This is a genomic window from Flavobacterium aestivum (genome assembly GCF_026870175.2).
Classification (GTDB): Bacteria; Bacteroidota; Bacteroidia; order Flavobacteriales; family Flavobacteriaceae; genus Flavobacterium; species Flavobacterium aestivum.
Genome location: NZ_CP113977.2, coordinates 173,014 through 230,684, shown reverse-complemented (window position 1 = coordinate 230,684; position 57,671 = coordinate 173,014). Strand labels below are relative to the sequence as shown.

The window sequence follows — 57,671 nt, the reverse complement described above, 5'->3', positions numbered from 1 at the left end:
AAATCGAATTCTACTTCAATTACTTGTTCTTTGTCTACAGAGATTAAATTATCCAGTTTTTTATCAGCAACTATTTGTCCTTTATCAATAATAATTACGCGGTCACAAATAGCCTCTACTTCCTGCATAATGTGCGTAGAGAGGAAAACCGTTTTGTCTTTCCCTACGTTTTTAATTACGTTTCTGATTTCTACCAATTGATTAGGATCTAATCCAGTCGTAGGTTCGTCTAATATCAAGACGTCAGGATTGTGCAATAAGGCATTGGCCAGCCCTACACGTTGGCGATACCCTTTGGATAATTGACCTATTTTTTTATGACTTTCGGCAGATAAACCAGTTAGTTGAATCACTTCTTCGATTCTGGATTTTTCTACTTTGTAGACATCAGCATTAAAAGCCAGATATTCCCTCACGTACAAATCCAAATACAACGGATTGTGTTCGGGCAAATATCCTATAGAAAGCTGCACGGATTTTTCTTGAGTACTCACGTCAAAGTCATTAACTAATGCAGAACCGGAATCAGCATGGAGGTAGGTGGTCAATATTTTCATCAAAGTCGATTTCCCAGCTCCGTTAGGTCCCAAAAAACCTACTATTTCGCCTTTTTTAATAGAAAAAGAAATGTTGTTTAGTGCTTTTTGTGCACCATAACTTTTTGATATGTTTTTTACCTCTATTGACATGACATTATTTTTGGCACAAAAGTAAATAGAAAAGATTGTTTTATGACAAGACTGACATGTTAATTTCATTTTTGCAACAACTTAAGAGTTAATTGTATGTGATTATTCAGGTGAAAAAGTTGCTAAAAACAGTAGTAATGGCATAGTTCTTGAAAAAGGCAGAGTATTAATTTAAAAAAATTACAAAATGAAAAAAGCAATTATTATTGCAGCATTGGCTTTCGTAAGCTTCGCAAACGCTCAAAAAGGATCAGTATTAGTAGCTGGGAATATTGGGTATAATTCAAAAAACACTGGTGATGTAAAAGCTGATTATTTCGAATTTGCTCCTAAAGTGGGTTACCAATTTTCTGATAACATGACTGTAGGTATTCAAACAGCAGTTACTAGTGAAAAATTTACAAGTAAGGATGTTGAAAATACTTTCAAATTAGGAGCTTTCTTGCGTTATTCTCAACCTCTTGCTGGTGTTTTTTCTATATTTGGCGATTTAGGTGTTGGAATGCAAACTGCTAAGTATAAAGATCACTTAGTTTCTGGTGCTATTTTAGAATCAAAAGCTGATGGATTCTATATCGGAGTTGTTCCTGCTATTGGAGTTGATTTGAAAAAAGGATTCTGTCTTAACTTCTCAATAGGTGGATTGGCTTATGATTCATTAAAATATGATGGAGCTTCAGATGCTACTAATACTTTTGCTTTTACTTTTGGTAAACAAGCAAGTATTGGAATCTCTAAAAACTTCTAATATTCAATCATATTTGATTATGTGAAAAAGCACTCGTTTTCGAGTGCTTTTTTTGTTTAATAGTATTTTTAAAACTAAGATTTATATATTTACATTAAACTATAATCTGATGAAAAGTACAAAGTCAAGCAGTATCTTGAAAAATTATAGCAGTATTCTGCTACTCCTTGGCGGAATATTCGCTGGAAGTATTTTAGGTTTAGTTTTTGGTAAAGGTGTTGAAATTATAAAACCGTTAGGAGATATATTTCTTAATTTACTTTTCACAGCTATTATTCCACTGGTGTTTTTTACCATTTCTTCTTCAATTGCAAATTTAAAACAAACCGAAAAATTAGGTAAACTTTTTGGGATAGTCATAGGGGTGTTTTTAACAACTGTTATTATTTCTGCAATTATAATGATTATTGGTGTTTTGCTCTTTCCGGTTCATCAAGACATAGTGCTTTCAAAAGTAGCATTCGAAACTATCGAAGAAAGCAGTGTAGGCTCTCAAATTACACAATTAGTAACGGTCAATGATTTCTATGAGATATTATCCAGAAAGAATATGTTGGCACTCATCTTATTCTCCTTTTTGATAGGCTTTTCAACCTTGCACTCTGGTGAAAAGGGGAAAGATTTTGCAAGATTTCTTGATTCGGGTAATGATGTAATGAAAAAATTATTGCATCTCATAATGAAAACTGCACCAATTGGTCTAGGGGCTTATTTTGCTTATCAAGTGGGGGTCTTCGGACCACAATTGTTTGGTGCATATGCGAAACCATTAGCTTTATATTATGCAGTTTGTAGTTTTTACTTCATTGTTTTTTTTAGTTTGTATGCTTTTTTTGCAGGAGGAAGTCAAGGATTCAAAATATTTTGGAAAAACAATATCACACCAGCGTTAACAGCAGTTGGGACTTGCAGTAGTATCGCAACCATTCCAGCCAATCTGGAGGCTGCAGAGCAAATGAATATTCCAAGTCACATTCGCAATCTGGTAGTTCCGCTTGGAGCTCCTTTGCACAAAGATGGTTCTAGTATGTCATCGATTGTGAAAATCGCCGTTATTTTTGCCATGTTTGGAAAAGATCTTACGGATCCATATACTATATTAATAGCAATTAGTATTACTATAGTTGTGTCAGTTGTTGAGGGAGGTATTCCTAATGGAGGATATATTGGAGAAATTCTTGCTATAACAGTTTATGGTTTTCCTATGGAACAAGCCTTGCCGGCAGCAATGATTATAGGAACTTTAGTCGATCCAATCGCGACTTTATTGAATGCTAACGGAGACTTGGTCTGTGCCATGGTAGTTGCTAGAATTTCTGAAGGCAAAAAATGGCTTTTGAATAAATCAAATACCTAATTGTATTAGTTATGTATTCTTTTTAAACTCTTCTTGTCGTTAATAATTTGCTTCTTTGTTTTTTTATATTGAGCGAATCCTTGTTTAATATGTTTTTGATATAAAAGCATATCTGCTAATTGTATATGCTGTTTTTTTCTGCTTTATCCATAGCTTAAATTGAAGCTTTCTTAGATAGTAAACTAATACCTAGATAAAAACAACTTCATTGACCATCATACTTAATTTAGCCTGTATTTAGGTTAGCTTCTGATTATTTTTCACATCTGTAATGTATAAAAAAGATTACTTTTTAAAAACACTTAGTAGTCAATTGGTTACAAATGCTTAACCTTTTTATAATGGAATAAAAGCTTTATTCCTTGTTTTTCTTTGCAATTTTGGCAAAAGTTTTCTGATGACATATTCTGAGTAAAACAGAATGTCAGTGAAGTATAAAGCATTCTGTAAATTTTAAATTAATTTATTTAATAAAAAGAAATAGTATGAAAAAAATGCAATTAGTGAATCTTGGTAAAGGTTTAAATAGAAACGAAATGAGAAAAGTTAATGGAGGTGGAGCCAGATCATATCCTAATAATAACAATACTGGTATCTGTAAAGGAGTCTGGGTAGATTGTTTGTGTGTGAGTGCAGAAGGTAAACCATTTATATGTAAATCTTGTTTTACTTCTAAATCAGGTCAATGCTAAATTAATAAAGATTTCAGAATTATTTTATGCCTTAAAGTATTTCTCATTTTTGATTAAACATGTTTAAATCGATTTTTAAGCAATATTTTAAGTTTCAAAATTTTTCTGCATTTAGTTTTTAAATCTTAAAATTAATGAATAGTGTTTTTGTTTTTTTGTTAATACACTGTAAATCTATCAACTTTGTAGTATTTAACTGAGTAATAGTGTTAATTTTTAAAGCGAAATGTAGCTTATATTTGCAAAAAACAAGGTAATATTCTTTCATTTTTAACTGCATTATAGTTGTATTTTCGCACAAAATATATTTCTCTTCAGTATTCAAGTGCACGTGAAATTTTCTGAGAGGAATAATGTTTAATGATTTGAGTTTTAAAATAGTATGAATCATCTAAAAAGTAAAAAGATGAAAAAGTTGAAATTGGTTAACCTTGATAAAGGGTTAAATAGAATTGAGATGAAATCAATTAATGGTGGTTACCCTGGTCCTCCAGGTCCAGGTACTTGTCAAGGAGTTTGGGTAGATTGTTTGTGTATGGGACCGACTGGACCAACTATATGTAAAGTATGTAAAACTCCAGGTTCTGGACAATGTTAAAATAATAAAGCCAAGTACTTTTATAGATACTTGGCTCTATTGTTATTATTACATAACATGTCAAATTAGAATTTTAAATGTGAGGTAATAATTATAATAATCTGTATACTATTTGGTATTCAGGTAGTTAAACTAAAAAAAAGCCAGGTACTTGTTTCATACAAGAGTTTGATCATTTACAATCAATTTTTGCAAGATTAAATATATACAATCAAAATGACTGAAAATTTCTCTTTCCTTTTTCAATATTTAAAAAAGGAAAACATTTATATAGATAAAGACGAATTTACTTTTCAAATACAATCGCATCCTGATTCGCCATCATTATTAGCGATTAGTGATACCTTTAGTTTCTTTAAAATCCCTAATCTGGCAACTAGAATAGATATAGAAGATATTGTACATATGCCGGATCGTTTTATAGCATTGCTTCAAGATGGTGAGGCAGCTTCTTTTTTTGCATTTATAGAGCGAATAGGAGATACGTTTCGATATACAAATGGGAAGAAAGAGCGAATTGTTGCAAATGAAACTTTCAAAGATTTATTCCAAAATGTTGTTTTGGTAGTAGAGAAAGAGAATGAAGATGTTCCTTCTATTCAAAAAAGCAAATCTCTTTTTCCTTTTATTCTATTAGGCTTAGGCTATTTGGCAACAATTTTTGTAACTGGATTTTCGTTGTTATCTTCTCTGTTTTTAATTCTGGTTTTAGTAGGAGTTTATTTTTCTATAGAAGCCATTTCACATGAATTGGGAGTTAAAACAAAATTTTCTGAAGCAGTTTGTACTTTAACCACAAAAATGGATTGTGATGCTGTTATTAATGGTAAAAAGGCGAAATTCTTAGAATTTATAAATTTTAGTGATAGCAGTATTGTTTTCTTTAGTGCTCAATTGCTGGCATTTCTACTTTTGACGCTGTCAAACCAAATGCCTAGTTTCTACAATACAACCATGATTTTGTTGTTGTTTTCATTCCCTGTAAGCTTGGGGTCTTTATATCAGCAATTTTTTATAGTCAAAAAAGGATGTCCAATATGTTTGGCTATTATAGTTGTTTTGTATTTAGAATTAATAAGCTTGGCAGTTTTTCATGATTTTAGTTTGACAATAAATGTGGCATCGATAGTTTATTATTTATTCTCTATAGCAAGTTGTTATTGTCTGTTTGTTTTTGTGAAAAAAAGTCTAAAAACAAGTGCTGAACAAAAATCTGAAATTGCAACAGGTAACCGTTTCAAGAGAAATTATTCTTTATTTAAAATGGCTTTGTTATCTAGTAAAACGATAAATTATAAGAGAATTACTTCGGGAGAAATTATTTTAGGAAATCCAGATGCAAAACTAAAAGTTTTAGTGGTTTCCAGTCCTTTTTGTGGGCATTGTAAAGGGGCTCATCAAAACATAGAAGCGTTGTTAGAAAGGTATAGTAACGATATTTCTATAGAAGTTAGATTTAATTATAACGAAGCATTTCTAGATGATACATCAAAAACATTACATCAGCGTTTACTGGGTATTTATTTTGAAAAAGGACAAAAGGCTTTTATGAGTGCTTTGGAGAATTGGTTTGAAGATAATAATTTGGAAAAATTAAAACCGTTGGAAGAAAGCTCAATTGTAGATTTAAAAATAAATGAAATTCTCAACGAACAATTTGCATGGAATCAAGAAAATGAGATCACATTTACTCCTGCCATTTTTATTAATAAATATCATTACCCGGTTCAATATGATAGAAATGATTTGAGATATTTTGTAAATGAATTGTCCGAGGATGATGAAGTTTTCTAAAATGTAGTTTGTTTTTCGATATAGGGTAGTTCAATGTTTGTGAAATATTTATTTTTGAATAATTTTTTGCTGAGTTTTTGATCATTATTTAATTTTAAACCTCTTTCACAAAGAATTCTTTTTTTGTTATATAATATTAAATTTTTTATTTGCTTGGTATGAAATAAGTTATACATTTGCATTAAATAATTGAAAAAAACAAACAGCACAATGTCTACTAACCGTTTTTATTTTAGCAACTCTTTTTATTTCTTCTTTAGGAAGTGAGGGATTGTGCTATGATTATTTGAAAAACAAGAAACAAATAAAACTAATATACAATCCTGATGAAAATCAGGATTTTTTTTTGACCCAATGAGAACAAAAATTGCAATACAAGGAATTAAAGGATCTTTCCACCATCAAGTGGCACAAGACTATTTTTATCAAAATGTAGAGGTAGATGAATGTCTGTCTTTTGAGGAACTTGTTGCTAGCTTACTAACGGGAAAATCAGATCAAGCAGTAATGGCAATAGAGAATTCTATAGCAGGTCCGATTATTCCAAATTACGCATTAATTGACAAAAACAATTTGCACATAATAGGAGAGCATTATTTAGATATTCATCAAAATTTAATGGCACTAAAAGGGCAAAAAATTGAAGATATTCTAGAGGTTCATTCCCATCCAATGGCTTTGTTACAGTGTATGGAATTTTTAAAGAAATATCCCAATATAAAATTGGTCGAAGATAAGGACACTGCTGAAACTGCAAGAAGAATACATGAAAAACAGCTAAAAGGAATTGCAGCTATTGCCAGTAAAGCAGCATCTGAAATGTATGATTTAGAAATTTTGGCACCGGAAATACAAACGATAAATAATAATATGACTCGTTTTGTGATCATCAAAAAAGAGAAGGAGTTTGTAAATGAAGATGAAATTAATAGAGCTTCTATCAAATTTGAATTGGATCATAAGAGAGGAAGTTTAGCAGCAGTGCTAAATGTGATGAGCGATTGTAAATTGAATTTAACCAAAATACAATCGTTACCTAAAATAGAAACTCCTTGGAAATATTCTTTTTTCGTAGATGTTACTTTCGAGAAATATGAAGATTACGCCAAGTCCAAAACACTGTTAGCCATTATGGCTGAATATTTCAAAGTATTGGGAGAATATAAAAACACAAAACCATAAATTATAAATTCCAAAGTAGGAATCATAAAATAAATTGCCATGATTACAACAGCAAAACGTTTAGATATAATTGAAGAATACTATTTCTCATCAAAGTTGAGAGAAGTGAGACAATTGGCCTCAGAAGGGAAACCAATTATCAATATGGGAATAGGAAGTCCTGACTTGAAACCATCACGAGCGGTGATTGACGCGGTAGTTTCGGCAATGCATGACGAAAATGCACACCAGTATCAAAGTTACCAAGGATTGCCGGAGCTTAGAAAAAGTATGGCCGATTTTTATCTAAATAATTATTCGGTAGCATTAGATCCCAATACCGAAATTTTGCCTTTAATAGGATCCAAAGAGGGAATTATGCATATCTCTATGGCTTTCTTGAATGAAGGAGATCAAGTTTTGATTCCTAATCCGGGTTATCCTACCTACACTTCGGTAACGAATTTGGTGGGCGCCGTGCCAGTTTATTATGATTTGAAAGAAAATAATAACTGGGAGCCTGATTTTGAAGCTTTAGAAAAATTAGATTTATCAAAAGTGAAGATCATGTGGATTGGCTACCCACACATGCCTACAGGAGCAAGAGGAAGTTTAGAATTGTTTGAAAAGTTAGTGGCTTTTGCCAAAGAACATCATATATTATTAATCAATGACAACCCGTATAGTTTTGTTTTGAATGATAAACCGATGAGTTTGTTGCAAGTAGAAGGAGCTAAAGATGTTGCAATAGAATTGAACTCTTTGAGTAAAACCTTCAATATGGCAGGCTGGAGAGTAGGAATGGTTTTGGGGAGTGCAAAGCTAATTGATTCGGTTCTTAAGGTAAAAAGCAACATGGACAGTGGGATGTTTTACGGAATCCAAAAAGGGGCTGTAGAAGCGTTGAAGAGTGATCAATCCTGGTTCGATTCGATGAATGAAGTTTATAAAAAACGTCGTGTACTAACCGAGCAATTAGCAGAAAAACTGGGTTGCGAAGTATATAAAGAAGGTGTTGGATTGTTTGTCTGGGCCAAATTGCCGGAAGGAATAACATCTGCAGAGGATTTTATTGATAAAATATTATACGAGAAGCACATTTTTATAACACCAGGTACCATTTTTGGAAGTAATGGAGAAGGATACATTCGATTTGCACTTTGTGTAAAAGAAGAAAAAGTACAAGAAGCAATAGATAGATTTTAGTATTAAGAATTGAGATTGTAATTGATTTTTGCAATTGACATTGAAATTGAATAAAATGAATATATACGTAATAGGAATTGGATTAATAGGAGGCTCAATAGCATTAGATGCTAAAGCACTATATCCTGAAGCAAGAATTTTTGGAATTGACAATAACGAAAATCATTTGCAAGAGGCAGTAACATTAGGAGTTGTCGATGAAGCTGCTGTTTTTGAAGATGTAGCCAATGCTGATTTTGTGATAGTTTCAGTTCCTGTTGATACAACTATTGTCCTTTTACCAAAAGTGCTAGATCTAATTCCAAATACAGCTATCGTTTTTGATGTAGGATCAACTAAAGTGCCCATTTGTGAGGTAGTTGCAAATCATCCTAAAAGAAGAAATTTCATCGCGACACATCCTATTGCGGGAACGGAGTTTTCAGGGCCATCGGCAGCGATAAAAGGATTGTTTCAAGGAAAAACAAATATCATTTGCGAAGTAGAAAAAACTACTTTCAAATTGCAAGAAAAAGCATTGTGGCTTTTTAAAGCAATTGGAATGAGAATTCGCTATATGGATCCAAAATCTCATGATAAGCATATTGCATATGTATCGCATTTGTCACACATTAGTTCTTTTATGCTTGGTAAAACAGTAATCAATAAAGAAAAAGATGAGCAGGATATTTTTGATATGGCCGGTTCCGGTTTTGAAAGTACCGTTCGTTTGGCTAAAAGTTCACCAGCAATGTGGACCCCTATTTTTAAACAAAACAAAAAACAGGTAGTTAGAACATTGGAAGAATATATTGCCAATTTGTCTAAGTTTAAAGAACTCTTGGAAAATGATGATTACGATGCCATTTACAGCGAAATGCAAAGTGTCAATAAAATAAAAGAGATATTAAACGGAATGAATAGCAAAAAGTAGACACTGATTAGTTAAAATCTGCTTGATTTTCAAAAGCTATCAGAACAAATAAATGCACTAAAAATAAAATAATATTTTAAGATAAATAAAAACTAAAAAAAACTAGAAAAGATGGAAAATAAGAAAGAAATGAGAAATTGGTTGAATGAATTCAATTTGACTCATCCATTTGTAATTGCAGGACCTTGTAGCGCAGAAACAGAAGAACAAGTTTTGAAAATTGCTCATGAATTGAAAGATTCTGACGTAAGTGTTTTTAGAGCGGGAATCTGGAAACCAAGAACTCGTCCGGGAGGATTTGAAGGTGTTGGCGAAATAGGCTTGAAATGGTTGAAAAAAGCCAAAGAGGAAACTGGATTACTTATGGGAACTGAAGTAGCAAATGCCGCTCACGTAAAACTAGCTTTAGAGAATGATATCGATGTATTATGGATAGGAGCCAGAACAACAGTTAATCCTTTTGCAATGCAAGAAATTGCAGATGCCTTAGCTGGAACTAAAAAAATAGTTTTGGTCAAAAATCCAGTAAACCCAGATTTATCTTTATGGTTAGGAGGAGTAGAGCGTTTATATAATGCAGGTATAGAAAAATTAGGAGTGATTCACAGAGGTTTTTCTACTTATGAAAAAACAAAATATAGAAACATTCCTGAATGGCAGGTTGCTATCGAATTGCAAAATAAATTCCCAGATTTGCCTTTGATTATAGATCCATCACATATTACAGGTGATCGTAATATGATACTTGAAGTAACTCAAGAAGCACTAGATTTAAATTACGATGGTATGATTATCGAAACACATCATGATCCGGATAATGCATGGAGTGATGCCGCTCAACAAGTTACACCAGATGCGTTGAAACAAATTTTTATTGATTTGAAAGTAAGAAAACAAAACGATGTATCAGATGAATTTACTAGTAAAATGTCAAAATTAAGAGCAAATATTGATGTTCTTGATGCTACTTTATTAGAATTGCTAGGAAAACGTATGAAAGTGGCTGAAGAAATTGGTCAAGTGAAAAAAGAAGCAAACGTTGCGGTGTTACAAAACAATCGTTGGAACGAAATTTTAGGAAAAATGATTTTGGATGGTGAGAAAAAAGGACTTTCAGAAGAGTTTGTACTTAAAATGTTCAAGGCTATTCACCAAGAAAGTATTAGTCATCAAGAAAAAATATTAAATTCATAAGAAAGAGTTTAGAAGTTTAGAAGAGTTTAGAAGTTTAGTTTAAGAACTAAAGTCTAAACTTTTCTTTTTATGTTTTAGTCATGAAAAAGAACCAAAAATGGTTAATTGCGGATTTAGGAAAACTAAATCTCCTAACTTCTAACCTTTTTTAATCCTAAAACAAATTACTACCTTTGCAGCATGACAGGAATCGTTTATAAATCTACAGGAAGTTGGTATACCGTAAAATCAGAACAAGGAGATTTTATAGAATGCCGTATGAAAGGGAAATTTCGAATCAAAGGAATTAAAAGCACCAATCCTATTGCAGTTGGTGATATAGTAGATTATGAACTAGAACAAACGTCGGATACAGTTACAGGAACAATCAATAATATTCACGACAGGAAAAATTATATCGTTCGTAAGGCGGTAAATTTATCACATCAGATGCATATTATTGCGTCTAATATAGATCGAGTTTTTTTGTTGGTAACTATAAATAATCCACCAACTACATTTAATTTTATTGATCGTTTTTTGGTAACAGCTGAAGCTTACGGAATCGAAGCTATTCTTGTTTTTAATAAAATAGACACTTTAGACGAAGTTACTCTGGATGAACAATTGTACATGCAACATGTGTATCAGCAAATAGGATATAAATGTTTGCGAGTATCGGCTGCAGAGAAGAAAGGAGTCGATGACTTGAAGGAATTAATGAAGGACAAAGTAAGTATGTTCTCAGGACATTCCGGTGTGGGAAAATCTACGTTGGTAAATGCAATGGAGCCATCTTTACATTTAAAAACTAAAACAATATCCGAAGCCAGTAAGCAAGGTCAGCACACTACCACTTTTGCAGAAATGTATGATTTATCTTTTGGGGCTAAAATTATAGATACTCCGGGAATTAAAGGTTTTGGAATGGTAGATATGGAACCTACAGAGATTAGCGGTTATTTTCCGGAATTTTTCAAATTGAAAGACCAATGTAAATTCAACAATTGTTTGCATAAAGAAGAACCACATTGTGCTATAAAAGCAGCATTAGAGAAAGATGAAATTGCATGGTCACGCTATAATAGCTATCTTAAAATATTGGAAGGAGATGATGAAAACTATCGCACAGATATTTATGGAGAGGATAGAGCGGCAAGCGATAAAACTAGGGAGTAGAAAAGAAATTCCAATTCGGATAATTTTTGGAATGAATTTAAAATTCCAAAAGGGATGATTTTAAAAAAATAAAAAAAGACAATACTGTAGAGATGCACCACTGTGCATCTTTTTGTTATAATTAGATTTTAAAATGAGAGTAATAGTTCAAAGAGTTTCAGAAGCGTCAGTTACAGTTGACCAAAATAAAGTAGCAGCTATTCAAAAAGGACTACTTGTTTTGGTAGGAGTAGAAGACTCCGATACTCAAGAAGATATTGACTGGCTTGTTGGAAAAATCATAAAAATGAGGATTTTTGGAGACGAAAATGATGTAATGAACTGCTCAGTTCAGGATATCGATGGTGATATAATAGTAGTCAGTCAATTTACACTTCATGCTTCTACAAAAAAAGGGAATCGTCCGTCTTATATAAAAGCTTCAAAACCAGAATTTGCAATTCCGATGTACGAGAGTTTTGTAAAATCTTTAGAAAAAGACTTCAATAAAAAAGTACAAACCGGAATTTTTGGTGCCGATATGAAAGTTTTATTAATTAATGACGGTCCTGTTACTATACATATAGATAGTAAAAATAAAGAGTAAATTCAATTGTTTTTTGATATTTAGCTTAAAAGAATACAACCCTGAACCTAAAAAATGCCCAAAATTATCGCCGATAATCTAAAAAAGACAATGCCATTGTCGTAATTCTTTTGAATTAAATTGATTTATTACTAATATTTCTCGACTCATAGTGTAGTCAATTTCATTGTTTTCTCAGCACATTACTTTAAAAAATGACTGAAGATTTCCCATGGTTGAATTTTTTAAAAAAAACAATATAGTCGTTGTTTCTTACATTTTATTTTGTATTTTTGAGTAAATCCCTTGTTTTTCAGATTGATAGAATTTGTTTGTAAAAAATAGATTCTCTTTTTTTTCATAGTTTATGGTTTAAATAAATACATTACATGAAGTAACGTATTGTATGTTTTTAATTTAATACTTAAAATTTTGGCAAAAATTAACCACAACAATTACTTGGATGTTGTTGATAGCGTTTGGACTTCTGCGAAGGAAAAAGGCATCATGCACATCAATTCCGAAGAACGACGCTTTGATGGAACAAAATTTACAATCAAAGGAAAAGAACTCATCAATTTTGGAACCTGTGGCTATATGGGTTTAGAAACGCATCCGGATTTAATAGCCAATTCAATTCGATTGACAAAGAAATTTGGTACGCAGTTATCTATGTCTAGAGCATTCATCCGTCCCACTTACATTCAGGAGTTAGAGGAATTAATGTCACAGATATTTGATGGTAATAAAGTGATCTGCTATACTTCAACTTCAAATGCGCATATTTCAGTCATAAGTACTATTGTTAAACCAGATGATTTAATTATTCTGGATCAACAGGTTCATTTTAGTGTTCAATTTCCATGTAAAAACATGAAGTTGCAAGGTACAGAAGTAAAAATGGTTCGCCATTCTGATTATCTAATGTTAGAGGAAATGATCCAAGAAAATTACAATAAGTACACTCGGATTTGGTACATGGCAGATGGCGTTTATTCTATGCATGGTGATTTGCCAGATACGAACATCCTAAAAAAATTACTCAATAAATATCCTAAACTAAATTTATACTTCGATGACGCACATGGAATGGGATGGGAAGGTAAAAATGGATCTGGGCATATTTATAATCAGTTAGGGGTAAACAAACGCATTGTTTTAATATCGACGCTTGCTAAAGGTTTTGGATGCGTTGGTGGCACGGCAATATTTGCTGACCCTGAAATGTATCGAAAAACAGATATTTTTGGAGGGCCTCTCAGCTATTCTCACCCGCTTTCACCTGCAAATGTTGGTGCGGCAATTGCTTCTGCTAAAATTCATCTATCAAGTGATATTTACAAATATCAAGCAGAATTAAGAGAATTAATGGATTACATGAATAGAAGATTGGTAGAAAAAAATCTGACCAATATTTCCTCTCCAGATTCACCAATTTACTTTATTGGTGGAGGTTTAAATAAAGTAACCCGAAATTTTGTTCATCGTATTTTAGAAGAAGGTATTTATGTCAATACAGCTACTTTCCCAGTTGTCCCTAATGATAAATCAGGATTGCGATTTACCTTAACGCGACATAATACGAAAGAAGATATTGACTTATTCGCAGATGCTATGGAGTATCATTTCCCGAAAGCGATTGAAGAAGAGGGGGATACTGTTGAACGAGTTTATGAAGAATTTGGTTGTTCTATTGAAAAAAGCAAAAAAAATAGAATAAATAATTACACAGCCACAGCTACTAATTTAGTTATTAAAGAGTATACTACAATACACGACATTGATCCGGAAATTTGGGATAAGATGTTTAAGGATAGAGGGAATATAAGCCATTCGGGAATGCAATGCATGGAAGAGATTTTTTCTAACAATGAAAAATTGGAAGAGAATTGGAGTTTTCACTACCTTATAATTAAAGACCAAAAAGGGGAATTAGTACTGGCAACATTTTTTACTGGAGCTATTTATAAAGATGATATGTTATCTCAAGAAAATGTATCTAAAAATATAGAAGAAGTTCGTAAAACAGACCCTTTTTATTTGTGCTCAAAAACATTAGCCATGGGGTCGCTATTCTCAGAAGGCGATTTTATTTACTTAAATGCTGAACATTCTGAATGGAGAAATTCAGTTAATTTATTATTTGAATTTGTTTCAAAGACAAAAAAAGAAATCGAAGCTTCGACCGTTATTTTCAGAGATTTCAATAAAGATGATATTTTGAATTCCATTTTAGAGGATGAGGGTTATGCTAAAATAAAAATGCCAAACACTAACATTATAAAAAATCCAAAATGGGAAACAACTACAGATTTGTTGGCATTGATAAAATCAAGTAAGAAGAGAAATAATATTAAACAATATGCTATTAGACATCTTGATAAGTTTGATGTTAGAATTAAAAATAAAATAACAGGTGAGGAAGCAACTCATTATTTTGATTTGTTTTCGAATGTTAAAAGCATGAACTATTCGTATAATTTTTTTTCATACCCTAAAAAATTACCTCATATTCTCTCCAAATACGCAGAATGGGAATTCATTGAAATACGTTTGAAAGAGAATGATCAATTGATAGCAGTTATTTTTGGATATATTGGAGATGATCACTACTCACCACTAATTGTTGGTTTAGACTACAATTATATAAACACCCATCATATTTACAAACAAACCATGTTTCAGATGGTAAAAAGAGGAAACGATCTTAATAAAAGAAAAACTTATTTAGGGTTAACTGCAGACTTTGAAAAACAAAAATATCTAGCTGAAACAATTCCAGTATATGCTTTCTTGAAAGTCGATGAAACTTATAATTTAGAATTAATAGAGTCATATTCGAATATATAACAATAAGATACGTATAATCAATATAAATAATGATTATGGAAGAATTAGAAAATGATTTTATTAAATTTTGGTTTGAAAACGATATTTTATATTCTCAATTTAAAAAATTTACAGATGGAACACTTGAAAACATCAAAGAAATAATCGATTTAAGACATCAAATTTCAGATGATAAGAAGCAATATTGGTGCTATGATTTTAATGGCATTAAATCGTATGATAAATCAGCTCGCGATTATGCCGAAAAAAATGGACAAGAGCTATTATATGGATGTGCAATTTTATTAAATTCCCATATTACAAAATTTATTCTCAATACGTTTATGACATTGAAAAACCCTGTTGTTCCTTTAAAAGGTTTTACCAATAAAAATGATGCTGTTAATTGGCTAAACGAATTAAAGAAAAAAAATGGACATGCATAAATCAATAGATATAAAATCACCGTTAATAAAACAAGAATTACTATTCGCTTTAGCCGCGATTGTAAATTTTTTATAGAATAAAATTTATTGTTGATTTTTTTAATTGAGTAAAAAAACTTCTTTCAAAACGGTTACGTCTGAAAAAAGATGCTATAATTTGGATTGGCTAAAAGAAAAACAAAGTATTAGATGTCTAAACTAAAAGAAATATTAGCTCTGGTTCGTTCAATCAATGGAGATGAATTTCATGAACAAATCACGGATGGTGATAGTTTAGATGATGTCTATAGGGAATTACTTTTTTTATCTAAAAAAATTGAATCCAAAAAGAATAGGACCGATGTTATCATTGATCATATTTCAAACTGCTTTGCTGGTGATTTTTTTCATCAACTTCCAATTTCTGAGGAACAAGACGAATTAGATGTTTTTTGCATGGGGTTTAATACCTATATTGAAGAGCTAAAAGCTGTAATGGTTTCCAGAAATTTGTTGGAAATTATCAATAAAAAATTAGTCGAAGAAAAGGAGCATTCTAAACAATTGGTAAGAGCGAAAGATGAATTCATGTCAAATATGAGTCATGAAATTCGCACACCTCTTAATGGGATTTTGGGATTTACAAATCTATTATTGAAAAATACTTCTTTAGATACTGAGGCTAAAAAACAATTAGATTCTATCAAAATCTCAGGAGATATCCTTCTGGTTATCATAAATGATATTCTTGACTTATTAAAAATTGAATCCGGACAAATTAAACTCAGTGAAAAACCGTTTGATTTAAGGCAAGTAACGCATTTTATCTATAATACTTTTTCAATTCAAATAACTGAAAAAGAAATAGATTTTGATATTTCAATCGATAAAAATGTTCCCAAAAGTTTAATCGGGGATTCAATTAGGATCTCACAAATACTATTTAATTTAGTTAGTAATGCGATTAAATTTAATCATTCAAAGGGAAAGGTAGGATTGAAAATAGGAGTTGATAAAATAGAAAATGGATATCATTTTATTCAGATATCTGTAAAGGATACAGGGATAGGAATACCTTCTGACAAAATTAATTTCATTTTCAACCCTTTTATCCAGGTTAGTAATGATACTGGTAGAAAATATGGCGGTACAGGATTAGGGTTAGCCGTAACAAAGAAAATTATCAATATCATGAACGGTGAAATATACGTCAAAAGTAAACTTGGTTTAGGCTCTAAATTCACTACAACTATTCCTCTTTTAGAATATACTTCTGATTCATCGGTTTCACAACCAGTTATTAACAATGATCAATCGGTAATTTCGGTTAGTGATGGAAAAATTAAAGTGCTTGTAGCAGAAGACAATCGTATCAATCAACTTTTGGTGCGAACGGTACTAAAAAGATTTAATTTTGATTGTACAATTGTTGATAATGGGAAATTAGCCGTTGAAGCACTTATAAAAGAAAGTTTCGATATTATCCTAATGGATTTAATGATGCCTGAAATGAATGGGTATGAAGCCACATTAGCTATCCGTAGTTTGGAAGATGTTACGAAAAAAAATATTCCTATCATAGCATTAACTGCTGTAGTAACTAGTCCAGTTATTGAAGCATGTACTTCAATTGGAATAGATAAGTATATGTCCAAACCTTTTGAAGCCAATGAATTGCATAAAATGATAATAGAGTTACTTCAAACTGACAAAACGTAGGATGTTTTGTTAGTATTTATTGGGAATGTTTTATCAGAAGGAAACAAAGTCCAAATCTCAATCACAAAAGAAATAAATTCGGCGATTTTATCCACTGATTTTACGATGGTTTGAAAGAGTATTATCAAAAAAAATGAAAAACAAAATGAGAAAATAGCCTTAAAAGAATATAACAACACTTTTTGTCTTAGTATATTTGTGACAAAATATATACCATGAACCTAAAAAATGCCCAGCTAGACGTAGATACTTGGATAAAAGAACACGGTGTTCGATATTTCAACGAATTAACAAATATGGCACAGCTTACCGAAGAAGTTGGTGAGGTAGCCAGAATCATTGCCCGTCGTTATGGAGAACAATCCGAGAAAGAAAGCGATAAAAACAAAGATCTAGGAGAAGAACTGGCTGATGTTGTTTTTGTAGTATTATGTTTGGCAAACCAAACAGGGATTGATTTGCAAGTTGCTTTTGACAAAAAGATGGATTTGAAATCCGTTCGAGATAAAGACCGCCACAAAAACAACGATAAACTAAAATAATGTTATAAGTGAGCGTAAAGCTTGGGTACATCCTTTTTTTAAAATAGATTTGTAAAAAAGACTCATCAATACATCCTAAATGAATTTACTGACACAGACTTCCCAATACAATTTACAAGCTGAAATTGCAATTACAGGTTCCAAAAGCGAAACCAATAGATTATTATTGCTTCAAGCGTTATTTCCTAATATTATTTTAGAGAATACTTCAAATTCAGATGATAGTGAGGTAATGCAAAAAGCCTTGAAAGGAAATGATGAAATTGTAGATATTCATCATGCAGGAACTGCAATGCGTTTTCTAACCGCTTATTTTGCGGTAAGTGAAGGTCGTGAAGTAGTTTTAACCGGCTCTTCAAGAATGCAGGAACGTCCGATTAAAGTATTGGTAGAAGCTTTGCAACAATTAGGGGCACAGATTACTTATGAAAAAGAAGAAGGTTACCCTCCAATTCGAATCAAGGGACAAAAAATTACTGCTTCCAAAGTAAGTATTCCTGCTAATGTAAGTAGTCAGTATATATCGGCATTGTTATTGGTAGCTCCAAAATTAGAGAATGGTATCGAACTGACTTTAGTTGGAGAAATAACTTCTATTCCATATATCAAAATGACTTTGGCGTTGTTGAATGATCTTAACATAGCCACTAGCTTTGAAGGAAACGTAATCACAGTACATCCAAAGAAGGAAGTAGAAACTAAAGTGATGACAGTAGAATCAGATTGGAGTTCTGCATCTTATTTTTATAGTTTAGTAGCTCTGGCCGAAACAGCTACTGTTTCTTTAACAAGTTATAAAGAAACAAGTTTACAAGGAGATTCAGCTTTGGTTGAGATTTATAAACAAATGGGGGTAACATCACAGTTCGAGGGAAATAGAATTACTTTGACAAAACAAAGTGATTTTGAATACAAGGATTTAAATTTAGAATTAAATAATACTCCGGATATTGCACAAACTATTGTCGTTACTTGCTTAGGACTCGGAATTGGTTGTCATCTTACGGGTTTACATACTTTAAAGATAAAAGAAACGGATAGGCTAGAAGCATTACGAATTGAATTGACAAAATTGGGAGCCAATATCTCGGTGACCAATGATAGCTTGACACTTATAGCAACAAAAGATATTAATCAAGAAATAAGAATTGATACTTATAATGATCATAGAATGGCAATGGCTTTCGCTCCATTAGGATTAAAAGTGCCAATCGTTATCAATAATGCGGATGTAGTATCAAAATCATACCCTGATTTTTGGAATGATTTAAAAAGTTTAGGTTTTATCGTTGTACAAAAGTGGTCATTTACGTAGGTTTTTGAATAGTTTCATTGTTTGTCGGTTATAGTTTTAAGAGCTATCAGGAATCTAATGAAAAATAAACCCTCAAACACTTGACAACGCCTATCTCACAATCGTATATTTGCAAACGATTTATTTTTTAGAGCATTAACAGTTCTGAAATCTAAAATCTAAAATCTAAATTTTAAAACATGAAATTATCTCACTTTAACTTCAATTTACCAAAAGAACTTCTTGCAGAATACCCAGCAGAAAATAGGGATGAGTCTCGTTTGATGGTTATTGACCGTAAAAAACAAACAATAGAGCACAAAATGTTTAAGGACGTTATCGATTATTTTGATGATGGTGATGTTTTAATCTTGAATAATACCAAAGTTTTTCCAGCCCGTTTATACGGAAATAAAGAAAAAACAGGAGCAAGAATCGAAGTGTTTTTACTTAGAGAGTTAAACGCGGAACAAAGACTTTGGGACGTTTTAGTAGACCCAGCACGTAAAATCAGAATTGGTAATAAATTATACTTCGGAGATGATGATTCATTAGTAGCTGAGGTAATTGATAATACTACATCTCGCGGAAGAACATTACGTTTTCTTTATGATGGATCTTATGAAGAATTCAGAAATAAATTAACAGAACTAGGAGAAACTCCTATTCCTAAATACATCAGTCGTGATGTAACTCCAGAAGATGCAGAGCGTTACCAAACAATTTATGCAAAAGAAGAAGGAGCTGTAGCTGCGCCAACTGCAGGTTTGCACTTTTCTAAGCATTTGTTGAAAAGATTAGAAATCAAAGGAGTTAAATTTGCTGAAGTAACACTTCACGTTGGTTTAGGAACTTTCAATCCAGTAGAGGTTGAAGATTTGTCTAAGCACAAAATGGATTCTGAAGAATTAAAAATCACTCAAGAAGCTTGTGATATTGTAAATGCTGCCAAAGCTGCCAAAAAAAGAATCTGTACCGTAGGAACTACATCTATGCGTGCTGTAGAGAGTTCAGTTTCTTCACAAAACACACTGAATCCTTATGATGGTTGGACGAATAAATTTGTTTTTCCTCCTCATGATTTCGCTATTCCAACTTGTATGATTACCAACTTCCATACTCCAAAATCAACTTTGTTAATGATGGTTTCTGCTTTCTGCGGACATGATTTAATGAAGAGAGCATATGAAGAAGCAATCAAAGAAGGATACAAATTCTACTCTTACGGAGATGCAATGTTAATTATCTAATAGACATTTCAAAACTAAATATAAATCTCGTCAGCAATGACGAGATTTTTTTTTGCACCAAATTGAGCGAGAACGCATCGTTTGGAATTCTAAAATCTGCATTCTAAAATCTGCAATCTTTTTTATCTGGGCGTATTACGGGTCATTCATTACAAGTTTTGACCCAAAATCAAAGTAATACTAGCACTGCGGGAGCTTCCGTTGGTCGCTTCCTCGTTGCTGTATTACTAAATGGTTTTATGTCAAAACTTTCCATTTCTACCCCTAACGCAATTCCTTTTTGCGAGAATCTGATTGCTTTAAACTCAAAATACAGGTTTAAATAGATTGAATTTTTATGGAATTATCTTTTTATGCTCTTTATTAGTCTTTTTTCTTAATAGAATTATTTTTTCTCTATTTTCTTTTTCTATTTTTACGACCTTAAAACACGGAAAAAATGGATTTCAAAAACACATTAGAATTTGCTCAGCAACTCGATGCACAAGATCATTTACATAAATACCAAGAAGAATTTATATTTCCAAAAGTCAATGACAAAAAGGTAATTTATTTTACAGGTAACTCTTTAGGATTGCAACCCAAAAGAACTAAAAAGTATGTTGATGAAGTAATGAATGATTGGGCAAATCTTGCCGTTGAGGGACATTTTTATGCCGAAAAGCCATGGTGGGATTATCAGGAACGTTTTGCTAACCCATTAAGTAAATTGGTTGGTGCTTTGCCATCTGAAATCACCGTAATGAACACATTAACTGTGAATCTTCATTTGTTAATGGTTTCATTTTATAAGCCAACTGCAAAACGTTACAAAATCATTTGCGAAGAAAAAGCATTTCCTTCCGATCAATATATGTTTCAAAGTCAAGTACATTTTCATGGCTACAAAACAGAAGATGCTATCGTAGAAATCAAGCGTCGTGAAGGCGAACATAACATCCGATTGGAAGATGTATTGGCAAAAATTGAAGAAATTGGGGAGGAGTTGGCATTAGTTTTAATTGGAGGTGTCAATTATTACACAGGTCAGGTTTTTGATATGAAAACTATTACCGAAGCGGGACACAAACAAGGAGCTTATGTTGGTTGGGATTTGGCTCACGCTGCCGGAAATATTAAATTAGAATTACACGATTGGAATGTTGATTTTGCAGCATGGTGTAGTTATAAATATATGAACTCAGGACCAGGAAATGCTTCGGGATGTTTTGTTCATGAAAAGCATCACCAAAATAAAGAGTTGCCTCGATTTGCTGGCTGGTGGGGACATAATAAAGAACGCCGATTCAAGATGGAACCCGTTTTTGATCCTGTTCAAGGAGCAGGAGGTTGGCAAGTAAGTAATTTGCCAATACTTTCATTAGCACCTTATTTGGCTTCTGTAGAAATGTTTGACGAAATTGGAATGGATCAATTAATTGAAAAGAGAAATAAAATCACTTCTTATTTAGAGTTTATCCTGAACGAAATAAGCAAAGAAGTTCAAGGTTCATTTGAAATTATTACTCCAACAAATCCATCAGAAAGAGCATGTCAATTATCCGTTTTTCTTCACGGAGAAGGACGCAGTTTATTTGATTATTTAATGAAAAATGGTGTAATTACAGATTGGCGCGAACCAAATGTAATTAGATTAGCGCCTGTTCCTTTGTATACGTCATATGAAGATATGTTTCACTTCGGACAGATTTTAAAAACAGGAATATTAAAGAAATAAAAAAAACGGGAATAGCATTTACAACTATTCCCGTTTTTTATTTCTTTTCTTTGTCGATGTGTTTCATTTGAATATCTTGGTTGGTATATTGAAAACGATCTATTAGTTTGGGTGAAAAATAACCATCAACACCATCCAACGCGACAATATTTCCTTTGTCTAGTTGTAGCCAACCATCTTTGTGTTCTAGGTCTTCATCATAAAAGACATGCTCAATAGAAGCTATAATATGTATAGTATTATTTTCTTTGATAGTATATTCATTCACAAATTTGCAATAAAGTTGTACGGGACTTCCTTTTACAAAGGGAATATTAATACCGTCTTTATATTCTTCTTCTAGATTGCTTTTGTCAAATTCAGAGATTTCGGTTTTATAATTGATAGAAGTATGATGAGCATCAGTAATCATATCTACAGTAATATGGTTAACCGTAAAAAAACCGGTTTCCATAATATATTTATAAGTGTCTGTAGAAATAGAGGCTGGATGAACAACAAATCCTATCAATGATGGACTGCTCCCTAAATAGGTAACATTACTAAAAACAGTAATGTTGGTATCGCCTTCAATAGATTTAGTAGCTATTAAATTGGCTGATTTAAATCCGGTACATGAATTAATTAAATTCAATTTTTCAACCCTCCTCATTTGGGAAATGATTTCTTTTGAAATATGTTTCATGTTAATTTATTTTAGTAAAAATAATTAAAATAAAACTTATTCTTGTTAAAATTACTAAAAAGTTTAGTAACTATAAGTATGCCTGTCTTTTATGATCTGAATTAGATAGAATGATATGAGTAATTCTGAAAACAGATGAGATTTTATTTTACTCGCCAATAATGTAAATAGATTTTAAGTTTTTAAAGTTGAAAACAAAACAGAGGTGTGTAAAGTGTTGCGATTTTGTGTGCTTGAATTCTATTATACTTGGTAATTAAGAAGAACTAGTGGTATTAATCCCAAATGTATTTCCAAGAACCATCTTTTTGTTTTTTCCATACAGTATGAAAAACTCCTTTAGAAATTTGTTCTTTCCCAGAGACATCTTTTGATGTCCAAGCATATTTGCCATAGGTAGAAGCCATGTCTCCTCCATCAGAAATAGTTACAGCATCGGGAGACCAAGTTACGGTTGCGTTTAGGTACCTCGGATTTAAATAATAATTTTTAATATTCTTTTTACCTATTATTAAAGTGTCACGCTCTCTTTTGATAACTGCATTAGAGTCGGCAAATTGATAAAAACCTTCAGCTATACCTTTTTCGGCAACCGTTTTCTCGAAATCTTTTTCGGTTTTAACGATTTGTAGTTTAACGTAAGTCAAGTTTGCGGTTTCTGTTTTTGGACTGCAACTATATAATGTAATATATAATGTAAAGAATAATAGAATTGTTTTGATTGTGTTTTTCATATAAGAGAGATATTTTGAAAATTTAATAATTAGCTGAATCAGCTTGTGGAGATTCTAAAAACATCCCCAGTTATTCTCTTTTTTTTAAGAAAAGGCTGGGGGTGTTTTTTATTTTTTGAACATTTTAGATAATATTCCAAAGGCACCTCTTATAAAGGTAGCACTTGTTACAACTTTCAAAACGGATTTAGTAACTACACTTGCTGTACTAGGTTCATTACTGTTTTGTTTTTTTTCTTGCGTATCGACAGCTTGCTCTTGTGCTGACTCGATTTTTTTATTGAGCATTTCATAAGCACTTTCGCGATCGATAACTTCTTCGTATTTTTTTACTAGTTTAGATTTAGAATTGATTTCTTGGATCTCATTTTCGGTCAGAACATCCATTCGACTCATTGGGGCTCGCATCATAGTGGCAACTAGGGGTGTTGGAATTCCTTTTTCACTAAGGGCAGTTACTAATGCTTCGCCAATTCCTAAGCTGGTTAATACTTCATCCGTTTTATAATACTCGGAAGTTGGATAGTTATCAGCAGATTGTTTTATAGCTTGTCTGTCATTAGCAGTAAAAGCTCTTAAGGCATGTTGTATTTTTAATCCAAGTTGCGCCAATACACCACTTGGAATATCCATAGGATTTTGAGTTACAAAATAAATGCCAATCCCTTTTGAACGAATCAGTTTTACAATGCTTTCTATTTGTTCTAATAATGCTTTACTGGCTTCATTGAATATTAAATGAGCTTCGTCTATAAAAATAACCAATTCGGGCTGATCGGCATCACCCTTTTCAGGCATTTGCTGGTATATTTCAGCTAATAAACTTAGCATGAAAGTCGAGAATAATTTAGGCTTGTCTTGGATGTCAGTTAATCGTATAATATTAATGTATCCTTTTCCGTTTTCATCAAGACGCATAAGGTCATCTATTTCAAAAGACAGTTCACCAAAAAACAAATCAGCACCCTGTTGTTCAAGCTCGATTATTTTTCTTAAAATAGTACCTGTGGTCGAAGTTGATATTTTACCATAACTTTCTTCAATTTCATCTTTACCCTCGTCAGTAATGTAGTTAATTATCTTTTTTATATCTTTTAAATCCAATAAAGGCATTTTATTATCGTCACAATATTTAAAGATAATCGAAACTACTCCAGCCTGGGTATCGTTTAAATCTAATATTCTGGAAAATAAAACGGGACCAAATTCTGAGACCGTTGAACGAAGTCGAACACCATCTTGTTTTGATAGAGTCATTAGTTCTACAGGAAAACTCGAAAGAGAGTAGGGGATGTTTAATTTAGCATGACGTTCTTTTATAAAATCTTTTTCTTCCCCCTCTTTAGCAACACCACTAAAGTCACCTTTTATATCCATCATTAAAACAGGAATCCCAAAAGAGGAAAGCTGTTCTGAAAGAACTTGAATCGTTTTTGTTTTACCAGTTCCGGTAGCACCAGCAATTAGTCCATGTCTATTTAATGTTTTTAGAGGGATTTTTACAAAGGTATCAGCCAGTGGTTCTCCGTCAAGTATAGCTCCGCCCAATGTAATGCTATCTCCTTTCGATAAATAGCCGTCTTTTATGTGCTGAATAAAATCATCTTTTTTGCTCATAGTATTGGTGTATTAAAGTCAACTGCAAGTTATTGATTTTTTTTAAAATCTGGTAATTAAGGATTTACTGTAAAAAATACTCTTAATTCATTAAGAATGCAATAAAAATATGTTGTTTTTTATGTTAATTGTTTTTTTGAATAAAAATATTGATGCGGCTTAAAATTCTTAATTTTTTTTATTGATAAGGCTGATAAATTGAATATTATCATATAAATTTCTTAATTATGAGAGATGTTGTGTGTTAAGAATAAAATAATTTACAAGATTACTTTAAAAAAAGTTTTTTTATTTCAACTAAAAATTTAAATTTGCTCCTATGCAAGTTTATTAAAAACTAAAAAAATAAATATTTAAAATTAAAAAAAATGGCAAACGTTAAAGTTAAAAAAGAAAGCACTTCAAACGGAGGAGGAATGGTTTCAGGGATTATTATTGTAGCATGTGTATTTGTAGGTTGGTTGATCTGGTCTCAAGTTATGGGGGATCCTACGAATTTTGAAGGAGGAGATATTGAAAAAGGTCATCCATTGAATACATTAGGACAAGTTTATAAAGGAGGATTTATAGTACCTGTATTATTAGGTATGTTATTAATGGTTGTTGTTTTCTCTATTGAAAGATTTATCGTTATCGCTAAAGCTGCTGGAAAAGGAAATTTAGATAAATTTATGAAAGCAGTTCAAACTAGTATCAAATCTGGTGATATTGAAGGAGCAATTGTTACATGTGATAAACAACAAGGTTCTGTTGCAAATGCAATTAAATCTGCGTTAATCAAATATCAAGACGTTAAAAAAGAAGGATTCAACAGTGAAGAAGCTTCTGAAACTATACATAAAGAAATTGAAGAGGTTACATCTCTTGAAATGCCAATGTTAGAGAAAAATATGACTATTATTTCTTCTTTGGTTTCTTTAGGAACACTTGGAGGATTATTAGGAACTGTATCAGGGATGATTAAGGCGTTTGGTGCTTTGGCTACTGCTGGAACTCCAGATCAAGCTGCTCTTGCAGTTGGTATTTCTGAGGCTTTGATTAATACGGCTACAGGTATCTCTACTTCTATTTCTGCAATTGTTGCTTACAATTTCTTTACTTCTAAAATTGATGATTTAACATTCTCTATCGACGAAGCTGGAACTACAATTGTAAATACTTACAGACATTTCAGAGGTAGTTTAAAACAATAATTAATTTTTGATAAAATTTTATCAAAATAATAGACATATATAATGGCTAAAATAAAAATGAAAAAAAAATCCACATCAACGGATATGACGGCGATGTGCGATGTTGCGTTTCTTTTGCTAACGTTCTTTATTTTGACTGCCACTGCTAAAACACCTGAAGTATTACCAGTTGATACTCCACAGTCTACTGTGCAAACAAAATTACCTTCATCTGATTTGTCAACTTTGACAATTGGTAAAGTAAATGGAAAGACAGCTGTGTTTTTTGATTTAAAAGGAAGAGAAGTTCGTAAAAGAACACTCGAGTTAATGGGACAAAAATATAGTGTACCGTTTTCTGATCAAGATAAAGAAAAATTTGCCTTAATGGAAAGTTTTGGTGTTCCAATTCAAAATTTAAAACAAATTTTGGATATGAAAGCGTCAGATAGAAACAAAGCAGGTCAAACTGGAGTGCCTAAAGATTCTTTAGATAACCAGTTGAAAGAATGGATTTACAATGCTCGTATTGCAAATATTGAGGTTAATGATAAAGAATTGCAATTTGCAATTAAAGGAGATGCGAAAGAGCAATATCCGGCAATCAAACAAGTAATGGATATTTTGCAAGATCAAAAAATCAATAGCTTTAATTTGGTTACTGGTTTAAGAGGAAAGAATTTTTAATTAAAAAAGACACACTAAAATGGCTGAATTAAATACCGGCGACGGTGGAGGCGGAAAAGGTGGTAAAGTAAGAAGTAAAAAACAAAACTCAAAGGTAGATTTAACTGCCATGGTGGATTTGGCTTTCTTGCTAATCACATTCTTTATGCTTACCACTACGTTGTCTAAACCTCAATCCATGGATTTGACGTTGCCAGATAAGGAAAAAGATGATGCTCCTAAAAATGACGTAAAAGTTGATGAGAATCGTACAATGACGATTTTACTTGGAGAAAATGGTAAATTAGTAAGATATGTTGGGATTTTAGCTACTCCAGTTGTTGGAGGAACTCCTAAAGATTTTACTTATGGTAAAGAAGGAATTCGTAAAGAATTGATTTCTAGAGGTAAAATAGTGAAAGATTATTCTACAGCTAAAGGAAAACCAAATGATGGAATGATTGTAATCATTAAGCCAAGCAAAAAATCAACTTATCGTAACTTAGTTGATATCTTGGATGAAATGGCAATTGTTGGAGTAGGTACTTATGCTATCGTAAATGAATTTTCTCCTGAAGAACAAAAATTGTTAGAAGGAAAAAAATAGAGCGATCTATTTTTTCTTAATAACCTAATAATTATAAAAAATGAAATTAGATTTAATAAAAAATCAATGGATTGATATCGTTTTCGAAGGTCGTAATAAACTGTATGGTGCTTACGAATTAAGAAAAACGAATCGTAAGACTTCTATGAGGGCGCTTATGATTGGTAGTTTTCTTTTCGCTTTGGCTATCAGTGCTCCGCTAATTTTGAGTTATTTACCAGATTCTAGTGAAGATGATGTAAATAATGATATAAAAATTACAGCAGTTAAGTTGCCACCGAAGAAGAAAGTTGAAGATGTAAAAGAGCTTCCACCACCGCCACCGCCACCTCCTAAAGTTGATCAAGTTAAATTTGTGAAACCAGTTGTTGCTAAGGCAGAAGAAGTTACTGAGGAGCCACCAAAAATTGAAGATATTAAAGATAAAAAAGTTGGAGCGGAAACTATCAAAGGTGACCCAAATGCTGAATTATCTGTTGAACCAGTTGGAAATGGTCCTGTAGCAGAGGTTGTTGAAGAAGATACAAGTGTTCACTCGTTGGCAGGTATCGAACAAAAACCTGAATTCCCTGGAGGAATTGAAAAGTTTTATGCTTTCGTTGGTAAAAACTATCAAGCACCAGAGGAAGAAGGTCTTAAAGGAAAAGTATATGTTACTTTCGTAGTTGAAAAAGATGGATCGTTAACAGATATCAAAGTTATTAGAGATATTGGTTACGGAACTGGAAAAGAAGCTATTAGAGTTTTGAACAAATGTCCTAAATGGCTACCTGGAGAACAAAATGGTAAAAAAGTGAGAGTTTTATATTCTCTACCTATTACTATTCAATCTGCAGAGTAATGTTTAAAAATATATATAATAATATGAAGAAGAAATCGCTTATTGAGCGATTTCTTCTTATTATAAACATTTTGGTTTTTTTAAGTTACTTTTTTTTAGGAGTAATGGTAATATTTTGGGACAAGTTTCCGTTTGATATCAAAATGAATTACAGAATTGCTCTAGGGGTTGTTTTAATAAGCTACTCTATTATCAGGTTTTTTAGATTTATTAATTCTAATAAAGAATAATTTATGTTATTCAAAGTAAAATATTTATTTCTCTTTTCGATTTGTTTTTTGTTTGTGAATTGTAAGCAAAAGGATGATGCGAAAACAAATGATGAAACAATATTAAAAGGGACAACAACTATTTTTGCTGATGAGACCATTACACCAATAGTTGAAGATGAAATAATGGTTTTTGAAAGTAAATATGATGCTAAGATTAATTTAATTTCAAAATCAGAATCTGAGGTTTTGAATTCTTTGTTTGATAAAAAGGTTAAAATTGCTGTTTTGTCAAGAGATTTAACTAAAAAAGAGTTAAATATTTTCGAACAAAGGAAAATATTTCCCAAAATAACTAAATTTGCGACTGATGCTATCGCATTTGTTTCTAATAAAAACAGCAAGGACACGCTCATAGCTTTAAAGGATGTTATAGGGTTTATGAAGGGAGAACGTAATTCATCGATAAAAGGATTGGTGTTTGATAACCCTAATTCAAGTACGGTTAATTATATGAATAATTTGGTCGGAATTAGTAAGTTACCGGAGAATGATATTTTTTCTTTTAAAACCAACAATGAAGTTATAAAATTTGTATCTGAAAATGATGGAATGATTGGAATTGTAGGCGTTAATTGGTTGTCTCAGCCGAATGCATCCATGAGTGAGATTATAAAAAAGACAAATGTGTTAAGCATTCAAGGTTTAAACGGAAAAGGGTTTTATGGGCCTACTCAAAATAATCTTGCAGAAGGGACATATCCTCTAGTACGTGATTTATATGTAGTAAATTGTCAAGGATATTCTGGTTTAGGCATGGGTTTTGCTTCTTTTGTAGCTGGGGATATTGGACAAAGGATAGTTTTGAAATCGGGTTTATTGCCTGCTCAAATTCCAACAAGGAAATTGAACATAATTCGGGGTCAAGCAAATGGAGGAAAAAAATAAATTAATTAAATAAAGATGAATAAAATTAAAGTTTTAAGTATTGCGTTATTGGCTACTGTTTCAGTAAGTCGTGCGCAAGATATTAATCAAGCTAAAAGTGCAATTGATGCAGAGCAGTTTGAAAAAGCAAAATCTATTTTAAAATCTATAATAAATGCTAAACCTTCAAACGGAACAGCAGCTTTCTATTTAGGAAATGTTTATATGATTCAAAATAGTATTGACTCTGCTAAAATTTATTATCAAAAAGGATTGGCTGGAAGTGAAGGAGCAAGATTGAATAATATTGGTTTTGGTCTTATCGATCTTGATAAAGGAGATGAAGCAGCAGCTGAACAAAACTTTGCATTGGCTACAAAAGATCTTAAGAAAAAAGATATAGAAGAATATTTATTTATTGGGCGTGCCTATACTTATTCTTTGAAGCCAAATTATAAAAAAGCTATAGAGGTTCTAAATAAAGCAAAATTGATTAATCCTCTTGATGCACAAGTAAATTTAGCACTTGGAAATGCATATTTTGGTGATAAGAATCAAAATGAAGCTTATTCTGCTTATCGTATTGCTTATGCAAATGATAATACATTGATTAGAGCAAAAATGCAATTAGGGGTATTACTTAAAGGTGCAAAAGCTTATACTGAGGCGATTAAAGCATTTGATGAAGTAGTAGCTATCAATCCTAATTATGGACCGGTATACCGCGAATTTGCTGAAACGTATTACCTATGGGGAAGAAATGAGCCTGCAAAATACAGAGCTTATATAGATAAAGCACTTACAAATTATGAAAAATATTTGTCTCTAACTGATTATTCTCTTAATTCAAGAATGAGACATGCTGATTTCTTAATTTTAGCAGGTGAGTACAAAGCTTTAGAAATTGAAGCCAATAAAATGGTAGAGCTTGATAAAGTGAATCCTAGAATTCTTCGTTATTTAGGACTTTCTGCATATCAAAACGGTAATTATGATGTAGCTATTAGTTCATTGGAGAATTTTATTTCAAATCCAACTAATAGAGTTATTGCAGTTGATTATTTAAATTTAGGTTTTTCAAAAATGAAAAAATCAATCAGTGCAGAAGGTGTATTGACTGATAGTGCTCTTTTTGAGAAAGGTCTTTCAGATGTAAAAAAAGCAAATGATATGGATCCTGTTAATTTATCTAATGGTTTTAGTGAGTTTGGTAAAAAATTGTATGAGCAAAAATTATACAAACAAGCTGCAGCTATCTATGAAATTGCAGTTTCAAATAAAGAATCAAAAAGTTATGTTTTAGACAATTTCTATTTAGGAAATAGTTTGTATTTTGACAATACTAGAAAAGATGTTATTAAGCCAGATGTGGCAGCTTTGCAAAGAGCAGATTTAGCTTTTGCAACTGTAATTGAAGCTTCTCCTAAAACTCAAGATGCTTATATTTACAGAGCAAGAACAAACAGTTTACTTGAAAATGATGCATTAACTATTAAGTATTATGATGAATATGTTAATGTAGTAACTGCTAAAGGACCTGAGGAATTGGCAAAACCTGCTGTAATTAAAAAATTAATTGAAAGTTATAATACTTCAGCGGCTAGTTATGCTAATACTGATAAAGTAAAAGCAAAAGAATATTTCAATAAAACATTAGCAATTGATCCAACTAATCAATATGCATTGGAATCATTAAAGTCTTTGAAATAATTTAATTTAAAAATTGGAAAACCGATAATCTCTTTCAGGATTATCGGTTTTTTTTATGTCTTTTATTTAAAATTAATTCTAAATTTTAATGTGTACTGGGAATTCATTATCCAATGCTTTGGCTCAGTATAGAGTTATTATGAATATTAGATTGTTTTCCATTACTTTAGAATCCTTTGTTTTGTTTTTTACTCATTTTGTAATTGCTTATCTTTGTACCCTAAATTATAATAATGTTATCAAAAGAAGTTCAATTAGAAGTAAACAAAGGAACCATGCTTCCGTTAATGGAGGAGTTTTATACGATTCAAGGAGAAGGTTTTCATACAGGAACTGCTGCTTACTTTATTAGAATAGGTGGTTGCGATGTAGGTTGTCATTGGTGTGATGTAAAGGAAAGTTGGAATGCAGAATTGCATCCACCTACAAATATAGATTTGATTGTTAACAATGCAGCCAAATATGCTGATACAATAGTTATTACAGGAGGTGAGCCTTTAATGTGGGATATGGATCCTCTAACGCAAAGATTAAAAGATAGAAATCTAAAAGTTCATATTGAAACTTCAGGTGCATATCCGCTTAGTGGTACTTGGGATTGGATATGTCTTTCTCCTAAAAAAAATAAATTACCAACTCAAACTGTTTATGACAGTGCAGATGAGTTAAAAGTGATTATTTATAACAAGCATGATTTTATCTTTGCAGAAGAACAAGCGGAAAAAGTAAATCAAAATGCTATACTTTTTCTCCAACCAGAATGGAGTAAAAAAGAAGAAATGACTCCACTTATTGTTGATTATGTGATGAATAACCCAAAATGGAGAGTTTCATTGCAAACTCATAAATATTTGAACATTCCTTAAGTTTTTTCAGATAAGTGTTTTATCTAAATTGAAAAGATTTTTGATATTTTGTAAATAAGATAATTGTCAAGTTTAAGAATCTTGATAATTATCTTATTTATCTGACCTTTAGGGTTTTTGGTTAACAACTTATTTGTTAGTGATTTAATAAAAATTAGCTGAATATTGGATAAATTTTTATTGATATATTTGTGTTTATCATTTTGTTCTTCGTTTTTTTGAATATATTTACAAAAATCCTTTTGCCTTTAGGTCAATTAATGGGGTTTATTGAATTTTTAAAATAATAATAAATGAAGAAAATTTTACTTTTTGCATTCACCATTTTCTCTGTACATTTTGCTTCGGCACAAGTTACAAGTACTTATGTAGATGATGCACCTTACAATTATGAAGAGGTAGATGAAAAGCCTCAGTTTCCTGGCGGTATTATTGAATTTAAAACTTTTGTCGGTAAAAATTTGAATTTAAGTGATTATGAAGGGGGGTCAGGAGTGCTTAAAGTTAGTTTTATTATTGAAGCTAATGGAGAGGTAAGTAATGCTGAAATAACGGAAGATCTTGGAGGAGGTGTAGGCAAAGAAGTAAAAAGAGTTGTTTCTTTGTCACCTCGCTGGATGCCAGGGCGCAATAGTGGGAAAATAGTTAGAGTAATGATTAAAATTCCGCTAAGAATAACGGGATGATCTTAAAACATTTCATTTTAAAGTACTGTTTTTTAACAAAAAAAGCTAAATGTTATATAACATTTAGCTTTTTTTGTTAAAAAACAGTACTAATTACCACCCTTTTTGTTTTTTTAACACTGTTATATGAGCCAAATGATGATTGCAGTGCCAAGCATAAAGACCAATTAGTTCTTGGATTTGTATTTCTGTATTGTGCTCGGGATGTATAAACGATTTTTTCAAATCGATAGGATTTAATCTTAGCATTAAGTAGGCTAATCTATAATGGAGACCTTCTAATAATAATAATGAGGGTTGGATAGGCATGGTTAAATTGTCATCTAATTGGGACCAACGATCTTCATAGTAATATTTTATTATTGGTATTTCTTCAGTCAAAGCCCATTTCAATCGAATGTAGCAATTCATATGGCTGTCACCACAATGATGTATTACCTGTCTAACAGTCCAACCTCCTGGTCGATAGGGAGTGTCTAATTCTTCCTCTGTCAAATTAATAACTTCTTTTTTTAGTCTTTCTGGGAAAGAAGCAATTTCGGCAATGGCAGCATTAATATAATCAGTTGAATATACTTCTGGAGCCTTAAATTTCCCAATGGGATAACGCAATTTTTCTAATACTGAATCTTCCATTTTGATTTTTTTATGTTGGTTTTTTGATTTTAAATCGAAAGTTTAGCTAAATAATCGTAATGCTCCCCTTCCAGAATCAATTCGCATTGTAAGCCATTGGCGAAAGCTGCATTTTGTAAAGTGTTATAATCAAGAAACAACCAATCAAGAGGAGCTTCTTTTTCTCCTTTGTAAGTTATATTGAAGATGGTTTCTCCATAATATTCATTTTCCGATGGAATCCATTTTCCTCCATCTTCATCTTCGTCAAACATATAAATAATATCGGAACTATCCATTAATATTTGTCCACCTGGATTCAGCAAAGATTTTAGTTTCAAAAGAAATGCTGAGATGTTTTTGAGTTTTCCGCATATTCCAGGACCATTCATTAGTATTATAATAGTGTCAAATTTTTCATCTTCTAATGTCATTACATTCTGAACTTTCACTTTTTTTAGACCTCGAAGAGTGCAGGCTTGTATCGCATTTTCGGAAATATCAATAGAAGTTACATCAAGATTTCTGTCATTTTGTAATGTCAGGCTATGACTTCCTGCCCCACAACCTACATCTAGTACTTTACCTTTAGCGAGTTGTAATGCTTTTTGTTCAATTTTAGGCATTTCATCATAACTCCTAAAGAGATAAGCTACGCTCATTTCGTCTTCTTCAGAAATGGAGGTTTCGGTTATTATATCTTCAGGATTGTTATTTGTTTGATAATCGAGTATGGCTTTTCCGAAAAGATCTTTCATAAAATTAGTTTCAAGTTTAAAATTCCGAGTTTAAAGTTTAGTACTTTTGTGGTTTCAACTTCAAATTTCAAAATTGAAACCAGCTTTAAACGAACTAGGAAAACTTGCCAAAGATAAGCATATCGAAAACAAAAAGTATTTTGATAAGCTAAAAAAGAAAACGCCCAAGAATTTAGATTATATAATGCAGGATTTGCATGATGCAGAATTCAAAAAAACAGATTGTTTAAAGTGTGCCAATTGTTGTAAAACCACTGGGCCATTATTTACTCTTGCAGATATTGAACGTATTTCAAAACATTTTAGGCAAAAACCACAACAGTTTATTGAGCAATATTTGCGAATTGATGAAGATAAAGATTATGTGCTGCAAAATGTTCCTTGTACTTTTTTAGATAATGAAAATGCTTGTATGATATATGATGTTCGTCCTAAAGCATGTCGAGAATTTCCTCATACCGATAGAAAAAAGTTTCAGCAAATTGCAGATTTGACTATTAAGAATGTATCGATATGCCCTGCAGCTTATAATATAGTCGAAGAAATGAAGAAAAAATTACCGTTGTAGTAGAAATGTTTATCAGCCGAATTAGATTTTTTAGTTTTAGACAGGTTGTCTGGTTAAAAAGAATTCGTTGAAAATTTCATGTACATTTGTTTAGATCCTCAAAATATATCAATTTGAATTTAGAATATTTTATCGCCAAAAGACTTATAACTGCCAAAGATTACAAAAGTAGTATATCGGCACCAATTATAAACATAGCTATATCGGCCATTGCAATCGGAATGATAATGATGATTGTCTCGGTTGCAACAGGTATTGGCTTGCAAAATAAAATACGCGAAAAAATATCTGCTTTCAATGGGCATATTATAATTTCAAACTACGATAATAATAAATCTGAAATTACTTTGTCGCCGATTTCGAAGAATCAAGATTTCTATCCAAAGTTTAAGTCAGTCCCAGGAGTAGGTCATGTTCAAGCTATTGCTAGTAAAGCCGGGATTATCAGAACCGAATCGGCTTTTGAAGGTATTATCTTTAAAGGAGTTGGAAACGATTATCAATGGGAGAATATAAAGGAGTATCTGGTTTCAGGCAAATTGCCTAATTTTTCTGGAAGCCTCAATTCAGAAGTTGTGATTTCTCAATTTCTTGCCAATAGGTTAAATTTGAAAGTTGGGGATTCCTTTAATACCTTCTTTATAAAAGAGGATCAAAATCAGTTGCCGAATGTTCGTAGATTTAAAATCACAGGTATATTCAATTCAGGATTTCAACAATTCGACGCAACCTATATAATAGGGGACATTCGTCATGTGCAGCGCATTAACAAGTGGACGCCGAATGAAGTAGGGGCATTCGAAGTCTTTGCGAAAGATTTTGGTGCAATAAAAGAAGTAGGAGAACAAGTGTATGAAAAAACATCTTCAACACTTGATACAAATACTATTGTCGAAAAATATAGTTACATATTTGAGTGGTTGCAACTTTTTGATTTCAATATTATTGTGATCTTAGTAGTTATGATATTGGTTGCTACTATTAATATGGTAGTTGCTTTGTTAGTGCTCATTCTGGAACGCACACAAATGATTGGAATTCTAAAAGCATTAGGAGCCAGTAATTGGTCAGTTAGGAAAATATTTCTGTATAATGCTTTTTACCTTATAGTAAGAGGACTGTTTTGGGGTAATCTTATAGGAATCTCATTGTTGTTAATTCAGCAATATTTTGGAGTTATAAAGTTAAACCCTGAAAACTACTATGTAAATCAAGCGCCAGTTTATATTAATCTAGTTTATATATTAGCTTTAAATCTACTAACGGTTTCGATTTGTTTTTTAGTCTTATTGATACCTTCATATATAATCACCAAGATTTCGCCAGTCAAAGCAATTCGTTTCGATTAAATTCTGACAATTAGTAGCTTTATCCCGCTCTACGTTTCAATTTTGTTGTCCGAACGCCGGCCAACAAGGATTTCCACTGCTATCGGGGCTAGGGGATGGGTTCTTAATAAGGAGCTGTTCCTATATATAAGGTGTATTATATAATTATAGGAGTGTATAAAAACATATACCTTATATATAGGAGAGACTGTTTGAGGTGGGAATCTATATAAATAGGTGTTTTGGCTTAGCTGAATTGGTTGCATCCGCCTGTAGTTTGGGTGTTGACATCTTCAATCTGCCACTAAAAACGGTGCAAAACGTCAAAAACCACTCCAAAGTGAGAGCTAAACGGAAAGAAACGTAAAAAAGAAGAAATGTAAATAGCGCAAAACCAAAGTGTTGAAAAAAACTTTAGGATAAGGTTAAAAAAAGGTTAGAAAAAGTATTGTTTAAGTGAATAAAAGGTCTACTTTTGCACCCGCAACAACGCAGACGTTCATAGATAGACTGGCAAGAGAGATGAAATTGGGATTGAAAAAAAAATTCAAAAAAGATTTCAAAAAGCTTGCGAGAATTAAAAATGATGTTTACTTTTGCACCCCGCAAAATGCGCAACGTTCTTTGAGAGACTGGATAGAGAAAGAGAAGAAAAGAGATAAAAAATTTCTAAAAAAAACTTCAAATTTTTCTTGCCGGTTAAAAAAAGAATTGCTAGTTTTGCACCCGCTTTGAGAAACAACGAAAAGCGCGAAACACGGACTCACACTGAGTTGTGAATCTTAGAAAGAATTAAGATACGTTCCTAGACATATTGAATTGACAGCCGTCTCGATTAATCGAGACAAAAGAAATAAGAGTAATAGAATCGAAAGATTTGAATAAAACCACTAGACCTTCAGTCAAATAAATAAAGAGATTTAAATCTCAAACAATATACGATGAAGAGTTTGATCCTGGCTCAGGATGAACGCTAGCGGCAGGCTTAACACATGCAAGTCGAGGGGTATTGGTTTTCGGACCAAGAGACCGGCGCACGGGTGCGTAACGCGTATGCAATCTACCTTTCACAGAGGGATAGCCCAGAGAAATTTGGATTAATACCTCATAGTATTAAAGATCGGCATCGATTTTTAATTAAAGTCACAACGGTGAAAGATGAGCATGCGTCCCATTAGCTAGTTGGTAAGGTAACGGCTTACCAAGGCTACGATGGGTAGGGGTCCTGAGAGGGAGATCCCCCACACTGGTACTGAGACACGGACCAGACTCCTACGGGAGGCAGCAGTGAGGAATATTGGACAATGGGCGCAAGCCTGATCCAGCCATGCCGCGTGCAGGATGACGGTCCTATGGATTGTAAACTGCTTTTGTACAGGAAGAAACACTCCTACGTGTAGGAGCTTGACGGTACTGTAAGAATAAGGATCGGCTAACTCCGTGCCAGCAGCCGCGGTAATACGGAGGATCCAAGCGTTATCCGGAATCATTGGGTTTAAAGGGTCCGTAGGCGGTTTAGTAAGTCAGTGGTGAAAGCCCATCGCTCAACGGTGGAACGGCCATTGATACTGCTAGACTTGAATTATTAGGAAGTAACTAGAATATGTAGTGTAGCGGTGAAATGCTTAGAGATTACATGGAATACCAATTGCGAAGGCAGGTTACTACTAATGGATTGACGCTGATGGACGAAAGCGTGGGTAGCGAACAGGATTAGATACCCTGGTAGTCCACGCCGTAAACGATGGATACTAGCTGTTGGGCGCAAGTTCAGTGGCTAAGCGAAAGTGATAAGTATCCCACCTGGGGAGTACGTTCGCAAGAATGAAACTCAAAGGAATTGACGGGGGCCCGCACAAGCGGTGGAGCATGTGGTTTAATTCGATGATACGCGAGGAACCTTACCAAGGCTTAAATGTAGATTGACCGATTTGGAAACAGATCTTTCGCAAGACAATTTACAAGGTGCTGCATGGTTGTCGTCAGCTCGTGCCGTGAGGTGTCAGGTTAAGTCCTATAACGAGCGCAACCCCTGTTGTTAGTTGCCAGCGAGTCATGTCGGGAACTCTAACGAGACTGCCAGTGCAAACTGTGAGGAAGGTGGGGATGACGTCAAATCATCACGGCCCTTACGCCTTGGGCTACACACGTGCTACAATGGCCGGTACAGAGAGCAGCCACCTCGCGAGGGGGAGCGAATCTATAAAACCGGTCACAGTTCGGATCGGAGTCTGCAACTCGACTCCGTGAAGCTGGAATCGCTAGTAATCGGATATCAGCCATGATCCGGTGAATACGTTCCCGGGCCTTGTACACACCGCCCGTCAAGCCATGGAAGCTGGGGGTGCCTGAAGTCGGTGACCGCAAGGAGCTGCCTAGGGTAAAACTGGTAACTAGGGCTAAGTCGTAACAAGGTAGCCGTACCGGAAGGTGCGGCTGGAACACCTCCTTTCTAGAGCTTCAGTGTTAGCGCAAGCACGCTGGAGAAAGAAGACGAAAAGGACTATTTGGGAACGAATGTGGACGTTTTATTACTCTTGCTGTTAATTTAAAAAAAAAGAATAAGAATTAAGTAAAAACAGAGTCTCGTAGCTCAGCTGGTTAGAGTACTACACTGATAATGTAGGGGTCGGCAGTTCGAGTCTGCCCGGGACTACAAAATTTGAGATTTTAGATTTAAGAATGAAGATTTTAGATTTAAGATTTAAAAAAAAAACTGAAAAATACTTAATAAAAGGAAATTCTAGGGTTGAGACCTTATGAGCTGTGATTCATAACTCATAACTAATAACTCATAACTAAAATTGGGGGATTAGCTCAGCTGGCTAGAGCGCCTGCCTTGCACGCAGGAGGTCAACGGTTCGACTCCGTTATTCTCCACAAGAGCGAAAGCTTATGGCTAAAAGCCAATAAAGTTCATTGACATATTGAGATAAGAAATAATAAAAAGTAGAAAGCAGTTTTACTTGATTTATTTAAGTAAAACGAAACAAAACGGTCATAATTGATTTTATGATTGGTACAATAAGCAAAATAAGGGCGTATGGGGGATGCCTAGGCTCTCAGAGGCGATGAAGGGCGTGATAAGCTGCGAAAAGCTACGGGGATCGGCACACACGATTCGATCCGTAGATACCCGAATGGGGCAACCCACTATGTTGAAGACATAGTACACCGATAGGTGGGCAAACCCGCTGAACTGAAACATCTAAGTAGGCGGAGGAGAAGAAAACAAAAGTGATTCCGTAAGTAGTGGCGAGCGAACGCGGATTAGCCCAAACCAATGTTGTTACGGCAATGTTGGGGTTGTAGGACCACGATATTTCTTGCACAAAGAACCGGAATCTACTGGAAAGTAGAACCAAAGAGGGTGATAGTCCCGTATGGGTAATGAGTGTAAAGGATAGTGGTATCCTGAGTAGGGCGGGGCACGTGAAACCCTGTCTGAATTTGGCGGGACCATCCGCTAAGGCTAAATACTCCTGAGAGACCGATAGTGAACCAGTACCGTGAGGGAAAGGTGAAAAGAACCGTGAATAACGGAGTGAAATAGATCCTGAAACCATACGCTTACAAGCGGTCGGAGCCCATTCGTTGGGTGACGGCGTGCCTTTTGCATAATGAGCCTACGAGTTAACGTTGCTGGCAAGGATAAGTGGTTAAGCCATGGATCCGTAGCGAAAGCGAGTCTGAATAGGGCGCTTTAGTCAGTAGTGTTAGACGCGAAACCGTGTGATCTACCCATGGGCAGGTTGAAGCTGTGGTAACACACAGTGGAGGACCGAACCGGTTGACGTTGAAAAGTCTTCGGATGACCTGTGGGTAGGGGTGAAAGGCCAATCAAACTCGGAAATAGCTCGTACTCCCCGAAATGCATTTAGGTGCAGCGCACGGCGTAAAGTTATATAGAGGTAGAGCTACTGATTGGATGCGGGGGCTTCACCGCCTACCAATTCCTGACAAACTCCGAATGCTATATAATGTTTCCGTGCAGTGAGGGCTTGGGTGCTAAGGTCCAAGTCCGAGAGGGAAAGAACCCAGACCATCAGCTAAGGTCCCCAAATATATGTTAAGTTGAAAGAACGAGGTTTGTCTGCCCAGACAGCTAGGATGTTGGCTTGGAAGCAGCCATTCATTTAAAGAGTGCGTAACAGCTCACTAGTCGAGCGGACGAGCATGGATAATAATCGGGCATAAACATATTACCGAAGCTATGGATTTACAGTTTACTGTAAGTGGTAGGGGAGCATTCTAACAGGGTTGAAGGTGTATCGTAAGGTATGCTGGACTGGTTAGAAAAGAAAATGTAGGCATAAGTAACGATAATGCGGGCGAGAAACCCGCACACCGAAAGACTAAGGTTTCCACAGCTATGCTAATCAGCTGTGGGTTAGTCGGGACCTAAGGCGAACCCGAAAGGGACAGTCGATGGCCAACGGGTTAATATTCCCGTACTAGTTATTACTGTGATGGGGTGACGGAGTGATGAAAGCGCCGCGAACTGACGGAATAGTTCGTTGAAGTACCTACCTATAAGCTGCGCAGGCAAATCCACGCGGCTTGGGGAAATACGATAGTACTCGGAGTCTTCGGACAAAGAGATAGTGCGCCTAAGGGCTTCCAAGAAAAACCTCTAAACTTCAGGTAATAAGTACCCGTACCGTAAACCGACACAGGTAGTCGAGGAGAGAATCCTAAGGTGCTCGAGAGATTCATGGCTAAGGAATTAGGCAAAATAGACCCGTAACTTCGGGAGAAGGGTCGCCCCGAGTAATCGGGGCCGCAGTGAAGAGGTCCAGGCGACTGTTTATCAAAAACACAGGGCTCTGCAAAATCGTAAGATGAAGTATAGGGCCTGACACCTGCCCGGTGCTGGAAGGTTAAGAGGAGATGTTATCTTCGGAGAAGCATTGAATTGAAGCCCCAGTAAACGGCGGCCGTAACTATAACGGTCCTAAGGTAGCGAAATTCCTTGTCGGGTAAGTTCCGACCTGCACGAATGGTGTAACGATCTGGACACTGTCTCAGCCATGAGCTCGGTGAAATTGTAGTAACGGTGAAGATGCCGTTTACCCGCAGTGGGACGAAAAGACCCTGTGCACCTTTACTATAGCTTAGTATTGACCTTGGATAAATGATGTGTAGGATAGGTTGGAGACTTTGAAGTGGCGTCGCCAGGCGTTGTGGAGTCATTGTTGAAATACAACCCTTTGTTTATCTGAGGCCTAACCCCATATTGTGGGGGACATTGCTTGGTGGGTAGTTTGACTGGGGTGGTCGCCTCCAAAAGAGTAACGGAGGCTTCTAAAGGTTCCCTCAGTACGCTTGGTAACCGTGCGTAGAGTGCAATGGCATAAGGGAGCTTGACTGAGAGACATACAGGTCGATCAGGTACGAAAGTAGAGCATAGTGATCCGGTGGTTCCGCATGGAAGGGCCATCGCTCAAAGGATAAAAGGTACGCCGGGGATAACAGGCTGATCTCCCCCAAGAGCTCATATCGACGGGGGGGTTTGGCACCTCGATGTCGGCTCGTCACATCCTGGGGCTGGAGAAGGTCCCAAGGGTTGGGCTGTTCGCCCATTAAAGTGGCACGCGAGCTGGGTTCAGAACGTCGTGAGACAGTTCGGTCTCTATCTACTGTGGGCGTTAGAAATTTGAGTGGATCTGATTCTAGTACGAGAGGACCGAATTGGACAAACCTCTAGTGTATCTGTTGTCCCGCCAGGGGCACCGCAGAGTAGCTACGTTTGGAAGGGATAAGCGCTGAAAGCATATAAGCGCGAAACCCACCACAAGATGAGATTTCTTTTAAGGGTCGTGGAAGATGACCACGTTGATAGGCTATAGATGTAAAGGCAGTAATGTCATAGTCGAGTAGTACTAATAACCCGTAAGCTTATGTACATCCTTTTCCCGAGTCTCAGGACTCGGGAGAGAACTTTCTAATATGCTTTTTATGTTCTTTATCTCAGTATGTTAAGATATTGTGTAATGTTGTTCCGAAAAAGTCGGAATACCCATTGCAAAACGACCTTAAGGTGGTTATTGCGGCGGGGCTCACCTCTTCCCATCCCGAACAGAGTAGTTAAGCCCGCCTGCGCAGATGGTACTGCAGTTATGTGGGAGAGTATGTCGTCGCCTTTCTTTTGAAAACCCTGTTTCTAACGAAACGGGGTTTTTTGTTTTACAAAATATCCATCTCGTGATTGCTAACCAATAACAAATCCAAAGTATTAACCGAAATGCTGAGCGATAAGCATTGAAAATCATATGTTTTTTAGCAACCATGATTTAGAAATTGCCCAAGTGTTGTTTTGAATACCAGATTGCATGAGGGATGGGAATGGCATCCTTTTCTTTTCTTTCTTTAGGAAAAGAAAAGATATAATGGACAGCTCGACCCAAAGAGGCATGCTCTAATGGAGAAATATCCTAGATTTAAGATTGTTAATTATTTATTGTTGATGAGCTGATATAAGCCTTTTTAAAGAGAGTTTACGAGATAAAGTGAAGAGAATATATGTTTAATCTTTTTTATATTAAATCATAGCTATTTTTATAGTGATTGATATTGTATTTGAAGCTATCTTTTGAAGTTTATCAAAATATGAAATATAAGTGGAGTGTATTAAATCATATTTTTTAAGAATCGGATTCTGAGAGATAGTCGAGCTATGTGATGAATATGTTTCAAGAGTTAATGATTTTTCTATGTTATTTTGATTGAAATCTTGTGATATGGTTTGCCTATTTTTATAGATTTTATTCTTAATAATCGACATTTCTTTTTTTGTTTAAGTTTAAAATTACTTTTTGATAAAATTAATTTAATTCTAAAGTATTGTATGTTAGTAAGATGTGTAGATTGGTTAAATTAAATGTAAAATTTATTTGAAAATATTTTGTAGAAACGAAAAACTAGCCTATATTTGCACTCGCAATAAGGAAATGAAGATATCTAAATTGTAATAGGGCGATTAGCTCAGCTGGTTCAGAGCACCTCGTTTACACCGAGGGGGTCGGGGGTTCGAACCCCTCATCGCCCACAGATTTAAAAGGTTTAGAATAAGCGATTTACGGAAGTAAATCGCTTTTTTTTATGGCTAAACTTAAAGACCTTTTAAAAAACATACACACAAACGTACACGGTTTTGAAATGAAACGACAATATTCTGACCCTCAAATTTATACTGGAGGTGTTGATATAAAAAAATGGAAAACACTTTCAGAAGAACAAAAACAAGCAGCCTTAAAAAAAAATTGGTACCTATATTATTCCTATCGTGACCCCGAAACAAATTTACTAACGCGTCAACAGAACATAAAGGACGGGGTGAATTGGTATAAAACCAAAGAGGAACGTTTAGAGATTTTAGAAAAATACCGCATTAGTTTGTCAATCATTTTAAAGAATGGTTTCAATCCTTACATTCCCGATGATGATTTACTAGAAGATGAAAAAACTATTTTGACAATTAAGGAAGCTTTTGAATTAGGAATCAAATTAAAGGAGAAAGTATTAGCCGAAAAACCATTTGCGACCTATGAATCAAGGATTAATAATTTTAAAGGATGGCTCGATAAGAAAGGATTTATAGGACAACCCATTACGGCAATCACAAAAAAAGCCGCACAGACCTATTTAAACGAAATTTTAAACAAAACATCTGCCCGTAGTTACAATGATGCCAGAAGTATATTATCTTCTTTATTTGAAGTTTTAGATAGTAATGACATTATAGAGGATAATTTTATTTCTAAAATTCCGACTTTAAAATCAACTCCAACAAGAAATAAAACCTATACCCAGACTATTCAAGAACAAATTTTTAAAGACCTCAAGGAAAAAGACAGCCAGTTATTACTCTTTATTTTGTTTATTTCATACAATTTTCTGCGACCAATAGAGGTGTGTAGATTGCGAATTGAAGACATTGACGTTGTTGGCAAGCGCCTTTATATAAAAGCTAAAAACCAGCCTGTAAAGACAAAAATAATTCCCGAAATCTTACTTCGAGAGTTACCTAATTTAGAGAATAAAAATAAAAAGCATTTTCTTTTTACTCCCAATGGAATAGGGGAATGGGTGACCAAAAATGAAGACGATAAAAGAGGTTATTTTACCAAACGATTTAATAAAATGGTCAAAATACCTATGAACTTGGGCGCTGAATATGGATTATACAGTTTTAGACATTACTTTATTGGTAAATTATATCAAGAATTTGCAAAAGAACTAACACCATTTGAAACAAAATCTAAATTAATGCTCATTACTGGACATACAACCATGAGCGCCTTAGAGAAATATTTACGTAACATAGATGCAGTTCTTCCAGAAGATTATTCAGAACATATAGAATTATCTCTGATGGGTTAATAATATATTTTTGTGCTCCAACTAAAAAACATATCTCTTTTAAAGTGATTTAAAAGAGATATGTTTCTTTTGTTTAAATAAAAGCTGTTTCCAATAGCTTATTTTTAGTTCATAAATTTGTCAACCATTCTTTGTCTAAATCCTTGATAATAATCTTGAAGTTTTATGTAATCAACATTTTCAATGGATTTGACAATGCTAATTTCATTTTTTAGAAACTCAGTTAATTCTGGAATTTCGATTGAGTCTTTTTCGTTATCAGTATAATGTAGATATGCTGGAATATGTGAACCAATAACTTTTTCAGATATTTGTCGATAAATATCCATTGAAATATAACTAAATAGCATATTTTCTAAAAGCATATCTTGTTTTCGTGTCAATTTTAATCCTGGTCTGACTAAATTTATTTGCTCAACATAGTGATTAAGTTGATTTATTATACCAAATTTTGCTTTTTGACTTTGAGTTTTATCTTCAATATCTCGCAGTTCAATTTTTAACAAATCAATTTTATCTTGAATTTTGTTTCTATTATTATTTGCGATTTGTTTCTCATCTTCATTATTTGCAAAATGAACATAAAACATTGACATTTTCAAATTATGTTCATTTTGGATTAATTCTTCTAATAATTCTAATTCATTCATAATTTAAAATTTTATAACTAAGATTAAATACAACTTAATTCGGAAGGTATATTATTTCGTTTGTGGGTAAGTTACTGGTAGCGTCTTACTGCTACAGTGGACTTGGGATTAAATTAAGCTCATTCTTCGGATTTGCTAAATAAGCCAAAATACAAAACCAACTTCCCATTTAGCCAATTACCTAAATCCATTGTAGTATCTGTTAACTGCTGGTTTTTGTAAACTATAGTTTTAATTCTGCAATTTGTTGTTTAAGCTCACTTTCAAAATGTTTGCTATCTAAATATTGCATAGGTATATAGCTATATTCAGAAAACATTTGCATAATTGTAAGTCTTGTATGCGCCATTGAAACTTGAATAAGATTGAGTATCATGTCAGTATTCGATTTTAAATAGTCTGCGTTGAAAAACTCTATAAAGAATCCTGAAATTGTATTACAATAAATATGTCTTTTACTATCAATAGGTAGTAGTAGTTCAAATCTGATTCTAAGATTGACACCATCTTTTATGAAATTAGGCTGTATTAAAAAACCCCATAGTTGATCTTCAACTGGTTTTTCTACAATTTTAGATTCTATTATCCCAAGTTCAATTACTTGTATTCTCTGTTGCATGAATTTAATTTTTAAATGTTGTGAAAAGTTTGCAGCTAACCTCGCCCCGCTACTATATGTTTGAGAATAAAATAAGCCCATTATTCGGATTTGCCAAATCATCTCAAATACAAAATTATCTTTCCATTTAGCCTATTACCCAAATCCGTTGTAGAAACTGTTAGCGCTAGTGTGTCATTTTATATTTTTTACAGTGCCTAATGCCAGTAACTTAGATTCTCCTAAATCAATTTTATTTTTATTTGCAATTTTATTTATCTCAATAATTAAATGTAATAGTTTATCCTTACTATTGACTAATCTAAATTCACTTTGAAGTAAGTCATATTCCCTTTCAGGTATGTATGGCTTTATTATTATCAAATTTTTGTCAATTATTCTATATGCTTCGCTCCCTGAAATTTGCTTAATTAGTAAATCACTGTACATTAAAATTATTGAAATACCCGTCAAAATAAACATAAAAGATGCTCTCCCTTTTTTTTTCAATATATTAAAAATCGCATCTGCAATAATTCCAGATTTAATGTCATTTTCGGTCGATTCATGTTTTATAAAAGCAAATTGCACTTTAATAAATAAATAAATAGGCAAAGCGATAATTACTAAAATTATAATAATTGAAGGTAAAATTTGAAAAGAATACTCACTAGCAAAAATATGGCTATACATATCATTTACATACCCTTTATAGAATAATGAAAAAGTTGATACAAATAAATTTCCTATGTAGAAAATTAAATCTCTTATTAATAATTCCCATAAAGCCGTTCCTAAAATTCCAAGTAGTAATACTCCGCTTAAAGCTTTTAATCTGTTTAATTTTGATGTATTTTCCATTTTTTATAGGTTGATTTTTTAATATTAACACTCAAATTATTGCTAACGTGTGGCTACTATAGCGGGTTTGGAACTAAATTAAGTCAAATACAGAACCAACTTCCCATTAAACCTAATTATCATAATGTCGATTAGTAGCTGCTATATTATGGCTTTTATCCTTCTTTTTTTTTTGGGGTGTAATGTAAGAATATTTTTCGTATGTTTGATTTTTAAACATAACTATATGAAAACAATTACATTACTACAATCAGGTCACGAAATAGTTGTCAAAGTTTTAGTCCACAACATTAAGCAATTTTATAGTCTAACTTATAATACTGGTCAAACAGTTACCGTCATCGAATTTACTGATGGTAAAGAAAATCACTTTAAAAATAGTTTAGCAGAAGTTGAGAAATTAATAAACGATTGATTGATATATCTAAAAAGCAAACCTCTTTCAAATCGCTTTAAAAGAGGTTTGCTTTTTAGTTATTATTTTAAAAATTATTTTTTGAGGAGTTATGCAACAGTTAGCATTATTAGCAGTAGCTCTTTTATTTAATCTCCATTCTATCTGCTACTTTTTTAATTCTTTTATTATATTTTCTTGCAATTCTTTTTGAAATAAATGTAAAAATATAATTACCTAATGTTCCTCCTCTAGGAATATTTTGTCTCATAGAATCTTGAATTCTTTTCTGCTTATCTTGTCTTTTTCTTACTTGGTTGTTAATATCTTGAACCCAATCTTTTTCTTTTTGCTTTAATTTATAATTTTGTAGGTCATTCGAATTTCTTTTTGATATTTGATAAACTTCAAAAACTTCTGACATTAAATTGTTTACGTGATTATAAACAATTTCATTATACAAGGTGAAGTATTTGATGAATTCAAAATACCTTTTGTCAACTAAAGTTTTTTCGATTAACCTTTCAAATATTTCATAACTATCATCTAAGAAGGAGTGAAAAGTTAATATATAGTTTGAATATGCTATGCTTATCTGTTCATAGTCAGGCTTCGGTAAATGAGTTAATACAACATTTGCAGTTTGATTATTTTTATAGATATTAAAATAATTTTCTTCTGCTTCATCAAATTTTCTATAAGATGTAATTTTTGGGACTTCATCTTTTTTGGTTTCAATTAAAAAATAATTATGATTATTCTTACTTTCAATGTTTAGCCATTGTTTTCTAATTTGTATATAATTCCTTGAAAACACATTGCTTAATTTTTCAAAATATTTATATTTTTTAATTGTTTTAGCAATTTCTTTTTTTTCATCCGTTGATAATTCTGAACGTTTAGATAAAAGAAAATGAAATCTTAACAACTCCTTGTCTTTACCATATTCCTTTAATTTTGCGTCAAATAATAAATCTGTAATTTCTACTAAAGTTGCCCAATTATGGTCATCTTTATTTCTTATTTGTAGCTCGATTACTTTATTTGTATCGTTTTTTAATGAAATGTATAAATGTAAAGATTTGTAGCCTTCTGTTTGTGGGGCGATTATGTAATCTTTCTCTTTTCTAATTACTAAAATATCACTTTTTTCAATTAATTCTTTAAATTCATATACTTCTTCATTATTATTTACAATACATCTGCAACCTCCAATATCCCACATTCTACTAAATTCCATTTTTGGAAACCTATACAATTTTCCAATAATTGATTCAAAACGCTTTATACGATAAGTTATAATACTACGTTTCCCCATTTTTCTATTTAGGTTACACATTGCATTAAAAACTTTTGCTAAAGAATCTTTGTGAGAAGTTCTATAAATTTGCAATTCATTAAGAGTATTTTCTTCAAGAGAATCTTTAATATAATTTTCTCTTATTTTATCTCCTAATCTATTAATTTCTCCGTTTGTCATCAATTTATCCTTTATTTTTGATAAAATTATTGTTAATTTATATCGCTAAAAAGTAGGGACAATCATTCCACTTTTATATGATTTGATGCTATTTTTTAACGGTTATTTAACAAATATAAATATTCTTTTTATTGCAAATTATCAAGAGAGCATTTTATTTTCTATATAAAACTCTACTATTCAGACAAACCCATATTTCATAGACTTTGCAGTAGTAGATATAATAACCTTTGTAGAAAAATGTATTTAAAACAAAAAAGATACTTTTTTTAAAGTATCTTTTGTATTTATATAATAATTCTCCGTTAGAAATTTTAATTTTCTGAGACAACATTACTACTCATCTTTGAAAATATTTCCTGTGACTTTTCTAAAAACGCATCTTCATCTACGGGAAGTAACTCAATTGCAATATTCAATATTTGTGCGATATTGACTTTTGATTTAGCCTTAGAGCTAGAACCGCACTCAGATTCATCATTAATGGCGCTCAGACAAAGACTTATAAGGTCAGATACAATAAGTATTAAGTGACTGTAATCATAAACTGTAAATGATACGGCATATAAATTCTTTTTCTGTTTGTCAGGTGGAAATGTTGTATAAAGCGCACTGACTAGTTCATGTAGTTTTTGTTTGGTTTTAATATTATTAGTCACCATAGTTTTGTATTTTAATAGCATTATTATTTACTTTTTTTAGATGTTCAAATTCTTTGCATTAAACTTACTTTTCAATATTTTCGGATTTTCATTATTACCTTAAGAATATAAGTTGTTTCATATATTTTATTTTTTAGATGTTGAACACTATTTTAAATTTGTATTTTTGTTTACCATATGCAAGTAAGTAATAGATTACAACATAACAAACTGTTCGAAATTGTATATTACAAATGCATACTTGTATTTTATCAAAACTGATTTTTTTTACAGAATTTTAAATATCTTTGAACTATGAGCACAGAAATTAAAACAAAGCATATTGGCAGAAATATTAGCCGTATAAGAGAGCTTAGAGGTATAAAACAAGAAGTATTAGCTAAAGCTATTGGTGTAACTCAACAGTCAGTTTCTAATATGGAAGCAAGCGAAACCATAGAAGAAGAAAAACTTGTGGAAGTTGCAAAAGCTCTAGGAGTTAGTGTAGAAGCAATCAAAAACTTTTCGGAAGAAGGGGTTATAAATTATTTTAATTATATACATGACAACGATTTTAATAATATTGTTGTTGGAAATAGCTGTACTGGATTTTCTCCAAATTACACTTACAATCCGCTTGATAAACTAGTTGAAGCTTACGAAGAAAGTAAAAGACTTTACGAGCGTTTGTTAGATGAAAAAAATGAAAAAATCTCTTATTTAGAGAAATTAGTCAATAAGTAATAATATAAAAATTTAGTTTACATAAAAAAAGGGCTGTCTATATTTTTAGACAGCCCTTTTTTTAATTGGTGTTATAAATTAAATAAACAGTAATTCCTTCATTAATTGAATTATTTTATCTTTTAAAAAAAAGAATAAATCCTCTACTTAATTTGTGGAAGTTTAAAATTCTTGCAATGACTATTCTAAGTTACAACATTTACGTGTGTATATGTCATTACATCATTAAGGCAAACATTTTTATTCGATTTCAAAACCAGATTCTACTTGAATATACTCTTTTTTTTCATCAATATTTTTAACTAAAAATATAACATAATTACTAAAAAAAGCAGCAAGCTTTTCATCCTTTAATTTTTTCTTTTTTTCATAAAATTCTGAAGAATGAACAAATTTTTTAAGTGACAGGATTTTTTTAGGATTTAGATTGTTTTTTATTTCTCCTTTTTTAAAGAAAAATGATCCATTACTACCACCGCTGCTATCATCCAAGTAAAAATGACTTGGGAGTTCTGCATATGTATTAATATATTTATTATCATAATTAAAAAATAGTGTATCTTTTTGTTTTTCTTGGGCTTTTAGAGAACTCAAAAAAAAGAAAGATAATATTGCTGTTAGTATTTTCATAATAAATGTTTTTATAATGTTAGTTAGGACATGGGACTGTTTTACTTAAAAGAGGAACTCTGCTTGCAAGTTTCTCAATTTCTGCTTTTTTTTCTGCTGACAAATCTGTCCAAGCTTTTACATCACTATCTCTTAGACCACCCCAAGCCAAAGCCTCATAAAAAGCATCACTAGGTGCTTCTCCAAAATAAGCTGTGTATTTATTGTAATCATCAGTAAGTACGTATTTATGAAACTCTTTTAAAGCTTCTTTCATACTGCTAAGATACAATACTGCCATAGCTCCATGTTGATTTTCATATTTAGCATAAGTCTCTTTAAAATCTGCTGATCTGTTACCAATTTCAGTAGATGCTGTATTTAACTTTCTAAAAATGTCAGCATGTATGTATTCATGTAAAATAGTTCTTGCAACGTCTAAAGAAGCATGTTCATTTGCTTTAGAAGTACTGATTTCAATTGTCATTGATGTGCTTCCTGGTAAATGAATTGTTTTTCCGTTAATTTCTCTAAGAATTCCATTTTTATCTAAATTAGTTACTTTATCTGTTGAAACAATTTTAATATCAAATTCAGATTTTCCTGCGAAATTAGCCAATAAATTTTGTACAAAAGAATTTCCGTTTTTATTTAATAAATCATTAAGACATTTTGCTTTTCCGGTAAGGGCATTAATAATTTGTACAGGTGTTGGAGCTGTAATTCCGCTTCCACCACCACCATTACCACCAATTGAAGTATATCCGCCTAGACTTGTCCCTCCAGTTACTGGATTGCGTGGCGTATAAACCACTGGAGTTCCAGTATAAGAACCCGTTATAATAACTGGTCTTAGTGGAATTGGATTTCCGCCGCCGCCATCTGTATTACAACTTCCGTCAGAACAAGGAAGGATAGGCGGTGCTTTGCCAGTAACTTTGTCAATTGAAACTGTTTTCGCAATTCCATTTTCTACCACTTGATTATCTACAAATTTAGCAGCTCTAATAAAGCCCATTTTTAAATCCCAAGTACTTATGTATCCGTTAAAATCTCCCCCATCAATAGATTGACTGCTTAGTTCTGAATTTTTGTTAGGGTATATTTCAAACAAAAGTGCTTTATAATCACCTGTGTCTAATTTATAAAGATATAATTTCTGTTCCCATATTTCTTTTTTATTTTCTTTTAATTCATTGACAGGTATGATAATAGTTTCTATTCCATCTTCTGACTTTGTAATGTTCGCTTTATTCCAGTCGTAATCTAAATTCTGAAATAATTCATAATTAGCACCATTAGATTCATATTGATTAAACCATCTTTTGGCTTCAATCATCTTGACATCTTGTTCCGTTAATGCATTATCTTTCTCGCAACTTAATGCAATTAGAATAAAGCAGCATAGTACTACTTTTCCAATTCTTTGTAATTTGTTTTTCATTATTTTTTTTTAATATTTAACTTAAAATGTTTGTAGATAATCTTTTATCTTTTTACAAAGTAAGAATATTTTTATTTAAAAAAATAATTAAAAGTAATAATCGTGTATTGTATTTTACAATCGGTCTCTATTGCTGTAAAGAAGTCAAACTATTTTTAAATTTGATAGAGGGAATCATTCCATAAAAAAAATAGCGGTACAAATTGCACCGCCATTCTCAGAATAAAAAATTAGCTTAATTCTAGAAAAACTTATTTCTCACTTCAATTTTTAGATTTAAACTAAGGCATTCAATTAAAAATCCCCCGTCAACTGCTTTTAGAGTTGAGAAATCAAAAGGAATATAAGTCCCAATAGCGGTACTTTGATTAGCCATTAAATACACCTCATTGGTTCTAACATCTTGGTATAAACGTAATAAATGATACCTACCACCAAAAAAATTAAAAGTAGATGTAATTTTTATAAACATACCGTTCATTTGAAAAGTATCAATAGAGGGAATTAATCTACTCTCGGCACTATCGGTCATCATAGTACCAAAACCGTATTCATTGTCAAAATGATTAGGAGACCAAAAATTAATTTGTGACGTACTTGAAAGCTGAAAAACCGACTGGACAATATATTTTTTGGATTGATTGCTAGAGGTGAACCCGTAAACATTTCCCCTATACTGCGGACTCTCGTAAACTTTAAAAAAAGAGGGGACAGGAGGAAAATTATTCACATGCACCTCTTGAACTTGTCCTTCACCTTGACCGTCTCCAGTATTCACAAAGAAAAATTTTTCCGAAAGTTCCTTTAAAAAGCCGTCAAAACTAGATGAATTAATCATAGGTTCACAAGCGGAACCGTCAATTTCCCAATAATCTAAAACAAAAGGGCTGCTCTCAAAAGAAGTTTCACTTTGTATTTTAAATTTATTGGGGTGAGATAAATCTCTAACCACGTTTTGGGTAGGACTAAAAGAAGTAACAATAGAGTCGTCCTCAATTTTTAGAAGCGATACGTTTCCGTTAGATTCTTTTATGAATTTTACTATTGGATTCATTGGCTTATTTTTTAACCGATTTTTTCTTTTTGGCTACTTTCTTTTTGATAGTTTTTTTAGCGGATTTCTTTTTAGGAGCCTTTTTCTTAACAGTTGTTTTTGCGGTAACTTTCACAATTTTACCTCCCTTAAGATATTTAAAACCTTTTTTCAAAGTACCGTTTGCTTTAAGTCCAGTACTTTTTAAAACTCGGGAACATACTCTTTTTAGTCCTCTAACATTCGTTTTTTTTGATTCTTTGTTTTTCATTTGATTGATTTTTAAAATATTTAGTGTCTTTATTTTTGGTGAACCTTATGATTAATTAACCAGGAAAGAAAGTTTCTTTTTCGCTCTTGGTTCTGACGGAGCTTCGGGATTATCCTGTATCAGCTTTTTATTGAAAATATTGAATTTCAAACCGTCCAACGGTTTGTTTTGGTAGCGGTTTTTATCGGCATAGATATAGTTATCCCTATAGTCAGCCATTTTTTCGGTAAACAAAACAATGTCCGCATCAAATTGACTTTTGCTACCGCCACGCATTTTGCCATCAGTCGTTAATTGAAATATGACAATGAATAATTTACCATTGTATTTTTTACGTAAATCTTTATCAATCTCAAAACCTTTGCACATTTCCTGCATTTTAGAAAAACTGTCAATGACAATAATTTCATTGTCCTGTATTAATTTCTCTAAATCAGAAAGGCTTTTCACTTCAGGGCATTCAATATTTTCCACAGCTTTAGCATTCAAATATTCCTCGGCTTTGGCATAATACAAAGAGCTTTCGGGATGCTCTTCGATACTGGCATGTCCGACTTTATAAAATTGGGCTAGGGCATTCATAAACTGAAAACACATTCTTGTTTTCATTGACCCCTGACCACCCGTGAGCGAAATCACAATACTTTCTTTTTCTTTACGCTCTATTTGTCCTAGAAAATCAGCAATGTCCTTGTTGTCAATATTGAAAAAGGGCACATCCTTTGGTCGGTTTGCCATTTTGTAGGCAAGTGAATTTTTGTTTACATTTTTCTCTGGAGTAACCTTTGGGGTACACCCCATTTGTTTTTTTACTTCGGGTTTTGTAGCCACCTTTGGGGCGTTTAACCCTTTTGTTGTAATGGAACTTTCTTTTTTTTCTGAATCACCGGCTTTAGTTTCCAAACTCGGAATAACTGCAAGCAGTAGTTTCCAATTGTGTTTATCAAAAGTGTTTAATTGTCTTTGCCAAGCACCCTCTTTTGGTGACCATTTAAACGCTAATCCACTTCTTTTTAAAGCCGTTCTAATTGCTTCATTGGGTTTGTCCTCAAAAAGCAACTGAAGACGGTTTATATCATAATTCCAAACCACTTTTCCGCCGTCAAAATCTTTTTCTTTATTGCCCTCTTCTTTCTTTACGTTCAATTTTTTCTCCAGTTCAATTTGGGCTTTTAGATTGCGGATACGAGCCAATGCATTCGTACTAACATAACTTCCCAAAGTCGTAAATCCACTTTTATAAGCTTTATCAATGAAATCTTGTGAAAACCCCTTTTTTAAAAGTTCATCTTTTTTTTGTTCGTCCGATATTTTTTTACGCATGACAGCATTAAAATCAAGCGTCCTTTGATGCTGCTCTTCTTCTTTTTTTAACTTAATCTCGAGTTGTGAAAGGGCAGTTTGTGAACCCGTTTTTATAATAACAGGCTTTAATTCCTTTGCAAATAGATTTTGGTATTTTTTACCATATTCAACCAAAGCGTTTAATCGGCTGTCAACTACCGCATTTTTTTTGCGCATACGAGCTACGGGGAAATTCGAACTACCAGCAATCATAGTAGAGAAAAGACCGTGTCGGCTTTTTAAATAGGCGAGAGTATGGGATAAATACCCTTCTTTAAATCGTAGAAAGCGTTCTTCAAAAACAGAAAGCAAATCGTTTTTCTCGGCAATTTTCATTTGTTGCTCCCAAACGTGCTCCATGAATTGAACATAACCTTTTTGTTCATTTTCAGCCCTTTTTTCGGGACTAAAACTCGTACCAGTATAGGCGTGGTATGCTGTGTTGTACGGAATATCATTAACGGAGAAAGGTTTTACAAAACGATTTTTTTTCGACACAAACGCTTTCTTTTTTCCATAATTGGAAGCTTTTTTATTGATTCGGGAGTAGGGTTCCGAGTCTTCAGTTTCTTCATCTTCTTTCTCCTTTTCCTTCTCACGTCCTAGAATATGATTTGCCCCTTTTTGTGCCTGAGCACTCGCCTTGAGAAAGAAACGGTTATCATTACTTAATTCATCCACTAATCTATTATTCCAACCTTTGAGATACTTAGCGGAATTTTCTTTGGTGTGAAATAAAATACCCGATTCCCCACATAGGAAAACCGCACCCAGTTCAGCCACCAATTCCTCAAAAGCATACGCTTTTCTGTCTTCTTTGGAACCGTCTCTTATTCGGGTGTCATTCCCTCTGTTCAATCGTTTAGAATGTCCGGTACTATGAATTGCTTCATGGAAATAAGTAGCATAATAAAATTGCTCACTCGAAAAAGCAGTAATGCTCGGCATATTTAGACGGTCTTCCATAGGATAGTACACCGCTTTATCACCTTCAAAAGTATATCGGGGTGGGTTAGGATACCCGTCAATAATAGCCTGAGCACTATCAATAGGGTCAACCTCTTTAGTTGTTGTGTTATCTTCCTTGAACTTTAATCCCGTACAATGGTCAGCACGATAGAGATTGTAATATTTGATAATCGGAATTTTAAAACTGTTTTTATCTAAATCAGTTTTATCGAGGTTATTACTTTTAATAAATTCAATCCATTTTGCCTTGTCAGTGGTCTTAAAAGCTAAGCCATTGTGATTGCTGTAACTAAAAAGAAGGGTATAATAAATAACACGTCTGGCTTTGGCACCTTCGTTTAGGGTTGCATTGGCTTCCTTTATTTGGTTGAAAGTCAAATAATAGGGCTGTTTAAATTGAATAGGAACTAAATACGGTTCCCCGTTTTCATCATATACAACGTCAAAATTGAGAATGAAATTTGCTCCCGTATACTCTTTGTCCGAAACATAATTTTTGGCACCCCTTGAAGTTCCCGAACCTTTCCATTCTTTTTGCCAAGGCAAATGCCCCACCTTATCAATAGTGTTAAGTATCAAATTGGTGATATAATCATAGATTTCATTAGGCGAAACGGCTTTCCCAAGCCCTTCGTTATCCTTCTCGGAAATATATTCCAATGTCGGCAAAAGCATATCGGCATCAACTCCGCTTAATCCGTAAGGTTCTACAGGGCTGTTTATTTCAATGGCGAAAGAATCACCCGCAAAAGCGTCAAGCACTTTCGTTATTCTTTTCTCTATTAGGCTATGCTGCTCTTTTTGGGCAAATTCAAGTAACTTTTCAAGGTCAATTCTTGAAACTATATTTCCGTTTAAACAATTGAATTTTTGTGCTAAGGTCATATCTAAGTGAGTTTGTAATCGATTCCTAAAACACTAATGACAGCTACAATTCTAACATCATCAACCTTTAAGCCATCGTTTTGGATTATGGAAAGGGCGGTATTAATTGCGGTTTTCAAATCCAATGCAATTGGAATATCTTTTAAGGTTATACTGGAATTGGCGGGAATAGTAATCGCGTTAATGTTTAGTTCAGAAGAACCAAAAAGAACGTTCTTTTTATCATAGAACAAGATTCTTTTCAGCGTTACCGCTACAATATTGGCATTGAAATTTACAGGGGTAGGATTGATAACTTTTAAATCGAGTTTGAAAGTAACATAAGGCATCCCGTCATTCCATTTTGCATTTAAATTCTTGAAGGCAACGGGTAAAACCTTTACGTTTTGAAGTTGTTCAACGATTTTTTTTATTTTATCACCAAGGAGGAAATAACTAAAAGCACCGACTATGCCTACCGTGATAATTACATTTCTGAGACTCATTTTACTACATATTTACAAGGATTAAAACCAAATTCGGGCGATTCGATACCCCACAAAAACAAGAAAACCAAACCCGATAAAGGCTAAGATTTTAACCCAAAGAGGAATATATCTAACAGGGACTTTTACGAATTGCTTGTCAATTTGGGTAACAATCTTTACTTTGTTGGTAGCTACATTTTCATTTTTGGTTTCTGCCATTTTCTGCCAGATTACAAGCTCTTTTTTTAAATCGTCGTAATGGATACCCGCTTCATTATCGCCTGATTTTTTGCGTCTGTTGAGTTGTTGCAATAGTTGGTCAACGGTGGCTTGTGTTATGCTGTCACAATCAGGTTTAGCCGTTTTAACTTTGGCAATCTGAATCATTAAACTATCAATAATCGCCTTGTTTATCTCTGTGCTTTTTACGCTGTCCGTATGGTGTTCTATAACCCGCTCAATAGTGTGCGTGTTTTCGATAGGCTTAGTCGCACAACTATTAAATATCAAGCCCAAAGTAAAAAGGGCAATAAGAAAGTAAAGCAGCTCCAAAAGGGTTTTGAGAGAATTTAGAAATTGGATATTTTTTGACATGATTATTTAAATTTGGTTTTTAGCAACACTTTGAGAACATCAAAAAAGCTGCTGATTAGTTCTTCAACTTCACTATGTATAAGGGTGGATAAAGAACCACCCCAAGCGCAAATGACATAGGCAATGACTTTGTTAAGGCTTAGGTATTGGTCACAAATCACATAAACCGAAAACGCCACAAATACGCTAACTATAGCTTCGGCAAGAAACCAACTCAGGGTAGGTTTCTTGCCTTTGCTGATAGCAAAATAAATCTTGGTGAAAATACCCGCCAATACTAACAGCATAAACAAAAAGTGCTCTTGAAGATATTTGAAACTATTGATTAAAATGTTTTTCATTTAAATTTGAATATTTGATAATTATATGCGAGCCAATCCCAAGCGTGAGCATTAGAAGACTTGCGACTAGGTAATTGAACTTTTTTTTTTAATACTTCGAGAGTTACTTTTTGGGCTTTATAAT

General features: G+C 33.1%; 51 protein-coding genes, 3 tRNA genes and 3 rRNA genes (2 of these 57 only partly in view). 37 read left to right on the top strand and 20 right to left on the bottom strand.

Features of this window, described 5'->3' with window-relative positions; genetic code table 11:
• Positions 1-689 carry the 5' portion of a gliding motility-associated ABC transporter ATP-binding subunit GldA gene (gldA, locus tag OZP08_RS01155; RefSeq protein ID WP_268847938.1) on the bottom strand. The gene continues 208 nt to the left of window position 1, outside the view, so 689 of the gene's 897 nt are visible here — the first part of the coding sequence; it begins with the start codon at positions 687-689; its stop codon lies beyond the left edge, outside the window.
• Between the two features lie 187 nt (positions 690-876).
• Between gldA and OZP08_RS01150 the strand changes: the two genes are divergently transcribed.
• The 18 genes from OZP08_RS01150 to kynU all read left to right on the top strand — a co-directional run bounded on the left by OZP08_RS01150 (position 877) and on the right by kynU (position 21,851).
• Positions 877-1,437 carry an outer membrane beta-barrel protein gene (locus OZP08_RS01150; RefSeq protein ID WP_268847937.1) on the top strand — a complete coding sequence of 187 codons (561 nt, stop codon included), beginning with the start codon at positions 877-879 and terminating at the stop codon, positions 1,435-1,437.
• A 109-nt stretch (positions 1,438-1,546) separates the two neighbouring features.
• A complete protein-coding gene (locus OZP08_RS01145) occupies positions 1,547-2,794 on the top strand; it encodes a dicarboxylate/amino acid:cation symporter (protein WP_281322784.1) in 1,248 nt (415 codons plus the stop codon).
• A gap of 485 nt (positions 2,795-3,279) precedes the next feature.
• Complete coding sequence (locus tag OZP08_RS01140; protein ID WP_281322783.1) at positions 3,280-3,486, top strand: hypothetical protein; 207 nt, start codon at positions 3,280-3,282, stop codon at positions 3,484-3,486.
• Positions 3,487-3,892: 406 nt separating this feature from the next.
• Positions 3,893-4,084 (top strand): hypothetical protein, encoded by a 192-nt coding sequence (locus OZP08_RS01135; RefSeq protein ID WP_268847935.1) that lies wholly within the window; start codon positions 3,893-3,895, stop codon positions 4,082-4,084.
• A gap of 216 nt (positions 4,085-4,300) precedes the next feature.
• The gene (locus tag OZP08_RS01130) at positions 4,301-5,878 is read left to right on the top strand and encodes a vitamin K epoxide reductase family protein (RefSeq protein ID WP_281322782.1); all 1,578 of its coding nucleotides are present in this window, start codon (positions 4,301-4,303) and stop codon (positions 5,876-5,878) included.
• A 354-nt stretch (positions 5,879-6,232) separates the two neighbouring features.
• A complete protein-coding gene (locus tag OZP08_RS01125) occupies positions 6,233-7,060 on the top strand; it encodes a prephenate dehydratase (RefSeq protein WP_268847931.1) in 828 nt (275 codons plus the stop codon).
• Between the two features lie 39 nt (positions 7,061-7,099).
• Positions 7,100-8,245 carry a pyridoxal phosphate-dependent aminotransferase gene (locus OZP08_RS01120; RefSeq protein WP_268847930.1) on the top strand — a complete coding sequence of 382 codons (1,146 nt, stop codon included), beginning with the start codon at positions 7,100-7,102 and terminating at the stop codon, positions 8,243-8,245.
• Between the two features lie 55 nt (positions 8,246-8,300).
• Positions 8,301-9,158 (top strand): prephenate dehydrogenase, encoded by an 858-nt coding sequence (locus tag OZP08_RS01115; protein WP_281322781.1) that lies wholly within the window; start codon positions 8,301-8,303, stop codon positions 9,156-9,158.
• Positions 9,159-9,269: 111 nt separating this feature from the next.
• Complete coding sequence (locus tag OZP08_RS01110) at positions 9,270-10,352, top strand: bifunctional 3-deoxy-7-phosphoheptulonate synthase/chorismate mutase type II (RefSeq protein WP_281322780.1); 1,083 nt, start codon at positions 9,270-9,272, stop codon at positions 10,350-10,352.
• Positions 10,353-10,532: 180 nt separating this feature from the next.
• Positions 10,533-11,510 (top strand): ribosome small subunit-dependent GTPase A, encoded by a 978-nt coding sequence (gene rsgA / locus OZP08_RS01105; RefSeq protein WP_268847929.1) that lies wholly within the window; start codon positions 10,533-10,535, stop codon positions 11,508-11,510.
• A gap of 133 nt (positions 11,511-11,643) precedes the next feature.
• On the top strand, positions 11,644-12,096 hold the full coding sequence (dtd, locus tag OZP08_RS01100) for a D-aminoacyl-tRNA deacylase (RefSeq protein WP_268847928.1): 453 nt from the start codon (positions 11,644-11,646) through the stop codon (positions 12,094-12,096).
• A 411-nt stretch (positions 12,097-12,507) separates the two neighbouring features.
• Positions 12,508-14,925 (top strand): aminotransferase class I/II-fold pyridoxal phosphate-dependent enzyme, encoded by a 2,418-nt coding sequence (locus tag OZP08_RS01095; RefSeq protein WP_281322779.1) that lies wholly within the window; start codon positions 12,508-12,510, stop codon positions 14,923-14,925.
• A gap of 35 nt (positions 14,926-14,960) precedes the next feature.
• Positions 14,961-15,350 carry a DUF7793 family protein gene (locus tag OZP08_RS01090; RefSeq protein ID WP_281322778.1) on the top strand — a complete coding sequence of 130 codons (390 nt, stop codon included), beginning with the start codon at positions 14,961-14,963 and terminating at the stop codon, positions 15,348-15,350.
• Between the two features lie 189 nt (positions 15,351-15,539).
• A complete protein-coding gene (locus tag OZP08_RS01085; RefSeq protein ID WP_281322777.1) occupies positions 15,540-17,048 on the top strand; it encodes an ATP-binding protein in 1,509 nt (502 codons plus the stop codon).
• A gap of 215 nt (positions 17,049-17,263) precedes the next feature.
• Entirely contained in the window at positions 17,264-17,590 is a 327-nt protein-coding gene (locus tag OZP08_RS01080; RefSeq protein ID WP_268847921.1) for a nucleotide pyrophosphohydrolase, read from the top strand.
• Positions 17,591-17,669: 79 nt separating this feature from the next.
• Positions 17,670-18,905, top strand: coding sequence for a 3-phosphoshikimate 1-carboxyvinyltransferase (gene aroA / locus OZP08_RS01075; RefSeq protein ID WP_268847920.1), 1,236 nt, complete (start codon positions 17,670-17,672; stop codon positions 18,903-18,905).
• Between the two features lie 179 nt (positions 18,906-19,084).
• Positions 19,085-20,134, top strand: coding sequence for a tRNA preQ1(34) S-adenosylmethionine ribosyltransferase-isomerase QueA (gene queA, locus OZP08_RS01070; protein WP_268847919.1), 1,050 nt, complete (start codon positions 19,085-19,087; stop codon positions 20,132-20,134).
• Positions 20,135-20,573: 439 nt separating this feature from the next.
• The gene (kynU, locus tag OZP08_RS01065; RefSeq protein ID WP_281322776.1) at positions 20,574-21,851 is read left to right on the top strand and encodes a kynureninase; all 1,278 of its coding nucleotides are present in this window, start codon (positions 20,574-20,576) and stop codon (positions 21,849-21,851) included.
• 37 nt (positions 21,852-21,888) lie between these two features.
• Here the strand turns inward: kynU and OZP08_RS01060 are convergent, their stop codons facing one another.
• From OZP08_RS01060 to OZP08_RS01050, 3 genes are all read right to left on the bottom strand, one after another.
• Positions 21,889-22,536, bottom strand: coding sequence for a flavin reductase family protein (locus tag OZP08_RS01060; protein ID WP_268847917.1), 648 nt, complete (start codon positions 22,534-22,536; stop codon positions 21,889-21,891).
• 275 nt (positions 22,537-22,811) lie between these two features.
• A complete protein-coding gene (locus OZP08_RS01055) occupies positions 22,812-23,270 on the bottom strand; it encodes a YybH family protein (protein ID WP_268847916.1) in 459 nt (152 codons plus the stop codon).
• 108 nt (positions 23,271-23,378) lie between these two features.
• On the bottom strand, positions 23,379-24,887 hold the full coding sequence (locus OZP08_RS01050) for a helicase HerA-like domain-containing protein (RefSeq protein ID WP_281322775.1): 1,509 nt from the start codon (positions 24,885-24,887) through the stop codon (positions 23,379-23,381).
• 368 nt (positions 24,888-25,255) lie between these two features.
• Here OZP08_RS01050 and OZP08_RS01045 point away from each other — a divergent pair, with 368 nt between their 5' ends.
• From OZP08_RS01045 to OZP08_RS01010, 8 genes are all read left to right on the top strand, one after another.
• Positions 25,256-26,080: a MotA/TolQ/ExbB proton channel family protein gene (locus tag OZP08_RS01045; protein WP_268847915.1), complete on the top strand. Its 825-nt coding sequence runs from the start codon at positions 25,256-25,258 to the stop codon at positions 26,078-26,080.
• A 42-nt stretch (positions 26,081-26,122) separates the two neighbouring features.
• Complete coding sequence (locus tag OZP08_RS01040) at positions 26,123-26,746, top strand: ExbD/TolR family protein (protein ID WP_281322774.1); 624 nt, start codon at positions 26,123-26,125, stop codon at positions 26,744-26,746.
• A gap of 19 nt (positions 26,747-26,765) precedes the next feature.
• Positions 26,766-27,332, top strand: a complete 567-nt coding sequence (locus OZP08_RS01035) for an ExbD/TolR family protein (RefSeq protein ID WP_281322773.1) — start codon at positions 26,766-26,768, stop codon at positions 27,330-27,332.
• Between the two features lie 40 nt (positions 27,333-27,372).
• Complete coding sequence (locus OZP08_RS01030; RefSeq protein ID WP_268847913.1) at positions 27,373-28,173, top strand: energy transducer TonB; 801 nt, start codon at positions 27,373-27,375, stop codon at positions 28,171-28,173.
• Positions 28,174-28,406: 233 nt separating this feature from the next.
• Entirely contained in the window at positions 28,407-29,330 is a 924-nt protein-coding gene (locus OZP08_RS01025) for a PstS family phosphate ABC transporter substrate-binding protein (RefSeq protein WP_281322772.1), read from the top strand.
• A gap of 15 nt (positions 29,331-29,345) precedes the next feature.
• The gene (locus tag OZP08_RS01020; RefSeq protein ID WP_281322771.1) at positions 29,346-31,019 is read left to right on the top strand and encodes a tetratricopeptide repeat protein; all 1,674 of its coding nucleotides are present in this window, start codon (positions 29,346-29,348) and stop codon (positions 31,017-31,019) included.
• 233 nt (positions 31,020-31,252) lie between these two features.
• Positions 31,253-31,885 carry a 7-carboxy-7-deazaguanine synthase QueE gene (locus OZP08_RS01015; protein ID WP_268847911.1) on the top strand — a complete coding sequence of 211 codons (633 nt, stop codon included), beginning with the start codon at positions 31,253-31,255 and terminating at the stop codon, positions 31,883-31,885.
• Between the two features lie 293 nt (positions 31,886-32,178).
• Complete coding sequence (locus OZP08_RS01010; RefSeq protein ID WP_281322770.1) at positions 32,179-32,571, top strand: energy transducer TonB; 393 nt, start codon at positions 32,179-32,181, stop codon at positions 32,569-32,571.
• Positions 32,572-32,664: 93 nt separating this feature from the next.
• On the opposite strand, the gene OZP08_RS01005 is transcribed toward OZP08_RS01010, so the two are convergent.
• Both OZP08_RS01005 and OZP08_RS01000 read right to left on the bottom strand, forming a co-directional pair.
• Positions 32,665-33,207 (bottom strand): YfiT family bacillithiol transferase, encoded by a 543-nt coding sequence (locus tag OZP08_RS01005; protein ID WP_268847908.1) that lies wholly within the window; start codon positions 33,205-33,207, stop codon positions 32,665-32,667.
• Positions 33,208-33,236: 29 nt separating this feature from the next.
• On the bottom strand, positions 33,237-33,944 hold the full coding sequence (locus OZP08_RS01000; RefSeq protein ID WP_268847907.1) for a class I SAM-dependent methyltransferase: 708 nt from the start codon (positions 33,942-33,944) through the stop codon (positions 33,237-33,239).
• A 73-nt stretch (positions 33,945-34,017) separates the two neighbouring features.
• On the opposite strand from OZP08_RS01000, the gene OZP08_RS00995 reads away from it, so the two are divergent.
• From OZP08_RS00995 to OZP08_RS00955, 9 genes are all read left to right on the top strand, one after another.
• Positions 34,018-34,512: a YkgJ family cysteine cluster protein gene (locus OZP08_RS00995; protein ID WP_268847906.1), complete on the top strand. Its 495-nt coding sequence runs from the start codon at positions 34,018-34,020 to the stop codon at positions 34,510-34,512.
• Positions 34,513-34,625: 113 nt separating this feature from the next.
• Positions 34,626-35,861: an ABC transporter permease gene (locus tag OZP08_RS00990; RefSeq protein ID WP_281322769.1), complete on the top strand. Its 1,236-nt coding sequence runs from the start codon at positions 34,626-34,628 to the stop codon at positions 35,859-35,861.
• A 917-nt stretch (positions 35,862-36,778) separates the two neighbouring features.
• Positions 36,779-38,292 (top strand): 16S ribosomal RNA (locus OZP08_RS00985).
• A 130-nt stretch (positions 38,293-38,422) separates the two neighbouring features.
• Positions 38,423-38,496, top strand: a tRNA-Ile gene (locus tag OZP08_RS00980).
• A gap of 150 nt (positions 38,497-38,646) precedes the next feature.
• Positions 38,647-38,720: transfer RNA gene (locus OZP08_RS00975), tRNA-Ala, on the top strand.
• Positions 38,721-38,862: 142 nt separating this feature from the next.
• Positions 38,863-41,746: ribosomal RNA gene (locus OZP08_RS00970) — 23S ribosomal RNA — on the top strand.
• A gap of 130 nt (positions 41,747-41,876) precedes the next feature.
• Positions 41,877-41,986: ribosomal RNA gene (gene rrf / locus OZP08_RS00965) — 5S ribosomal RNA — on the top strand.
• Together the 16S, 23S and 5S rRNA genes with 2 tRNA genes alongside form the textbook arrangement of a ribosomal RNA operon.
• A gap of 827 nt (positions 41,987-42,813) precedes the next feature.
• Positions 42,814-42,888, top strand: a tRNA-Val gene (locus OZP08_RS00960).
• Positions 42,889-42,941: 53 nt separating this feature from the next.
• A complete protein-coding gene (locus tag OZP08_RS00955) occupies positions 42,942-44,222 on the top strand; it encodes a tyrosine-type recombinase/integrase (RefSeq protein ID WP_281322768.1) in 1,281 nt (426 codons plus the stop codon).
• Between the two features lie 104 nt (positions 44,223-44,326).
• Here OZP08_RS00955 and OZP08_RS00950 read toward each other — a convergent pair whose 3' ends face one another.
• The 3 genes from OZP08_RS00950 to OZP08_RS00940 form a co-directional block, all read right to left on the bottom strand.
• Positions 44,327-44,872, bottom strand: a complete 546-nt coding sequence (locus OZP08_RS00950; protein WP_268847903.1) for a hypothetical protein — start codon at positions 44,870-44,872, stop codon at positions 44,327-44,329.
• A gap of 223 nt (positions 44,873-45,095) precedes the next feature.
• On the bottom strand, positions 45,096-45,491 hold the full coding sequence (locus OZP08_RS00945) for a hypothetical protein (RefSeq protein ID WP_268847902.1): 396 nt from the start codon (positions 45,489-45,491) through the stop codon (positions 45,096-45,098).
• Positions 45,492-45,665: 174 nt separating this feature from the next.
• The gene (locus tag OZP08_RS00940) at positions 45,666-46,331 is read right to left on the bottom strand and encodes a hypothetical protein (protein ID WP_281322767.1); all 666 of its coding nucleotides are present in this window, start codon (positions 46,329-46,331) and stop codon (positions 45,666-45,668) included.
• A gap of 226 nt (positions 46,332-46,557) precedes the next feature.
• Here OZP08_RS00940 and OZP08_RS00935 point away from each other — a divergent pair, with 226 nt between their 5' ends.
• Complete coding sequence (locus tag OZP08_RS00935; RefSeq protein ID WP_281322766.1) at positions 46,558-46,746, top strand: hypothetical protein; 189 nt, start codon at positions 46,558-46,560, stop codon at positions 46,744-46,746.
• Between the two features lie 124 nt (positions 46,747-46,870).
• Here the strand turns inward: OZP08_RS00935 and OZP08_RS00930 are convergent, their stop codons facing one another.
• Together OZP08_RS00930 and OZP08_RS00925 are read right to left on the bottom strand one after the other, a co-directional pair.
• Entirely contained in the window at positions 46,871-48,205 is a 1,335-nt protein-coding gene (locus OZP08_RS00930) for a nucleotidyltransferase family protein (RefSeq protein ID WP_281322765.1), read from the bottom strand.
• A gap of 314 nt (positions 48,206-48,519) precedes the next feature.
• Entirely contained in the window at positions 48,520-48,867 is a 348-nt protein-coding gene (locus OZP08_RS00925) for a hypothetical protein (protein WP_268847897.1), read from the bottom strand.
• A gap of 294 nt (positions 48,868-49,161) precedes the next feature.
• Here OZP08_RS00925 and OZP08_RS00920 point away from each other — a divergent pair, with 294 nt between their 5' ends.
• Positions 49,162-49,590 (top strand): helix-turn-helix domain-containing protein, encoded by a 429-nt coding sequence (locus OZP08_RS00920; protein WP_268847896.1) that lies wholly within the window; start codon positions 49,162-49,164, stop codon positions 49,588-49,590.
• Positions 49,591-49,830: 240 nt separating this feature from the next.
• On the opposite strand, the gene OZP08_RS00915 is transcribed toward OZP08_RS00920, so the two are convergent.
• The 9 genes from OZP08_RS00915 to OZP08_RS00875 form a co-directional block, all read right to left on the bottom strand.
• The gene (locus OZP08_RS00915) at positions 49,831-50,220 is read right to left on the bottom strand and encodes a hypothetical protein (protein WP_281322764.1); all 390 of its coding nucleotides are present in this window, start codon (positions 50,218-50,220) and stop codon (positions 49,831-49,833) included.
• A gap of 19 nt (positions 50,221-50,239) precedes the next feature.
• Positions 50,240-51,643 (bottom strand): hypothetical protein, encoded by a 1,404-nt coding sequence (locus tag OZP08_RS00910; protein ID WP_281322763.1) that lies wholly within the window; start codon positions 51,641-51,643, stop codon positions 50,240-50,242.
• A 241-nt stretch (positions 51,644-51,884) separates the two neighbouring features.
• Positions 51,885-52,697, bottom strand: coding sequence for a hypothetical protein (locus OZP08_RS00905; protein WP_268847893.1), 813 nt, complete (start codon positions 52,695-52,697; stop codon positions 51,885-51,887).
• A 4-nt stretch (positions 52,698-52,701) separates the two neighbouring features.
• Complete coding sequence (locus tag OZP08_RS00900) at positions 52,702-52,947, bottom strand: hypothetical protein (protein ID WP_268847892.1); 246 nt, start codon at positions 52,945-52,947, stop codon at positions 52,702-52,704.
• Between the two features lie 51 nt (positions 52,948-52,998).
• Entirely contained in the window at positions 52,999-56,145 is a 3,147-nt protein-coding gene (locus tag OZP08_RS00895) for a zincin-like metallopeptidase domain-containing protein (protein ID WP_281322762.1), read from the bottom strand.
• 2 nt (positions 56,146-56,147) lie between these two features.
• Positions 56,148-56,630: a hypothetical protein gene (locus tag OZP08_RS00890; protein ID WP_268847887.1), complete on the bottom strand. Its 483-nt coding sequence runs from the start codon at positions 56,628-56,630 to the stop codon at positions 56,148-56,150.
• A 21-nt stretch (positions 56,631-56,651) separates the two neighbouring features.
• Entirely contained in the window at positions 56,652-57,206 is a 555-nt protein-coding gene (locus tag OZP08_RS00885; protein ID WP_268847886.1) for a hypothetical protein, read from the bottom strand.
• 2 nt (positions 57,207-57,208) lie between these two features.
• On the bottom strand, positions 57,209-57,547 hold the full coding sequence (locus OZP08_RS00880; RefSeq protein WP_281322761.1) for a hypothetical protein: 339 nt from the start codon (positions 57,545-57,547) through the stop codon (positions 57,209-57,211).
• A protein-coding gene (locus OZP08_RS00875; protein ID WP_281322760.1) for a glycoside hydrolase family 19 protein crosses the window boundary here: on the bottom strand, positions 57,544-57,671 show its end. The gene runs 478 nt beyond the window's last position; the window shows 128 of its 606 coding nt (coding positions 479-606); its start codon lies beyond the right edge, outside the window; it ends in the stop codon at positions 57,544-57,546. The genes OZP08_RS00880 and OZP08_RS00875 overlap by 4 nt, the downstream gene beginning before the upstream one ends.

Bases quoted from the DNA above. Each gene is read 5' to 3' on its own strand.
- OZP08_RS01115 (WP_281322781.1), top strand. From the start codon at position 8,301: ATGAATATATACGTAATAGGAATTGGATTAATAGGAGGCTCAATAGCA.
- OZP08_RS01055 (WP_268847916.1), bottom strand. From the start codon at position 23,270: ATGAAAAACACAATCAAAACAATTCTATTATTCTTTACATTATATATT.
- OZP08_RS00890 (WP_268847887.1), bottom strand. From the start codon at position 56,630: ATGAGTCTCAGAAATGTAATTATCACGGTAGGCATAGTCGGTGCTTTT.
- OZP08_RS01130 (WP_281322782.1), top strand. From the start codon at position 4,301: ATGACTGAAAATTTCTCTTTCCTTTTTCAATATTTAAAAAAGGAAAAC.
- OZP08_RS00880 (WP_281322761.1), bottom strand. From the start codon at position 57,547: ATGAAAAACATTTTAATCAATAGTTTCAAATATCTTCAAGAGCACTTT.
- OZP08_RS01150 (WP_268847937.1), top strand. From the start codon at position 877: ATGAAAAAAGCAATTATTATTGCAGCATTGGCTTTCGTAAGCTTCGCA.
- OZP08_RS00925 (WP_268847897.1), bottom strand. From the start codon at position 48,867: ATGGTGACTAATAATATTAAAACCAAACAAAAACTACATGAACTAGTC.
- rsgA (WP_268847929.1), top strand. From the start codon at position 10,533: ATGACAGGAATCGTTTATAAATCTACAGGAAGTTGGTATACCGTAAAA.
- OZP08_RS01145 (WP_281322784.1), top strand. From the start codon at position 1,547: ATGAAAAGTACAAAGTCAAGCAGTATCTTGAAAAATTATAGCAGTATT.
- OZP08_RS00910 (WP_281322763.1), bottom strand. From the start codon at position 51,643: ATGAAAAACAAATTACAAAGAATTGGAAAAGTAGTACTATGCTGCTTT.
- OZP08_RS00940 (WP_281322767.1), bottom strand. From the start codon at position 46,331: ATGGAAAATACATCAAAATTAAACAGATTAAAAGCTTTAAGCGGAGTA.
- OZP08_RS01110 (WP_281322780.1), top strand. From the start codon at position 9,270: ATGGAAAATAAGAAAGAAATGAGAAATTGGTTGAATGAATTCAATTTG.
- OZP08_RS00920 (WP_268847896.1), top strand. From the start codon at position 49,162: ATGAGCACAGAAATTAAAACAAAGCATATTGGCAGAAATATTAGCCGT.
- OZP08_RS01135 (WP_268847935.1), top strand. From the start codon at position 3,893: ATGAAAAAGTTGAAATTGGTTAACCTTGATAAAGGGTTAAATAGAATT.
- OZP08_RS00900 (WP_268847892.1), bottom strand. From the start codon at position 52,947: ATGAAAAACAAAGAATCAAAAAAAACGAATGTTAGAGGACTAAAAAGA.
- OZP08_RS00945 (WP_268847902.1), bottom strand. From the start codon at position 45,491: ATGCAACAGAGAATACAAGTAATTGAACTTGGGATAATAGAATCTAAA.
- OZP08_RS01125 (WP_268847931.1), top strand. From the start codon at position 6,233: ATGAGAACAAAAATTGCAATACAAGGAATTAAAGGATCTTTCCACCAT.
- OZP08_RS01120 (WP_268847930.1), top strand. From the start codon at position 7,100: ATGATTACAACAGCAAAACGTTTAGATATAATTGAAGAATACTATTTC.
- OZP08_RS01025 (WP_281322772.1), top strand. From the start codon at position 28,407: ATGTTATTCAAAGTAAAATATTTATTTCTCTTTTCGATTTGTTTTTTG.
- OZP08_RS00895 (WP_281322762.1), bottom strand. From the start codon at position 56,145: ATGACCTTAGCACAAAAATTCAATTGTTTAAACGGAAATATAGTTTCA.
- queA (WP_268847919.1), top strand. From the start codon at position 19,085: ATGAAATTATCTCACTTTAACTTCAATTTACCAAAAGAACTTCTTGCA.
- OZP08_RS01005 (WP_268847908.1), bottom strand. From the start codon at position 33,207: ATGGAAGATTCAGTATTAGAAAAATTGCGTTATCCCATTGGGAAATTT.
- OZP08_RS00935 (WP_281322766.1), top strand. From the start codon at position 46,558: ATGAAAACAATTACATTACTACAATCAGGTCACGAAATAGTTGTCAAA.
- OZP08_RS00950 (WP_268847903.1), bottom strand. From the start codon at position 44,872: ATGAATGAATTAGAATTATTAGAAGAATTAATCCAAAATGAACATAAT.
- OZP08_RS01030 (WP_268847913.1), top strand. From the start codon at position 27,373: ATGAAATTAGATTTAATAAAAAATCAATGGATTGATATCGTTTTCGAA.
- OZP08_RS01045 (WP_268847915.1), top strand. From the start codon at position 25,256: ATGGCAAACGTTAAAGTTAAAAAAGAAAGCACTTCAAACGGAGGAGGA.
- OZP08_RS01085 (WP_281322777.1), top strand. From the start codon at position 15,540: ATGTCTAAACTAAAAGAAATATTAGCTCTGGTTCGTTCAATCAATGGA.
- OZP08_RS01015 (WP_268847911.1), top strand. From the start codon at position 31,253: ATGTTATCAAAAGAAGTTCAATTAGAAGTAAACAAAGGAACCATGCTT.
- OZP08_RS01050 (WP_281322775.1), bottom strand. From the start codon at position 24,887: ATGAGCAAAAAAGATGATTTTATTCAGCACATAAAAGACGGCTATTTA.
- OZP08_RS00905 (WP_268847893.1), bottom strand. From the start codon at position 52,697: ATGAATCCAATAGTAAAATTCATAAAAGAATCTAACGGAAACGTATCG.
- OZP08_RS01000 (WP_268847907.1), bottom strand. From the start codon at position 33,944: ATGAAAGATCTTTTCGGAAAAGCCATACTCGATTATCAAACAAATAAC.
- kynU (WP_281322776.1), top strand. From the start codon at position 20,574: ATGGATTTCAAAAACACATTAGAATTTGCTCAGCAACTCGATGCACAA.
- OZP08_RS01080 (WP_268847921.1), top strand. From the start codon at position 17,264: ATGAACCTAAAAAATGCCCAGCTAGACGTAGATACTTGGATAAAAGAA.
- OZP08_RS01020 (WP_281322771.1), top strand. From the start codon at position 29,346: ATGAATAAAATTAAAGTTTTAAGTATTGCGTTATTGGCTACTGTTTCA.
- OZP08_RS01090 (WP_281322778.1), top strand. From the start codon at position 14,961: ATGGAAGAATTAGAAAATGATTTTATTAAATTTTGGTTTGAAAACGAT.
- dtd (WP_268847928.1), top strand. From the start codon at position 11,644: ATGAGAGTAATAGTTCAAAGAGTTTCAGAAGCGTCAGTTACAGTTGAC.
- OZP08_RS01035 (WP_281322773.1), top strand. From the start codon at position 26,766: ATGGCTGAATTAAATACCGGCGACGGTGGAGGCGGAAAAGGTGGTAAA.
- OZP08_RS01060 (WP_268847917.1), bottom strand. From the start codon at position 22,536: ATGAAACATATTTCAAAAGAAATCATTTCCCAAATGAGGAGGGTTGAA.
- OZP08_RS01040 (WP_281322774.1), top strand. From the start codon at position 26,123: ATGGCTAAAATAAAAATGAAAAAAAAATCCACATCAACGGATATGACG.
- OZP08_RS00955 (WP_281322768.1), top strand. From the start codon at position 42,942: ATGGCTAAACTTAAAGACCTTTTAAAAAACATACACACAAACGTACAC.
- OZP08_RS00930 (WP_281322765.1), bottom strand. From the start codon at position 48,205: ATGACAAACGGAGAAATTAATAGATTAGGAGATAAAATAAGAGAAAAT.
- OZP08_RS01140 (WP_281322783.1), top strand. From the start codon at position 3,280: ATGAAAAAAATGCAATTAGTGAATCTTGGTAAAGGTTTAAATAGAAAC.
- OZP08_RS00885 (WP_268847886.1), bottom strand. From the start codon at position 57,206: ATGTCAAAAAATATCCAATTTCTAAATTCTCTCAAAACCCTTTTGGAG.
- OZP08_RS00915 (WP_281322764.1), bottom strand. From the start codon at position 50,220: ATGAAAATACTAACAGCAATATTATCTTTCTTTTTTTTGAGTTCTCTA.
- aroA (WP_268847920.1), top strand. From the start codon at position 17,670: ATGAATTTACTGACACAGACTTCCCAATACAATTTACAAGCTGAAATT.
- OZP08_RS01010 (WP_281322770.1), top strand. From the start codon at position 32,179: ATGAAGAAAATTTTACTTTTTGCATTCACCATTTTCTCTGTACATTTT.